This window comes from Legionella busanensis, from assembly GCF_900461525.1.
Lineage (GTDB): Bacteria > Pseudomonadota > Gammaproteobacteria > Legionellales > Legionellaceae > Legionella_C > Legionella_C busanensis.
The window spans coordinates 1214731-1272401 of record NZ_UGOD01000001.1; the positions used below are offsets into that span (position 1 = coordinate 1214731).

The window sequence follows — 57671 nt, forward strand, 5'->3', positions numbered from 1 at the left end:
ATTAAAAGATTTGCTTGATGAAGGGAGCTTGAAGTGGCAGCGCCATGCTTATTTCGTGTTTTTTGAGATTTAACAAAATAATTTTCTTTATGTATAGGCAATGTTCGTTCCAGATACCCTAAAGCTAAATTAACTTTCCGCAATAATAAGTATTCGTTGTGTTTTTTATCAACGGCTGTTAGCTTTAAAACAGCCCATTCACCTGATTTAATATTTTGTACTAATTTGACATAGCCAAAACCGCCAGAACCTACATGTTTACTACGTTGAACGCCATAATAAATAGCATAATAATTTTCATCAAAGACAATAATGTCATAGGGTGTATTTAACGCTGTTTTTTTAAATCGCTGTGCGAAATGTTCTCTTCTTAAAGTTTTATGAGCTGATTTTTTAATGATCTCAATGTCTTTAATAACTCGCGTAATTTGTTCGTTAGTTAATAATTTATTATTTGGGGAAAGATGCTCTAAATTTACTTTAAGTGGAATATGAGGAATAGTAAATTCATCAATCATTGATGAGGGCATTAGAACACTCCTGTGTAATAGTTAATTTTATTGTTTTCATTAAATATAGGTCAGTTTTATCTAAATAAATAATAATGAAAATTAGATTGACTATTTTCGTAACGTGATTATCAAAATACATAGATATGGAGCAATCATAATCACTCTTAGAGTGTATTAAGGGCAATTAGCTGTATTAATTGTATATTGTATAAATAACGAATTAAACGTAAGTTTTAATTATAAGTACTGTAGGCAAGAGTGACGTGTAGAGCTGTTAATTAACAAAACTTATGTTATCCAACATTCATTTTATCAGTTGTGTTATTGTTAGGATCACTTTCTTTAGTTAATTCAATTTCAACAATATTTATTTTTTTATTTTCACTTTTTTTAAAAAAAGCTATTGGACTATTATAAGTTATTTGACCTAAAATTTTTCGAATAAATTCACGTCGTTCAGGGGAACTAATTGTATGACGTAACATATCGTCAAATCCTTTATGAAAATCCCAACAGCAAAGAGGTATGCAGCCAATTAATTTAGGTGGTTTGGGCTTATTTATAAACTTGGTACTGGTCTCGGTACCGCGGGTATTAAACTTTAAACCATCTAATTGTTTATTTTCCAGACTAGACATGGACTTAATAAATTTAGTAAAGAAGCATTCACCACTAAAATAATAAAATAAATTTTTTTGCGAATTTCTTTTTAAAGTAATGTTATATATTTCACTAACGATATCACCAATTTTAAACATTATATCTGCGGCCTCAAGTAAGCGCGGATGTTGGCTTTCGTTACTCATCATATACATTCTTCGCATAAGAATTACTTGAACAGGCTCTTTTTTTCCTTCCTTAAGTTGTATTCCATCGAAAACTATATAAGCATATAAGCCTTTCTCATCATTGTCCTTAGCTAAAAAAGGTATTTTTGTTTTGTTACGAGGATTCTCTAATTCGTATGCAGCTAAAACGCGTCCTTTGCTATTTAAAATAATATAACCATAGGGGTCATATTGAGCAAATTGAACTCTTAAAATCTGTGTAGCATCAAAATTAGCTTTACTACTACGAGTTGCGGTTGTTTCGGACTTAGAAAGCATGCTAACTACCTAGAAGTTACTATCTTATTGGTATTTTAGCAATGAATTATTAACGTAATATTAATATTTTTAAAGGATATTTAAAGACAAAAAAATTTGAAAATTAATATTTATCAGTAAGTTATTTTTAACTTAAAATATGTATAATTCAAAGAGTTATTTCCTTGGCTGTAAAATATATAAATTATTTAAATTTTTTCGAAAAAATTGAATATTGTTAAGAATAATAGTAACTATATATTAAACCCTTTTTTCTTGAAAATTTATTCCAATAAATAAATATCATAAAGGTTAATTGGCTATATTAAAAATCTTTAAAATACGTTAATAATTTATGTTAATTTATAAATAATTGTCCATAACCTAGATTATTAAAGGTTATATTATTAAATTCTAGAACTATATAGTAAGCAAAAAAAATTACTTATAAAACTTGACTATGACGTTACGTCATAACTTAACCTTGGCAACAAGGAGGCAAATATAATGAAAAAATGGTATGCAAAAGAGTTAGCGATTCTTGCGCAAGTTTCAGTGCGTACGTTGCATTATTATGACAAGATTGGCTTACTTAAACCTAGTTTGCGCCAGAGTAATAATTATCGTTTGTACTCCGAAGCTGATTTATTAAAGTTACAACAGATTATTGCGCTTAAATTTTTTGGTTTTGAGTTATCGCAAATCAAACAATTACTTAGTAAAAATGATAATGTGCTGCAGAACCTTGCCCTGCAATCTAAATTCTTGCAGCAAAAAGCAGAGTCATTATTGGCAGCAAGTTCCATTTTAGATCGCATGTCTTCTGAATGTAGCGCTAATAAATCTATTCCTTGGGAAAATGTGATTGAATTAATTGAGGTATATAAAATGACGCAACAACTTGAAGATGCTTGGGTTAAAGAAATATTTACGCCTACAGAGCTTAAAGAGTATGTAAAATTTGAAACAGAGTTGAAATCAAATTCAACGCCAGAACAAAAAGAAATGTTTGAAAAAAAGTGGTTTAATCTGGTTAAAGAATTTAAGGATAACTTACATAATGATCCAAACTCTAAAGTCGGTATTGATTTAGGGAAAAAATTAATGGACTGGGTGAACAATCTATATGGTAAAAAATATGCACATTTGAGAACTAAAAAATTTGAAAAAGGTTTTGCAGAAGGAAAAGGACTTGAGCAACATGGATTGAATTCAGAAATTGTAGCTTGGATGGACAAAGCCATGGATGCTTATTTAAAGCAGCGTGCTTATTCTATACTAGATAATTTTGGAAAAATTTCTTTACCTCAATTATTGAGTGATTGGAATCATTTGATGGATGAAATATGTGGTGATCAGATTGATAAAAAAGCTACTATTATTGCCCTTGCTTTAGAAAATGAAAAAATTAGTCAAGAAGCTAAAGAATGGTTAAAAGCTAATTTTAATTTATAAAGTTTTAAAGCCACGACTTTCTTTATAAAGTTGTGGCCATTAAAAATTAGAAGCTTTGAAAAAAACCAAATCATGTACGTTATATTTGACTTTTTCCTAATCCAGTAACTTAAAAAGCGCATTTTTTTGGCAAAATAGCCAAAGAATTTATCAAAATAAACAGAATTTAATGGTCGGAAGCTGGAAAATGAACTATAAACGTATCTTATGTTTGTTTTTTGTAGAATCATTTCATAAACTAGCCTCTAATCTATCAATCAGTTATTCTCAATTTATCAGGATGTACCTAAGTTACTCAGAAGGAATTAAAGGAGAGAAATATGGGAGGAGAGTTAGAGCGTTATCAACAGGAATTGGATACAGCGACTAAACCTATCATTGCCCGCTCTGTCCATTATCAAAAAGTTATTTCAGAAATAAGAAAGTTATTAAAGGATTATTTTTTTAATGAGAAACGCATTCAAAAATTAAGTGAACCTGTTAAAGAAACGGAACTCGTTTTTAATTATGATCAAATTAAAGATCCGATGGAATTCTGTTTGGTTGATGAATTTTTTATAGAAAATTTAGCGTTAGCTAACGGTTCAAGTTGGACAACTGCTTTTGATGTTCATATTGCCAATAGTAATTTAACCATAGAAATCCAACCGGAAAAAGGTCTTTACATTTTTAAACCTGAAAAGCCTTATACACCTATGGCCCAAAGCTTTATGCAGCAGTTTACTTATGCTTTGGGTGTATATCGATTAAGTTTGGGTATTTATGAAGCCTATGCTCCTATCTTAAATCATGTAGAATTACAGCAAATACAAACTTTCAAAAATTATATAGACTCAGCGCAAAACGCAAAAGAATTACTGCAAAGAGACGATATCGACTTACTAGCTTTATATCGACAGACTAAGTCGTTTAAAAAAGAAATCTTAAGCCACCTTAAAAGTGAGAAGATACATCAAGGTATTAATATATTTAGAGCTGATCTAGATAAGCTTACGTCGCAGTTAACTCAACTATTAGAAGTCGGAGCAGGTTATTTAGAAAATTGTTATAAGGTGTTTCCTAATGATCCTATCCTATGGATGTTTCATGATCGAAGCTGGCATGGCTTAATAAAAAACATGGCAGCTCTTTTATATGCTAATTATTATGCTTCCTATACTTTAAGTACCACCTTAGAGATTAAAAAAGAGTTTATTGCATTGATTAAAAATGAATTTGAGCAATTTAATCTTATTTCCTCAGAGAAGCTAGGTTTACTAAAAATTGAATTACTACGAAAAGCAGCAAAAATTATTAGTGAATTTAAAGTTGATCTACAAGCTAAGCTTGCTCTGCAAGGTATTGAGATTATAGAGGCACCGGTAGTTAGTATGTTTTCTGGGACGGCTAGGCCTAGTATGTATCAATTAATGGCTGAATACTATACAGCATTTATACCAGGGGAAAAAAATACCTCCGGTGAGACATTTAGTAATGTAAAGCTATAGTGGACAGCCTTTTGGGTAAAGAGCTAACTTGTAATTTTATTGACTAAGTGGTTAGCTCATTTCTATTTTAGGATAGTGTCGCATTTTCTGGTATAATGCTTGAACTATTGTTATCTAGCTATTTATAGTTATCAATTTAGAAGCCAAATACCAATGAAAAATACAAATTTAATGATCTGTGATGCAATAATTCATCCAGGTGAAACTGCTAATTTAGCATTGCCACTGCCGGAATATTATTCATGTACCAATTTTTATATGCCTATCAAGGTAATTCATGGTAAACAAGCTGGTCCATGCTTATTAATTTTTGCTGGCGTTAATGGTGATGAGCTCAACGGTATTGAAATAATTAACCGTTTACTTAAGACTGACCAATTAAAAAATATTCGAGGTACTTTAATTGCTGTCCCGGTATTAAATGTTTTTGGCCTCATTAATAATTCTAATTCTTCCCCCTATGAAACTAATTTAGAGCAGTGTTTTCCAGGAAATAGTGAAGGTTCTTATGGAGAGCGTACAGCTGAAGTGTTTACACGGGAAATACTAGCGAAAGCTTCCTATTGCCTTGAAATTAGAACAGGCCAAATCAATCATGATTTATTACCACAAATTTATTGTGATCTTGATCAACCAGAAAGTAAGCGGCTTGCTAGGCAATTTTTAGCGCCTGTTATTAATCACGTTAAGAAAGATCATTCTTTACGTAAAACAGCAGACGATTTAAATATACCCCTTTTAGTGTATAAAGCAGGTGAGGCTAGACGCTTTGATGAGGCGGCTATTCATTTAGGTATTAAAGGAATCATAAATATAATGCAATCCTTGGATATGGCTGATGTAGAAGAACCAAAGGATTCTAATGACTTAAAACCTGTATTTTCACAAGATCAAGATTGGATTCGTGCGCATCGAAGTGGCATGGTAGTTATTGAAGTTGAGTTAGGGCAATTTATTAAAAAAAGACAAATTATTGGTCGGATAATTGATCCTTTCTGTGCAGATGCAGCAGAACCCATTAAAGCTAATCAAGATGGCGTTATTGTAGGTATCAATCGTAATCCTTTAATACATGAAGGCCAAAGTATTTTCAAAATAGCTTCCTTTATTGATAATAACCAGGCTGAAATAACTCTAGAAGCTTGGTCTGAGCAGCAAGAGGCGATAATCAGTGAGATTAATTAAACCAACACCCAAAGCTATATTGGTTTGGCTAATATGTGTTTTCTTTTATTTATATGAATTTTTGCTGCGCACTATTTTAGGTACTTTTCAACAGCCTATTATGCAGGAGTTAGAACTAAGCCAAGTTCAATTTGCTATTTTGAGTTCAACTTCTTATTTATTAGTCTATGGTCTGATGCAAATACCAGTAGGGGTCATTGTTGATCGCTTTGGTTTAAAAAAGACGCTATTTATAGCCGCTTTACTTTGCGCCGTTGCTAACTTAGCATTTGGTTTTTCTACCACTTATCATATGGCTATTATTAGTCGTGTGCTTATGGGATTAGGATCCTCGTTTGGTTTTATTTGTTTATTGGTTGCAGTTTATGATTGGATGCCAAAACCTAATATTGCTTTTTTTATTGGTTTATCACAGTTTTTTGGTACTTTAGGCCCTATGATAGCTGGTGGACCTTTAAATACACTTGCTAATGCTGGGGTTGTTAGCTGGCGAGGTTTATTTATTATATTAGCTGCTATAGGTCTGTTTCTCTCTTTAGTTATATTATTATTCGTAGAAAAAAATAAACAGCATCCTGGTAATTTTATAATCTTATCGCGGCCGCGAGCGACATTAGATAGTCTTTATATATTGATTAAACAGCCACAAATTTGGTGTATTATGTTATGCGGTACGTTTAACTATTTTAGTATCGAATATTTATCTGAAAATGAAGGAAAAAACTTTTTAATGCATAATGGTTTTTCCTCTAATTTTTCTTCATATATGATTACTTTAGCTTGGTTAGGTTTCGCTATTGGTTCCCCTATCTTTGGTTATTTTTCTGACAAAATTAAACGACGTAAGCCCTTTCTTTTATTTAGTGCAGCAACATCTTTAATAGCGCTTACAGGTATAATTTATTTTCCTATTCAAGAATTAATAGTTGCTTTTTGCTTTTTTGCCTTAGGTTTAGGTGTGGGCGCTGCAAGTATTGGCATAGTTGTAATAGCGGAACAATGTAAAACCCATTATTTAGCGGCGGGCTTAGGACTTAACAATGGCATTATAATGCTATTGGTTTCTATAAATGCGCCTATTATAGGAGGTATATTGCTCTGGCAATCCCATCAAGTTTCGTTATTAACAGCTTATCATTACTCGTTTAGTCTTTTGGTGTTAATGCCTTTGGTTAGTTTATTTATCACGATATTCTTTATTCGTGAAACGTTTGCCAAGCCTGTTAAGGAAAATACTATTTTAAATGTAAAAGTAAGCCAATTATAAGGTTGGTTTATTTTAACTTTTGTTGATTGAAAGTTAATGGATAGGTAAGCCAAATATGCATTAACTGAGAATTATCTTAATTTATTCGCTATTCATAATGAAAGAGATACGGCCATCTGGTTCAACAAAGGAACGATAGACATTTTTTATAGTAATTTCTCCTTGTTGGACTCGTAGAGCTTGTAAGATATCGGCGGGTGTTAGTGTCGTTTTTTGCAAATTCTTTTCTATGTATTGACCATCTTTAACAACTACTTGCTCATTACCCCGAATAAAATGCCCGATCCTGTCATATTTAAAAGAAATAAAGAGTAGGCTACGATGAATGATCACAATAAGGCTTGTTGAAACTAAGGATGATAGTAGAGGCAAAGTACCAACAATTGAAGCACCTAATACTGCACCAATTACGATCGTAATAATTAAATCTAAAGGCGAGTATTTCCCTAATAATCGCGCAGAGCCAGCTCTAAATAAAAATAATGCATAGACGGTGACTATTGTCGTACGAAAATAAAGCTCATAATTTAAAAGGTCAATAACTTTCATAGGGTTAAGTATAAGAGCAATACTTGAATAAGAAGTAAAAAGACTATTATAACGTGCTTTGTCTAAATAAAAAACACTTAGGTCTTTTAAATAACTTTTGATTAACGTTAGTTAAATGGTTTTAAATTTTGATTATATGCTCCGGATCAATTAACTTTGGCTTCCGCGAACAAGTCGTGGAACGTAGGCAGAGGGTAATGAGCGTAGATTGGCCTAAACGTAGGTTAAACTAAGCCTAGCGTAGCCCAAGAGTTTCAGTCAAAAGACCTGTAACCTATTAATAATTTGCTGCACTGCACTGCGCTTAGTCCAACCGATGCGCGTTGTAAGCACAGGAAGTTATGCGTGTATTTTGAGTTTTACTAGCTCTTTCATTAGAATTGGTTTAGATTACCTATCTAGTAAAGGGAGGGAAACAAGGTAACTAATGAATTTACTTGAGCCCCTAATTTGGGGTATGGTATTAAGTGCTGATTCATTTTCAGCGGCTGTCGCACTTGGGTTTAGACCACATAAATTTAGTGACTCGTTAAAGTTTGCCATCTCCTCAGGCAGTGCTGAGGTAGTTGCTGTGATAATAGGTGCTATGGCTGGGAAAAAAATTCTTGCTCAGTTTAGCTCAGTAAGTCATTGGATTGCTTTTTTATTACTTTTTGGTGTAGCAGCTCATATGTTTTATGAGGGTATAAAAGAATTAAAAAGTGGAAAAGCCGAATATAATTTAAAGTTTCATAGCTTTATTAAAATTTTAATCGTTTCCATTGCAACCAGCATTGATGCTTTAGCAGTTGGCGTTAGTTTAGCAATATCAAATAAATCGCTATTACTTTATTTAATCTCAATAGGTGGTTGGGCATTTATATCTACTATAGTTGGGATGGCTATTGCAAAACAAGTGCCTAAAAGCTTGTCAGCAACCTTTAATATCATTGGCGCATGCATTCTCTTTGCTCTTGCTTTTAAATTGACTTAACTATTTTGAATTTTCTGTTTTTAATTTTTGAGTAAATAGATAATCATTTTTACTGCCCAAAATAACTTGAAATTATCGTTCTCTCAATGCTTCTTGTCTGGCTTTTATTAAAGGCTTTAATAAGTGTTGAAGAATGGTTTTTTCACCTGTTTTAATGTGAACTGTAGCTGTCATACCTGGCAAAATATAAAGTTTGCGTAATTTACCTAAGTAATTTCGGTTGGTTTTTACATTAACTAAAAAGTAATATTGTTGCTTTTCGGGACCAAAGCTTTGTTATGTAATAGCATCGGCACTTACATAAACAACTTTGCCAGGCAAGCCACCATAAATAGAATAATCGTAAGCGGTAACTTTTACTGTAGCATCTTGGCCTATATGTACAAATCCTATGTCTTTAGGGTTTATTTTTGCTTGAACTAATAAATAATCTTCAAATGGCACAATCTCCATAATCACATCACCTGGTTTAATAACGCCTCCTACTGTGACGACATTTAGTTTTTTGACTATTCCTTTTACAGGGGAGATGATTGTCGTACGTACCATCTTATCTTTAAGTGAATTTAATTGCTCAATTACAATAGCTAGCTCTGCTTTATGACTGTTTAAATCTGTAAGGGCTTGTTCGCGAAATTTATCTTTTAACGTTCTCATTTTAATTTTGAAATCATCGGCTGCACGTACACTGCGTAGGTATTCCAGTTTTGAAGCATAACCTTTTTTCAATAGAGGCCCATACATTTTAACTTCTTCATTAACTAGATCATGACTATGTTGTAATAATTGTAACTGCTCTAAAAGAGCCTTTTTTCTTTCATTAAAAAGATTAGTTTCTCTGCGCATCAATTCAGGATGGTTTTTTATAATTTTAGGGAAAACAATTGTTTTTTGATCTTCAACCTCAGCATTAAAACGGGCGACTATGGCTGAAAGAGCGAGGTATTTTTCATAAGCTTGTGAGTAATCTGCTTTAAAACGCGTATTATCTAAAAGCATTAATACTTTCCCTTGCGATATAAGATCTCCCTCTTTCACCATTATCTGCGCGACAATACCACCGTCTAAACTCTGTATACTTTTTACCTGCGAAAAGGGAATAATTTTCCCTTCACCAGTGGTTATCTCTTCAATTCTGGCAAAATAAGCCCAAATAAGAAGAGTTATGAAGAGAATAATAAAAGTGATTAAAATACCATGTGCTAAAGGGGTAGACCGATTTAATAAGGCTGACTTGCTATCGGAAATAAATGCTTCATCTGCTTCTGTAAGGGTTCCTTTTTTGAGTTTACTAGAATTTTTTTTCTCTTTCATAGTGCCTGTTTTTTAGTCTGATTTCTGTTAATTGCTGCTAAAACCTTTTCCTTAGGGCCATCCAACACAATACGGCCATTATCAAGAATAATAAGCCGGTTTACTAAGCGTAGCATGGTTAATTTATGGGTTATTAGAATCAATGTTTTAGCTTGCAAATAAGGAAGCATGTGATTTATAAGCTCCTGCTCTGACAAATCATCCATCGCACTAGTAGGCTCATCCATTAGAAGAATAGGTGGATCGGCAACTAAACCACGCGTAATACTAATGAGCTGGCGTTGGCCGCCTGATAATCCTTCTCCACGCTCTCCAATGTGCAGGTTAAAACCTTGCGGATGTTTATTAATAAATTTGATAGCTCCTGAAACTTCACTAGCCCTGATAATGGCATTATCACTAGACCAAGGCATAGATAAGGCAATATTATCGCGAAGGGTGCCAGAAAATAAGATAGTGTCTTGTGGTATGTAGCCAATACTTTTACGGATCTCAGCTGGGTCAAGCTGGTTAATATCCATACCATCAATGTAGAGTGAACCATGTTGAGGTTGATAAAGTTGAGTAACAATTTATGAATAGTTGTTTTGCCAGACCCAATATGTCCTAATAAACCGATTCTTTCACCAGGGGCTATTTTAAAACTAATATTATTTACAGCAGGTTTAGATTGATCTGGATATGAGAAAGTTACATCTCTAAATTCAATATCACCTTTAAGGATTGATCGAGATATGAACGTTTGTTCAGTGTCGAGTTCAGTAGGCTCAGCCATCAGCTTATTTATATCATTTAAAGCTGTTCTTGCTTGTTGAAAACGAGTAATAATATTAGCGAATTGACTTAAAGGGCCTATTGCCCGACTTGATAAAATGCTACAAGCAATTAACCCTCCTAAGGTGAGCGATATAGGCGCTAAAGGAGTAGGTGTCATTTTATATCAAGATCAAGGTGTTTTAGGTATACGTGATTCAGCTGATGTAGAAGCTGGCTTCAGCCTAATTGGAGATAATGGCGCTTATAATTTTGTGAATATTGCGCCTGGTGACTATTGGTTAGATGTTGATAAAGGATCAACTGACTTTAATATACCTAACTATTCCTTAACTAGTGGTAATGATCCTAGGTTTATTAGTATAGAGGCTGGTGAAATCCTTCATAACATAAACTTTGGTTATAGCTTATCAGGAGGTACAACAGATCCTGCGCCAACGACAGGCACTGGCGGCGGTAGTACAACAACAGCTCCTGCGCCAACGACAGGCAGCGGAGATAATACAACAACAGCTCCTGCACCAACAACAGGTAACGGTGGTAGTACAACAACAGCTCCTGCGCCAACGACAGGCAGCGGAGATAATACAACAACAGCTCCTGCACCAACGACAGGTACCGGAGCTAGTACAATAATAGCTCCTTCAACACCTACTACAGCGCCTGCTGCAACAACTGATACTGTCGAGGCTGTTGCTCCTGCTTATGATGCTACTTTTATTCCTGATAGTTATCTCGATTCTACCAGTTTGTTTATTGATAACATTCAGCTTTAAAATAGAGTAACTTCTACAGCACTCCTGACTATTTAAGCCCATCAAAGTTCAGGAGCGCTATTTTATTAAAAGCTATAAGAAACTAAGTGTAGTAAGAAAATGCTTATCTTTAAAAGGTGAATAACGCTTAACCCTTGTTCTCAAAATTAATAAAGTCAATATTTAATTAAACAATGATCTAATATTCTTTTTGGTTAAGAGTGTTTTAAGTTGCTATAGGTTAGTGTAGTTTAAACTTAAGTTTAAACTACATGTTTAGAGCTTTAGCGCTGATGTTGAAAAAATAATTCTTTATCGCCGTAATAAGAGGCTAATAAATCACTTTCTAACATCAAAGTCCCGATATGATATTCTTGACCGTGATATTTACCATACACTTCATACAAAGGGCCTTGGGGTATTTTTGCAAATGAGAGTCTAAAGTCTTCACGTGAATTCTCAGGGATAATTTCTGTTACCGCGTTACTCGGCCTGAAATAAATTTGCTCAGGAAATACAGGAATACCTTTAAATTTACCTTCACTTGTCCAGGCAGCTAAATGCCATAGTGGTAAATCATTGGCAGGATCACGCGTCCATTCAAAAATTTGCTCAATTGCCTTGAGTGTCCAACTGGTTGGATGCGCTATATGATTGGTAAACTCTTTAGCAAAGTAATTCCAATTTTCTTGCTGCCCCTCAAGAGAATTCATCACTTGTAAGTTTAAAGAAGGGTTTCCTGATACTAAAAATTTAATAGCCATACCAGGTATATAGGTAGTATCGGTAGGGGAAATAGCAAGTGAGAAGCGCGCTACACCAATAGCTCCTTGTTGATAAATACCTGTGAAAGGATGATTAGGAGTGGGAATAAAGGCAATTTTTGCTACTGAGCCATTAGCATGAATAATTTTTACTCGTCCTTTGGGTATCTCATCACTAAAATGATCAAAGGTAGCGCTTAAAGTGAAAATACCTTTTATTTTCTCAAGTACTTCTTTAAAACTATTGCCACTTAATTTTGGTAAAGGATTAAATTTATGGCTTTTAACTACCTCATCCCATAATAGATCTTGTTTTTGCTTGGCAGATAAATCTTGATAATCATTAGGTAGTTGAGCAAATACATTAATATTGATAAATAAATATAAAAGCGCACTAATCAGTAAGGTCCAACAGCGATACATCTAACTCTCCTTAGTAAGAAAATTTACTTTTTATTGAGCATAATCTTTATGCATTTGAAATAATTCTAAAAACAGCCCTTTGGGCTACTAACATGTTGTATTTAAAATTATCCCGATTATTAATGATATTGGAATTAAATAAGTAAATAAACAAATTAAACTTAATAAGACAAAACGCTTGCTAAATGATTGATTTATAGCGTGTAACGCTATAAATCACGCCAATTATTTACCTTAAACTATAATATATAAGCTCAATTTTAATAATTTAGTTAATTTTACTAAAGCTTTTTTTAAAAATGCCGAGATAGAGTAGTGTCAACTGTGATCAAGTATCATTTTAAACTTTAGCAAGGAATGCCATTATGAAAAAATTACTAATCGCTTTTGTTGTTGTTTCTTCTACTTTAGCAATGACTGGTTGCGGCTGCGCATTATTTGGTTGTGCACCTGCCCAAGATTATACTGCTACAACTTATGTTAAATAAGTTTTAATTAGCAGTTAAGTATGAACATAGGCTAAGCAGAGGCCCCCGAGCCAAAGTTTAGCCTATGCTTCATTAGATAGATCTGAAAATCATTGGTAGTTGTTGTATCTCTCTAATTTAGTCAAAATCATTATTTGAGTAGTCTAGCACCTGAAAATTAGATTTATTCTCTAACACACTTTGGGGAACTTGCCCTGTAAAATGATTATTATCTAAGCGTAGAACCTGAAGTTTAGCCATGTTGCCTAATTCAACAGGTAAAGAACCTACAAAACTGTTGTTTTCAATTCTTAATGTTTTTAAATTGTAAAGCGTAGTAATTTCGCTTGGCAGGGTGCCACTTAAATGATTATGGCCTAAGTAAATATGTTCTAAATTTTTTAATTGACCTATTGCAAGTTTTAATTCTCCAGAAATAGAATTATTAAATAAATAGAGCTCTTTTAAATTTGTTAGTTTAAAGAGAGCATCCGGAATACTGCCGCTAAGGTTATTATCATCTAGCCTCAATATTTTCAACTTATTTAATTTACCGATTGATGCGGGTATTTTTCCTGACAATTTATTAGCATGCAAATCAAGCCAGGTAAGATTGTCAATTTCACCTATAGAAACAGGAATATTTCCTTCTAATTTATTTGCCTTTAACCAAATATTTTCAAGCTTTTTGCATTGACCAATAGAATTAGGAATAACGCCGCCAATCTTATTAAAGCTTAAGTAAAGCGTTTTTAATTCGGTTAAATTACATAAGGAATCTGGTAAGTTTCCTTCAAGATTATTATCGTATAACTGAATTTCGATAACTTGCTCGTGTTCATTACAAATGATACCCTGCCATTGGCAGTAGGAAATTTTCTCTGAGAGCCAATTATCCTGACGAATCCAGTTGGTGCCTTTCGTTGCATAATAAAATTTTTCCAGTTCTAGTCGTTGTGCAAGGTCGCCTTTGCTACTTATTTCCAGACTGAAGGAAGGAGAGTTAAATAATATTAAAGCAACAATGCCAACCACTAGCCATATAGATGATTTAAAACAGCGAAGCGTAAGATTCCACATAGATGGTATAAAACTAGACATAAAAAATCTTTTTAAAATTCTTACTAGGACTATATGATAGTCTATTTTTTATTTATATCTAATACATACTAGGCAACATCCTTGAATCTTTGCAATTATGATTTAGGTGGTATAAATTTTCGTTTTTTAAGTAAAAATTTACAGCCTCTAACTAGAAAATATGCTTTAACATTTGATAAATAAATAGGCTCTCCCTCTTTAGCCTCAGCTATATTGGATTGTTTGATTTCTGAACCATCAATGATAATAACCATGCCTGAGCCTATACACTCTGCCTCTTCACCGTTTCGAATAAGTACCGCACTGTCTTCACCCAAACCCACGCCTAATTTTTCAGGATTTAGTAAAATAGCATGAGTGAGCCGGCTAAAGCGTCCTCTTTTAATAAAATGAGTATCAACGATACAATGAGGTAATAAACTAAATCCAGAAGAAATAACTAAATTTTGATGAAGAAGGGCTTCTGTTTGCCCACCTGAAGCTATAATGACTGACGGTATAACCATAGCGCCTGCACTTGTTCCAGCTATGATGAAATTTTCAGTATGAATGTATTTATCTTTAATTGCGGTGATAAGACTTGTGCCTCCCAAAAGGGTCGCATGGTAAAATTGGTCACCACCTGTAAAAAAAACTACGCCTGCTTTTTTTGCTTTTTCTATATGATCTTCGTTTTCACCATCTTCACGACTTTCAATAAAAATAAAATCAATAGCCTTAAAACCCAGTTTTTTAAAAGCTTTTTTGTAGTCTTCTTGAGTTTCTTTATGTAAGTCCTTGCCTGAAGTAATGAATAGAATTTTTTTGATATGAACTTCTTTTAATATTTTTTTAAATATTTCATAAGGCGTAAAATCAGATTCGTCTTGCTCAATATCCGGTGCTTCTTCACCCCTTTGCTCAGCCCCGCCAATTAATAATATTAATCCTTTAGGTTTCATACAATTCCCTTTATTCGATTTTTAATAAGAATTAAATATGCGATAACTTTATTTACAGCCATTTAAATTTACTGAAATTAAGTATAGTATGTTTATAGCGCTTTCATCTCCTAGCTTAGCAGAATTTCTTTTTTAGTTTTTCTGTTAAGCCCTATAATTAAATTATAAGATTTTTTTCCTAAAAATTGTTAGTAGTTTAATTATCAATTTCTATTTAAACACGCCAGGTAAGGTTTGTAATTATGCTCCCAGAACAAAGTAAATCAGTGGCTAGTGAAACAATTCCTCCTATTTTATATGGTACAGCCTGGAAAGAAGAGAAAACAAAAGAATTAGCCTTACAAGCGCTTAATTTAGGATTTACAGGAATTGATACAGCAAACCAACGTAAGCATTATTTTGAAGAGGGTGTGGGCTTAGCAATTCAAGAATTTTTACTTACTAGCCAAAAAAAACGTCATCATTTGTTTATCCAAACAAAATTTACTTCAGCAAATGGTCAAGATCACCGCAAACCTTATAATGAATTTGATTCTTTAGCAAAGCAGGTTAAACAGTCTTTTACAAGTTCACTAAACCATCTTCAAACTGATTATATTGATGCTTATATTTTGCATGGGCCTACCTTTTCTCAGGGAATAAATAAGGCCGATTTGGAAATTTGGCAGGCTATGGAAGAATGGGTCCATGCAGGAAAAGTCAGATTTTTAGGGATTTCCAATGTAACCATTGAGCAGGTAAAGGAGCTATATGAAAGAGCTTTAATTAAACCAAGTTTTATTCAAAATCGATGCTTCGCCATCACCCGCTGGGATCAAGATGTTAGGTTATTTAGTAACCAAAATAAAATTATTTATCAAGGTTTTTCCTTACTTACTGCTAATCAGCCTTATCTTTTAAGACCTTACATGCAGTCATTAGCTAAAAGGTATAATAAAACCATTCCACAGATTATCTTTCGCTTCGCATTACAAATTGGAATTTTACCTTTAACAGGAACTACAAGCTTAAAACATATGCAAGATGATTTAAGCATTAATAATTTTAAGCTTTCAATGGATGAGGTAAAAAATATAGAAAATATAGCGATTAATTTATAAATTAAGCGTTTGATTTTAAAAAAATTATAGAATTATACCTAGAATGAAATTTAATATGTCTTTTGGTGTTTTCGCAAGATAATTAGGGTGGTATTGCTTAAGGGTTTCTTCAGAATTAAATCCCCAATTAACAGCCATTGAATTAATATTAGCTTTTTGTGCAGCTTCAATATCTCTTGTCTCATCGCCAATATAGAAAGTACTTAATAAAGGCATTTGATATGTTTTAATTATTTTTTTTAATACTCTTTTTTTACCGAAATAACTTGATTCTGCATGAATGAAACTAAATAAAGACTGAATTTTATAATGATTAAGCCAGGTAAGTACATTTTCTTCTGAATTAGAAGTTAGTATTCCTAACGTGCAATTTAATTGCTGCAATTTAGTTAATACTTCTGGTATATCTGCAAAGATAGGTAAACCGTGAATATCTTCACTAAGCGCTTTTCTTGCTTTACGCAGTACTTTAGGTAGTTTATAAAAAGGAATTTTAAGGGATTTAATAAGCTCACGAGAACTTAAATTTCTTAATTTATCTATTTCAGTTTCACTTATATCATGAAAATTTAATTCGGAAGCTAAGAGACTAAATTTTTTTAAAACAGCAGAGAAACTATCAGCTAGTGTACCATCAAAGTCAAATATTAGATTAAAATTTTTATCTATAAGCATTATTATATTACTTTAAAATTAGGTAAGTTTTGAGTAACACGTTTTGTATATAGTTGCTAAGATAACTAACAGACTACAATAAATCAATTTTTTATTTTTTATAAATTTACCTTAATTTTTTATAGTTAATATTTAAAGATAGAGAAATAGATTCTTCTAGATAAATCTGTAAAATATTCTGTTTTGTATCCAGTCAAAATACTAAAGGGCCACAGAATTCGATGATAGGAGTTAAGTGAATTTCTTTCAGTATTAGGTTTAGAAGGGGTACGTCGATGAACGCCAAATGTATCAGCAATCACTAAAGTATTTTCCTTAACTATAAATAATTTTACCTCTGTGAGTCCTAGCCATTTTAGATTTTCTTCTGTATAACGACAGGATCCGCCTGTTGCTTGCAGAAATTTTCCTGAATATAAATCATTACTAATTTTATACTCCAAAATAAGCCTTTTTAATGTCAGTTTATGAGAGCCTGGAAAATAGGCAAATGGTCCCTCATCCGCAGAAATATTATTGAAATAAAGCCAGGATTTCATCGTAGGATGAAAAGTATCTGTATGATATGTAGTTTGAGGATCATAGTGGCCGCTAACTACTTTATTGATGGTAAACGAAAAAGGACAATTTTTACTAGCAACATATTTAAGTAAATTAATATATCGTGGGTTATTTTTAAATTGAAACTTAATATTATTGGCTCTTTGTACCCTTGTTAAAGAAATTTTTTGAAGTTTAGTATCACCATCAAATGTTATTGCATTAAAATCTGTAAGTTCACCAATTATTTTTTTTAAAGCTTGATACTCCTCAGATGGCAAAAAATTTTCTTTAATAATAAATCCATTACGCTTAAAAAATACTCTATCTTCTTTAGGAATTTTAAATGACAATAGAAAACGCCTTACTGTCGTACAAAAATAAGCCATTAGTATACGAAAAACATGGAGACCTAATCGATTAAGTATTTTCGAGCGTAATATGGGATTATGAATAAATTGTTTTTGATTAGTAAACACTTTCATTAACCAGAAGAACCAGCAGAGGAGCTTTGTCCTAAAATTAATTAAAGTCTTATGATTTCCTGATATTTGCACGTGTCCTCCCTGACATACTTCAGAAGTTATTTAATCAATGAAGAATAATAAAGTTCCATTTTTGGTACGCATCTTAGCAAATATTTTTGCTGAAAAATACATTTAGCGACTGTTAGAATGCTTCAATAAGGTTCGGAAAAATAACCTTGTGTCCCTTGTGCTATAACAGCTTCTGCATGCCTATTTAAGGCGTGGATATAGGCCGCGGTGCGCATATCTATTGGATGAGATGTAAATAAATTATAAACATGTGTAAATTCTTTCGCCATAATATCATGTAAATGCTTATATACCTTCTCTTGGCTCCAATAATAACCTGATCTATTTTGTACCCATTCAAAATAGCTCACGGTGACACCGCCAGCATTAGCTAAAATATCAGGAACAATTAAACAATTCTTTGCTTTTAAAATTAAATCTGCTTCTGCGGTTGTAGGCCCATTGGCGACTTCCACAATAATAGGTGCTTTAATTTTTTCTGCATTCTCTCTTGTTATTTGGTTCTCGAGCGCTGCTGGAATTAAAATATCAATATCAAGCTCTAATAATTCTTCATTAGTTATATTATCTGCCTTCACCATTTGACAAACAGAATCATCACAATAAACTGCTTGCAATTGCTTAAAGTTATTTTTAGCATGAATAATACTTGGTATATCAAATCCTTGTTGGCGGTATATGCCACCCTTAGAGTCGCTTACTGCAACAATGTTATAACCATCTTGATAAAGTAGATGAGCTATGGATTGTCCGGCATTACCAAAGCCTTGAATAGCCACTCGCATTTTCTTTGGTCGCCATTTATTAATTTTTTCTAATTCTTTAATGCAAAAATAGGCGCCTCGACCTGTTGCTTCTTCACGACCTTGGCTACCGCCTAGCGGTAAGGGCTTGCCGGTAATGACTGCAGGTGTGACTTGGCGGACAATTTTAGAATATTCATCCATCATCCATCCCATAATCATTGCATTGGTGTATACATCAGGCGCAGGTATATCTAAATTGGGCCCGATGAAATCCGCAATTGACGTAATATAACTTCGACTCAATCGTTCTAACTCAAGTCGTGATAATTGTTTAGGCTGAACAATCACACCACCTTTTGCACCGCCAAAAGGAATACCTACTACGGCACATTTGATAGTCATCCAAAAGGCTAGGGTTTTCACCTCAGCCAAACTAACATTAGGATGAAATCGAATACCGCCTTTAGTTGGACCCCGTATATCATTATGATGTACACGATAGCCTTTAAATATTTTTAAGCGCCCATCATCCATACGTACTGGTATAGACACTTCAAGGCATGCTTTGGCATGCTTAAGTTTTTCGACAGCTTCTGGGTCTAACTTAGCAAAAGTAGCTGCTGTATCAAGGCGCGATAATGCTTCAGTGTACAATGTATCCTTTTTCATACGCTTTCCTTAAAAATTGTCTCACTTATTTATAAAAAATTTTCTTATATTGGGTTGTAAGCAATAAATATTATTATTTATTTTAAATGGTTGGTATAAATATTGCACACATATCTGCGGGAAAGGATTCCTATCCATATTTATGATTTTAACTCTTATCTATCAAGTTAAACCATTTATAGTGTTCTTAGCTTCGTTAGATTCAAACAAGGAGGTCATTGTGCGCCAGTTAAAATACATTATCCTTAGTTTTTTCTTAAGCTGTTCTACACTTGCGCTCGCTCAAACTTATCAAGGTGAACTTGAAGTACTTATCTTTGATTATTTTGATAGTAATAAAGCTAAAACAATTTATCAACTTCATGAAGCAAACGAGGTTTATAAATTAGACTTACCTAATTCAATCGATAAAAGTGAACTTTTATCAGGTAATAAAGTAATTATTGAGGGTGAGGAAGTTAAAAGTCTACTAGAGAAAGTAATTAAAGTTAATTCGCTCACTGTTCAGAAAAATCAAACGCTAGAAAATTCGCCTCAAGTTCTTTCATTACCTGATATCAGAAAATTATTGACATTAATAGTGAACTTTAAGAATATGCAGGCAACAGCTAACGTTTCTATAAGTGATGTAGATTCTATATTATTTACCAGCCTGCAATCGACTCGCCGCAACCTTTTAAGAAGTTCATTTAACCAAGTAAATCTTTTAACGGATCCAAATGGCGATGGTCATTCGGATATTTATGTTATTAATTTGGATTATGATGCAACTAATTGTAATTACGATAAATGGGCATCAGACGCTAAAAATGCTGCCGCACAATCTGGTATAAATTTAGCCTTGTATAGGCATTTTATGTTTGTACTTCCACAAGCCGTTAATTGTGGCTGGGGCGGTTTAGGACAATTAGGCTGCGGTATAGCGTGTAATACGTGGGTAAAAGCCTATGATCCAACCCGAGTTTATTCAAAACTAATTTATACCCATGAGTTTGGCCATAACCTAGGGATGCATCATGCTGCAACAGACACAAATAATGATGGGGTCAATGATTCAGAATATGGTGATGCTGCATGTATTATGGGCTCAGGTGATTCTCGTTATTATAAAGAAGTCAATGCGCCACATCGCGATCAAATGCGTTGGTTTGATTCTTATCCCGAAAGGATTGCAACTGTAACTTCTGGTAGCTATGTACTTAATCCACTTGAAGTAGGGCTTCATAGCACGGGATTATTAGCATTAAAAGTAAAAAAGAATGCTACAGATACCTATTATATTTCTTATCGGAGAAATAGAGGGCTTTTCGGACCAGGGGCTCCTTCTTATATAGATAGAATTAGTATTCACTGGACGCGTGCTGGCGATACCCATACTTATTTTATAAGAACTTTAAATGCTGGCGAGACATTTGTTGATGCTGCTAATAATGTAAATATTACCGCAGTTATGACTGGTGGCGCTACGGCTATGGTATCTGTTAATCAATAAGATGTTGCAAAAAATTTTTGCTATCAAGAAGTGAAGTAGCCTGGGTGTAGGCCTTTAGGCCAAAACCTGGGTTTCACTGCGTTGCACCCAGGCTACTGTTAGTATTTTATCTTTGTGACCACTGCAGTTATAAATTCATGAGCTACCTAAAGTGTTTATTATTTCGTTACATAATTAACTGTAGCATCTGGAAGATTGAATTTAAGACCAATCATAAATAAATTAACGTAAGGTTTATAGCGGCCTCTTAAGAAATCACCTGAAAGGGGCTCCATTCGAGTTTGAGTTAAACTTTCATATTGGGTAAATTGGTAAGTAAATACTAAATCTGTATTATCCCAAATGCGACCGGCTGTACCAACTTTAACCGCCCACCCAGTTAACCACTCTTTAGCTTTACCACTAACACCAACATCGCCCGCAGTATTATTAAAATTAATATTAAATTGTGCGGTTTCAATACCCGGGCCTGCAAAAACGCGCATAAAAGGGTTAAATTGATATTCGGGTAATATAAATAAGCCAAAACCATATTCTAATTTTTCTTTAGCCCGTACGTCTGCAGTAAAAAACCAATCATTAACAGTATATTTTGATTTACCGGTAAAAATGTCTGCATTTCCCTCTAAAGCAATTCCCATTAAATTTGGAAATAAAAACTCATAACCAGCCGTTAATTGGCCATGAAAATTGGTATAGGTATTATCGAAATGAGAAGAAGTAGGTTGAGCCTCATCTATAGGATAGGTAAGATTTTTTTCTATATTTACATCGTTAATACCTAAGTTTATACCGGCATACCAATTAGCATGGGCTGTAAAAGTTAAAGACAGTGCGCTTAATGTGAAAATAATTTTTTTATTCATAACAAATTCTTACCTATAAAATACTTGGAATAATGATTGCATTTGAAGTCACTGTTTTACTGCCACTTGTTAAAGTGATAGAAACACTAACTTTCCGTGGGGTACTTATATTACTTACAACGAATCGTTTATAAATTGTATCTAATGTGAGGATAGCGCCAGGCAAGCCATTTAACTGATAACCTAAACTTGGATTTGGCGTAAACCCTTTATAGTAGATAAACGCTTCTCGAAGATTCATAGGATTTCTTTCAGCTTGGGTTAAATGTAAAGCTAAAGAGGAAATACTAAAATTGTTAGCCGATATGTTAAAGAAGGATCCATTAGAAGCAATAATCATAAGCCGAGCTTTTGTCGTGTTAACAGCAGGTAAGTGAATTAGTGCGCTGCCGTTATTAGGTACATTTGTAGCGATGACATAAGGATAACTGCTTCCTCCATCCGTAGATAAAAGGATATTAACAAAACCAGCGTTAATCGGTGGTTCATTAGTATTTGCTACTTGCCATGTGACCAATTGCATTGTGTCGCCAGTTAATTGAATACCAGGCGCACTAGGATAAGTGATTAAAAATGGCCCAGCAGCAGCGTCTACTGTTACTGTAGTATTTCTATAAGCATTACAAGAGCCACCAGGTGTATTATTGCGAACTGATACTCGAAAATGCATTATACGTGATACAGAAGGTAAAACTTCCCAAGTAAAAGGACCATTTTTGGCTAAAGAAATTAAATTAGGAAGGAATCGTATAGAGCTTAAATTAGGTGGAAAGCTTCTAAAATTAGGTCCCCCTGGTGAGTCGCTACGAGGAGGTTGCGGTGAAATTTCATTGTCCATTTGCTCCCAAGTATAAGTTAGCGTGCTGCCACTATTACTTTTGGCTGCAGCACGTAACGCAAAAGGTGTATTTGCTGGAATAACAATAGGCGGCACAGAGCGAATAGTTGGTTCAGGAGGAATTGGGGTTTTAACGGCACAGGTATGCTCTGGGCTAGAAATGAAATTACCAATTTCTTGCAAATTAATACCATGAAAGTAACTGTCAGAATTTTTTTGTACATTAGGTGCACAAATGCCTGCATAACCCATAATTGTACTACCACTTCCAGGCTCAACAGCTGTTGGATCATTTCTATTACAAGGATTATTTTGGGTGTGATTACCGCCGAATTGGTGTCCTATTTCGTGGGCTACATAATCCACATCAAAGGGATCACCTATTGGTTTAGAAAATGTTGTAGCACCCATAGCCTTTTCCGCTCCATTACAAACGCTTCTAAGTGCTGCGAGGCCATTATTCCCCGTTGAGGCATCAACAACGTGACCAATATCATAATTAGCTGAACCAATAACAGCGTCGACATTAGACTGGTTTTCTTCTAACAACGCTTCAGTGTTTCCTGACGTATAAGGTTGAGCTGCCGGATTGGTATAAATAATTTGTGCATTGTTAGGAATAAGTTCCATTGTTATGGCAATGTCTCGCTCATAAATGCCATTAACACGGTTTAATGTGGTGACTTCACCCGCTAAAGCTGCTGGAACCGATCCATAAAAAGCCGTGTATTGAGCAGTAGCGGCCATAGCAAGACGATATTTTCTTAATTCACAACTGGCAAATCTTGCAAAATTATTAGGCTGAGTTAAACCAATAGCTGAATTGCTGCCAGGAACATGACACTTATTCGGTTTAGTATTAATAAGGTCATTTTTGTAATAAACCACATAATCTTGTACATTGCCCTGATCTATTGGGTCAATAAAGATAGCATTTTGATTAGGAACCAAAATCATGGCATGAAAACCAAGTGGCGTTAAATCAAATTTAACAAGCTCACTAGGATTATCAACACTGTAACCGTCGAATGTTCTAATTTCAGGAAATTCGGCTGCTAATTTAGGATGCATCGTCGTATTGACGACCACCTGATAAGAATGAATTGTGCCATCTGGATGCGGTAATTTTATTAAAGTAGGTGGCTCTTTCTTTATGTTGTTTCGATTTGGTACTGCTTCCAATTCAGAATAAAGACGTTTGAGGTCTATCTCAACAACACGGTATTGATTAGAGCTGAAGTGAAACTGATTATGTGAAACATTTTTTATCTCTTGGGTTACAGGATAAATTATTCTATTAGGAGGTTGATCTGCAGCTAATAAATTAGAAAAAGATAACAGCAGCAATGCGCTGATTGGCGTCCTTGTCATTATTTTTATAATCCTTACAAATAATTCTAAATATCAAGGGCATATGCTAAATTTAAATTTCTTTGATTTCAATGAAAATTACAAAAAAGATTAGGATTTTTGATAATTCATTTTTTCATTATCTAAAAACTTTACATTAAATGACCTGTCCGGGGTTATTAGATGGGTAATAATCAGGCCAGCTGTAATTTATATAAATTAACCTAAGTGCTTATATGATAGGTAAATCACTAAATTTTGCAGGATAACAAAGAATTATTTTTGTTAGTAATAGCTCGTTAATTCAACCTAAATGACCGGGCAGCTGATTAGAATGGTCGTCTCTCTTTTCATGGTTGCCTTCTCCTATCTCATCGGGTTTAAAGGAGGGTTGCTTAACAATGGAAGGCTTATCTTTGAAATTAGTATTGATCCCATATACTTTAAAGCATTTACAATGGATAAGCATGGCTCTTTGTTGATTTAGCCTGTATTAGATTAGCCTGTACCACCAAGACCTGGTGGCGGCGCAGAAATATCTTCTTTGATCTTTGGATCTTCTTCCCGATCTGACGTTTTAAAGAAAGTGGACCTTTCAACCTCCTCTTTACGTTTTTTTTCCGCTTCTGCTTCTGCTTTTTCTATCGCTACTTTATGCTTATCTTTTGTCTCTTCCTTAGATTCAAGAACCATTCTTTGAAGAAAATCCATAGTGTCTTTAATAGGCAAATGAAGTCTATGCTTAGGTTCTACTTTAGATAAATAAGATTTCTCGTCAAAAAATTTCTTCTCATAAGAATTGAAAGGCGTATGAGGACTAACATAATTATGATAGTTCTCCTTAATTCTTGGAAGGATAAAATTAGCTAATAGCACTATGCTATTCTTGCTATCCTTATGGCAAGATAAATCATTTAATTCGTCATGTGAATTATGCTCACTAAAGAGTTTAAAGGTAAAATCAGCCAACATATTTTCATATTCTTTAAGTAAATCCATTTTTTCAGGGGTAAGTCCTGTTCTTAATGCAACTCTAACATCCCAAAGCATGGGCCCTACGTAATTAAGAATAAAGTGTGCACGTTCTTTAGATCCTAGAATTAAATATTTTCTATTATTTAATATAGCCTTAGAAAATTCCTCTTCTAGTAAGTTCTTTACTATTTTAGCTAAAGTCTCTTGGGCAGTAGCTTTAGTACTTGTATCTTTAGCTGTATCAGCTTTAACAATTGGTTCCAAATGTTCTTGTATCCATTTTATTTGATTGGTAAGCACTCCTTCGTTGAGGTTTTTGTAAACTCCCTGTAAAGGAACGTTTAAATCAGGATAATTAATAAAAAATTCTTGTAACACTATTTCTTTTTTTACATTATCTACATCTCGATTTTCTCTCAAAGCCACAGACATCAGTTTATAAGCAAAAGCGCCTTTTATTTTATCCACTAGTTGTCCTAATAATGGTTCTAATTCAGGTGATGAAAATTCTTTTTTTCTATTTTGATAAAAAATTTGCCACTCTGGACTTTGTTCAATTAGTTTAAAAAAATCTTCGATAAAAGATTTTGCAAAAATTTTTGTATTTTCATCCATTACTATCTCAGTCATAGATAATCGCTGTAAGGCATAATTAACCAATTTTGGATCTGCAAAAAATCTCTCCATTCCTTCTTGCATTATTTGTTCTGCGCTAAGAGGGGGGCTTTCTTTTTTTGTTTTTTCTTCAGTTATTTGCTGAGTAGTGCTTTCAATTACATTTTGTTGAACTGGCGGGGTATAGAGTCTTGCATCAGAAAACAAACGCCCTTTACTATTTATACCTTTTATATCTGATTTCCCTTGAAATGATAAAATGAAGTTTTGACCATTAAGTCTAGCTATTTCTTCTAGATAATCTACAACAAACTTTATTTGTTTTCTAACAGCCATCTCTACTGCTTTAGGCATCGGATGCTTAGAAGTTTCCTGCCTTGTCTCCATAATAATACCCTAAAAATGTACTAATTTTATACATTATAGCAAATAAATAACCCATTTATTAATGCAGTCTCAATTGAATTAGAAAGTATGTGTTATTAAATTTTTATACTACAATTCTTTAACCTTCTGTTGTATCAGTAAAATTGCTGGCGTAATATGCAGCTATTATTGAGATGGTGTTTAATTAAAAGGCAGTAAGCGTGGTTAAGAAATTAATAATTCTTTGTTTATATTTAGTAATCGTTGCCGTCAATGCCAAGCCCTTTATAGATAAAGAAGTTTTAAGAGCCATGCGAGCAGTGCATTTAGAGCAGCAAGGCATTTATCAATCATTACTTATTTTTTTAAAATCAGACGTTGAAAAAAATGCTTTTGTTAAAGTTATAGAAAAGGATCCAAGCTTTTTATTGACACCTCTTGATTTTATGCCAGCGGTGGTCGTGACTTTTTTACCAACAGATAAAATTTATAAGAAAATAACTTCCTTTCCGGGCGTGCTTTATGTTGCTCTTAACAAACCGGCTGCTGAAAAAGTGGAAATTAGTCCGCATTCTAGCAAACCTAAAGTGCCTTTTCGGTATCCTGGTATCGATTTATGGTGGGAGCATGGGTTTGATGGTCATAAGGGCGTATTAGGCTTAATAGACTCAGGTATTGCAGCTGATCATCCGGCATTGTCAACTAAAAAAATTATTATTAATAAAACGCTAAGTTCGCACTATATTGACTATCCTTTTGGTGTTCGTACCGCACATGGCACTGGTGTTGCTTGTATTTATGCAGGATTGCCCCTTGAAAATACCCAATATTTACGAGGCGTTGCTTACAAAACGCCTATCATTTTATCTACCTTGGCAGGAGAAGGGACAGCTCATATGCACCAGTTTGCGCTGACTTATTCTGGCTTAAATTGGCTTTTATCCTCTCAATATCAACCTACGGTCATTAACTATAGTTTTGGTAATGGTAATGTCACATGTCATGCCTGCCGTGATTGGAGTGGATTCAGTAAAGTTGTAGATTATATTGTTAATCAGAAAAAAATATTATGGGTCACTTCAGCAGGAAATAATGGCTATATTAAGCAAAAAAGGAAACCGCCCTTTGTTTCGACTATGACAGTACCTGCTGAAAGTTATAATGCCTTGACTGTCGCTAATATGAATATGTATAGCAATAATGATGCAACGACTCGCAAATTCGATAGGCAAAGTCATGCCATTTATTATACTAGCAGCCGTGGTCCTACTCTTATTGGGCGAAAAAAACCGGATATTGCAGCCCCTGGTAATGATACCTGGACATGTGCGCCTAATCCTAAGAAATATCAATTACATTACCTAAAATCGATGCATTATAAAAATGGCTATCGTTTCATGGGTGGCACAAGCTCTGCAGCCCCTCATGTAGGTGGTGCTGTACTTTTACTAAATGATGCTGGTATTACCAATCCTCTGGCTATTAAAGCTTTATTAATTAACAGTGCAGATACCTGGACAGATAGCAATAAGCCTGGCCCTGATGATCCTAATTTTCCTTATCAAGGCGGCCATCGCCAAATAGTCGGCTCTGAATGGAATCCTACTTACGGCTGGGGCTATATGAATTTGCAAACAGCCTTTTATCAAAGAAAATTTATTGTTGAGGATAATTTATCAGCTAAAAAACCTGGGCTAGAATATCGCATAAAAATGCGTTATCAAGATAAGGTGACCTTAGTTCACGAGCGACGCGTGGGTTTTAATAAAAAGGGCCAATTATGGCGATTAAGTCATTTAACATTAGAAGTTTTAGACGCCTTAAATGGCAAGTTACTTGCGAAAGATGATAGCTCTATTGATAATGTGCACCAAGTATCGCTTTGTAATGCGTTTAATTTAAGTCGTTGCTTTAAGATTGCACCTAGAGAAGTTATAGTAAGAGTAAGCTTAAAAAGCTCAAGTATTGATGGTAGTTCTAAAGAGTCCTTTGCCTTGGCATTACCTACAAATATAAATAAAAGTAAGAATTTAGAGGGAAAATAATATGGAACTGGATATTATTACCTACGAAGAATTACTCGATCCCACCTTCAATGCAAGGCAAATAGAAAAACCTCTCTTAGATAAGGGCGTTTTGGGTGTCAGTCACGTTCCTCATTTTGAACTTAAATATAAAGAATATATTAACGTAGCTAGGCAATTTTCCCATCTAAATGAATCTATTAAAAAACAATACGCGCCTAGTTTGGATTCTAGCTCAACAGGGGGCTATGAAGTAGGAGCTGAATGGTTTAAAAATGAAGAGGGCGAATGGCAAATTGACGCTCAAAAAGCGTCTTACTATGCCTCTATTCCTGATAATCCCTTAAATAAATGGCCATTTGAAATCAATTTAAAAAAAGCTTATCTTGAATTAGGTGAATTAATCTTTGCGATTGGCAAGAGGTTGTTAAACAAAATTGGCTTAAATGAGCAAGCCGGTTTAAATCACGATTTGCTACGCGGTTTTGGTAGAATGCTCCATTATCAAAGGGCGACAGATTCGTCTGAGAAAAAAGATAATTGGTGTGGTGCGCATTATGATCATGGTTTATTTACAGGTTTAACGCCAGCTTCTTATTTTAAAGACAACGAAGAGGTTAATGAGCCAAAAGAAGCAGGTCTATATATTCTTCCCCATAACAGTCAACGTTTTGAGAAAGTAGAATTACCGCATAAAGCCATTACATTATTTCAAGTAGGCGAATTTGCCCAGTTGCTCTCCCATGACCGCTTTACAGCAACAAAACATATGGTGAAAAGGGCACCTGCGGGCATTGAGCGCTTTACTTATGCTTTGTTTTTTTCCCCAGCAGAAAAGATGCTAATTAAGTCAAATTCTTTATTAACAAAAGATTTAAGATATAGTGAGAATCAAACAGCAGAAGGTTATCTTCATTATAAAGATTGGGATAAAGCTTCTCTTAAACTTTATCAAGCGACTTGAAAAAATTCAGTAAGATTCCTAATGTTGATTAACATAAAAACGAGAATGAGTGTACAACCACATTAATGCGGCAGATAAAAGCAACAGTGTGCCTCCTATTAAAATTAAACCAAAAGTACCAATTATAGGTAAAAGATTGGCGCTAAGGCCTGTTATCGCCCATGCCATAGCCATTAACGCCCCTGAAAGTCCCATAACCCAACCTTGGGCAGATTTATCAACACTGTCTGAGAATGCTGTTAAAAGAGCAGTATAAGCAATCATATCAAACGCACTAATTGGCAGGGCCAAGAGCCAAATTTGCCATTCTTTTGTGCTAAATACCGTTAATAAAAGGCCAATTCCAACAATAAAAAGACAAATAATGGCAATGGTATTAACTTGCCAAACACGCAGCATAAATCGCATGCCTATGGTTAGAGAAATAACGAAACAAAAGCCAATAAAGGCATTAAATGCGCCTAGCTGCCAACTTGTATAGTCAAAATTCGTATTTAATAACACTAAAATAAATTGAAAATAAATACTAAATCCTAATTGCATTAATAAAAAAATTATCATAAGCCAGCGAACACTTTTATGCTTTAATCCTTCCATGAAAATATGAATAGGGCGTAGTAAATTAAGAGGTTTTTGATTATGGCTGGTGTATGTTTCTTGAAAGCCGTATTGAATCCAAATGGCTGCAATTAAGGCTAATGTTGCAGAAATAAAGAAAGGGGTAGAAAAATTAAAATAAGAAGAGAGTGAATTATCAGAAAATACCCCTCCAATTAAAGGCCCAGCAACATTAGCAACGCTAAGGGCTAAGGTCATAATGCTCATATTAGCAGCTTTATTATCCGCTGTACTAATATCAGCAATGGCAGCTTGTGCAATAGGTTGACTGCCCGCCATCAATCCTGAAAAAGCACGGCCTAACATTAATAAAAAAATACTGGTAAATAAAACACTTAATCCCATTAATAAAAAGCTAATGAAAAGGCCTAACATACAAATTAAAATTACCTTTTTTCTGCCCCAATTATCTGATAAATCGCCCATAAAAGAGGCACCAAAAAACATACAGAAAGAGTAAAGCATATAGCCTAATCCCAAATAAAAATGGCGCATATTAATTGATAAATGAGACGAAAATACGGAGTTGGGATCAGTAAACATGGCGGTCATAATGGGATACACTAACCCAAATCCCATACCGTCGACCACAATGGCTAACAAGCAAGGCAAGATTGTATAGTTAGTATTTTTCATCAGTTATTTGTCTAAAGATCTCTTTGATAAATTATAGACTTTTTTACGCGCGAGCTTTAATCACTAATAAATTAATGTAATAGTTATATTTAGTTTAATATTTGATTGAAATTTTAGAAAAAAAGATGAATTTAAAATTAACTAAAAGTGCGCAAAGTGTTCAAGATGTTTTAACTAACCAAGGACTGCCATGTCGAGTGATTGAACTTTCTGAGAGCACCAGAACAGCAGCAGAAGCGGCAAGAACGATAGGTTGTTCAGTTGCACAGATTATAAAGTCGCTTATTTTTAAAACAAAAATAACAGAACGTCCTGTTTTGGTATTAGCTTCCGGGGCAAATCAAGTGAATGAAAAAATTATTAATGCATATATAGGTGAAAAAATAATTCGTGCAGAACCTGAGTTTGTACGAGATAAAACCGGCTTTGCAATTGGTGGGATTCCGCCTATTGGACATAAACAGCCCATTGATTTTATTTTTATTGACGAGGATTTACTTAATTTTGAAGAACTATGGGCAGCTGCTGGAACACCTAATGCCGTTTTTAGTTTAACGAGTAAAAACCTTGTTGACTTAACTAAAGGTATCATCCTTGCTATAAAATAAATTATTTAAATTTAAAAAAAGCTGATAAATGTAGGTTAAGGTTTCTTGTCAACTTAACGAATATGATTGCTTAGCACATTACCAATATTTATCTCTAAACTAGTTAAAGAGGCACTAAAGTTTATAGTTAGATCAAATAGTGATATTTTTTACTTTTATTTTGGTGTATTAACTAACCATATTGACTAAAAAATAAACAAAATGGTATAATGTCTCATTATTCAGTCAATTATGGATTAAATATGTATACGATCGATCAAATTATGCGCATGAATTATGTTATTGATTGCGCATTAGCTGATTATAAAAGAATTGACAATGTCGATGAATATGCATTTCAAGAATTTAAAAATTTCATAAAACAATTTCCGCCTCATGAAATTATTCAATTTAATAATTATCAAAAATTAAGTGTAGAATTCTTCAGAGATCTGCATAAAAGATTTTTACTTTCAAAAACGCCGAAGACTGTTCCAGCAAGCGGTAACAGACCAATACCACAGCCAGTGGTTCCAGAAAGAACAGAGCAATTAAAGGAAGAGAGATTTTATTCAGTAGTAAATTTGCTAGCTGAGGGTGCCCGCTTGGAATTTACGGCTCATTCATTAGCAGATTCTATTAATAGTTTTTTAGTTATCTATAAAAGAATGCTTAATACAAAGCATTCTTCATTCAAAGAATTTACGACTTTTTTAAATAAATTTGCCCCACAGGAAATCCTTTTCTTACTTAATATGAATGAAGTTGAACTCCACACTTTAAATAGAAAATTTGTTATGCCTGCATTTGCAACACCGGAAGTGATTAGGGCATCACAATTTTTAAGTACCTTTAACTTGTTAATTTTAAATGATGAAATTAAAAGGGATATAATTAGCCTTCTAGAGGTTAATAGGGCAGATTTAATGCCAGTTTTACGAAATGCAGTAGTTGATTTGATTAAAATAATTACTTTACTAAATAAATCAAATCCAAATAAATTGCTATCTAGTGATATGATTTTTCGAGAGCCTTTAGTAATGGCACACTTGCAAGTAGTTAAAAGTCAGCTCCAGCAATTGAGTCCTTTATTGAATGATATTAATGATTTTGCACATGAACTTTTTCAAACAGTGAAGCCACCTGTCTCAGCAGTAATAACAACGATAGTGAATAACCCTCATTCACATGAAATAGGTAATCACATAGGTACAAGTGATGATCCTAATTTGTTAACTGAAGAAGAATTGCGTCAATCAGCAATGGTGTATTATACGCAACTAACTGACTTAATTGAGCCTGATTTAGGAGCTGTTCAGCCAGATGAATTAAATTCCTTGAATAATAGTTTAGATACTAATCAACCTGAGGTGATTGATTTATCAAGTGTAGATGAGGCTGTTCCTAAGCCCGTAAAAAATAGTTTTGTAAGAAAGAGAGGATATGAAGAAAAGCAAGATGAAAAAAGAAGAAAAACTTTAGAAAGCACTTCTCAAAATTTTTTACAGCATAATAGAGCAAATTCAAAAACTGCTTCTCAACCTACTTTTTCAAACGGTGCAGGATTTTTTGGAGCATCTGTATCTAATGTTCAACAGGCTGAGAAATTATCTGTTACAGATGAGAGTACTACAGCTAGAGGCCCCTTGGCATTTGGCAAACCGTGTTACGATCTTAATGCATTTCTTGAGAACATAAATGATGAGCGTACTTCAGGCCAACTAACATTTGGCAAACCACACGGCGATCTTGAACCACTTTTTGAAGATGCAACAAGCAAGAGTGCAAGAAAACGAAAACCTGAAGCAATATCTTATTTTGCAAAACGGATAGAGGAAGACAAAGACACAGCAGATAATTCCTCTGAAGATATCGGCTATAGATAGAGTTTAAAAGGATATTGTGCAAAGAGAAATTAATTTTTTTCTTATAGTTGTGGGTGGCACTATACGCTTTCCTGTTATTGCTCTGCCAACGTCTATTGGTATGGTGCTTCCTTTCAAGATCCTTCCGCATGTTTAGGTATACTAATTAGCCATTATCTGGCTTTATGGTAAATAATATTGATATTAGGTTTTTAGCAAGATTTGCTGCAGTAAAGCTTCTAAGCGCCTTACTTTCAATATCTCGTAGTAAAGAAATTTTTTAAAAATAACCTAAATCCAACTAGAGGTTAATTATTTAGCACATTACCTTATTTATTTTAATAACTATTAGAGCGTAAAGATTTCTAAATTTATCTAAATTTATTTCTTATTGAAATAAATATAAATAAGTAAGTGCACGGCAAATATTTTTTGTTGTGCAAAATGGAAATCATTTGCTTAAAAAAGCACGTTAAATGGTTAAGAATTTAAATAAGAATTGTATGAATAATTATATTCTTTCAAAACAGTCCTATATCTTAAAGAAATGTATAAGTTTTAGTATTTTTACAAGTATAAACGATAGAGGGGTCTCTTTATTTGAGTTTAGTATGTATTGATCATTATTTTAAAAAATGTACAAAAATAATAATAAATAATCATATTGATCATAAATTACACAAATGGTATAATATCTCAAGGTTAAATGATTTGTGCGGAGTTATTATGGTTACCACTGTTAAAAAAAATATCGATAAATTCTTAGCTATTTATGAACAGATGTTAAGTTATTATAATAAAATTAATTTAAAAAGAGAGGAAGATTATCAGGCAGTTGAAGAATTTAAAGAATATATCAAATCCATTGATCCTCAAAAAATATTAACTTATCTAAATTTGAATGAAGTAAAGCTAGATCAATTAAACGCTAATTTTTTTATGGTAGAATTTGCAGACCAGAAAACAAAAAATGCAGTATTTTTATTAAATATCCTTCACCGGGATTTATTATCTGCTCAAGTCTTAAGTAGAGCCACCCAACACTCAATAGATTTAACGAATGCATTTGTGCAAAATGATTTTGCAGGTCCAGTCAGTACTGTAGCGCCTTCCTTAAGTGCCCCTGTTGAAAACTCTATAGATGAGTTTTTAAAAATTTATCAAGTAATGGATGAGGTAGAGGAAAATGCATTTCAGGAATTTAAAGCTTATGTGCAACAATTTCCATCGCAAGTTACTTTAAAATTTTTAAATGTAAGTAAAGAAGAGTTAGAGCAGTTAAATTTTAATTTTTTTACCCCAGCGTTAGCGGATGATAAAATAGTAGCTATGACATTAAGTTTAAGGGAACTTCATATAGAATTTTTAAGTAACAAAATGGTTAAACCTTATCGTGTCGTGGCTACAGAGTCACCCCAGCCTCAGCCCTCTATTCCGAGGGTTAATCCAAATATGTTTAATTTTGGACAACCAGGATTATTTAAAACACCTCAGCAGCTTTGCTCACAACAGCCGAATGCTACTTATGCAAATGCAGGCAGGACAGTAAAAGTAGTTGATTTAACAACTCAATATACTGAAGATCAATATAATGAAGCTGCTGCTAACCCTCAATCCAACAAAAGGCGCGCTGCAGATAGTATAGATAGTAGAAAAGGTAGAAAACTCGTCCAAACTGCCGAGCCGGCGATGTCTCAACGACATTATAGCAATGCAGTACCTAATACAGCGGTGCCGCCTCACACTAACGTAGTTAAAGGTGTGGTAAGTGGCCAAAGTGGTTCTTATCCTTCATCTAATAGGTATTCTCAATTCTCTAACCCGGTAATTACTCATACAGAGTCAAGTAAAACTTCGGGTGAAATAGATAAAAATTATAAATCAAAATCAGAGGTTGAAGACATGCAATTTGTTGGCTGGGACTTGACTAAGTATTTATGATTTACCCTAAAAAAATCTGTTTAGTAGGTTTCTCAGACTCTATTAAAACCTTTGCTAAAGAAGCATTGATTTTCTTTAGAGCCTTAAGAGAAGCCTGCTCACTTTTTATAATTAATTCAAAGATAGCTGAAATAATTGGATTGGATTTTTGAATAGAATTAGCAGAAAAAAACGGACGACCGCTGGCAACTGTAGTTAACCTATTAGAGATTGAGCCTTCTGCTAGCTCAGGCGTTTCATTTGGCCAAGACTTGTGAAAAGAAATTTCTTTATTTTTAAATGCGGCAATTTCTTGGGCAGCTTTGGCAATATCCATTTTACCTTTTAAAAATTGTTTAACCCATTTTTGTTGGGGTTCAGGCATAGGCTCTTCACTTAAATTTCTCAATAATAGCTTAGTAGTATAATAAATAAGTTGTTGTTGCACGCGTTTCTCTAAATTATTAACTGCACTTTGTCTTTTTGATGTAATTTTTGATTGTTGATGATATCGATTCCACTCATCAATAGCTTTTTGGATATTTAAAAGCAAGTCGCAAGTATATTCAGGATTAGTATATTGTCCATATTTTGAAAATTTTTCAATTTCTTGATTTAATTTTAGAGTTTGAACTGAAAGAGTACTAAAAAACACAAAACTTTCTTTCTGCCATAAGACTAACTCATTATTAATTTGAGCTTGCATCTTATAGTGAGTATATAAGCTTGGTGCTGCTGTTCCTAGATAATCAAGGGTTACGATACGAGGATCAATTTTATTGATAAGACAAAAATCCTTAATCAGCGCCTCAAGTTCAGTGCAGTTAAAATCAGCATCGAAAACTCTTTCTTGATCTATCAGTCTAAAAAATGTTAATTTCGTTCGATTACTAATAATACCTATTACTTTAAAGAATAAATTAGCAAGCTGGGTTTGCTCATAGTCGGGTAAATAATGACCACTTCCACTATCCAGTAAGCCTGCTTCTCCCTGCTCAATTTCTATTTGACCAGCCATAAAAAGAGGTATCCTAGCATAAGAGTCAGAAAAAGATGGGTGTAGAATGGCTTTTGGATTAAAAAAAATTGATGTTCTTTGTGGCGCAAGACTTGGGCCTACAAACATACTACCATTTATATGAATCGTATAAATACCGCGCTTAGGGTAATCTTGCGACCTTTTGAAAAAATCATCAAAAGCTTTAAGCGTTAAATGCTTAGTAGATGCATATTCGAAAGTTAATCGTTTATTTTCACCATTTTCTATATTGGTTAGCTTAAGGAGTTTGCCTTGATAAGGTATCACCCGAAATTGTTCTAATTCTTCAAGGTTATAATGTGCTTCTTCAATATCACTCTCTTGTCGATAAGCCCAAAAATCATCTTCAGATTTGTTACGACCGCCAAGTTTTAGTAGGTTTTTACTGCTTTTTAATTTTTTAAAAAAAGTAGCAAACGTACTTTTTATATCAGCATCTGATTGCTGTTTTACACTTTGAAATAAGGCAAAAAGGTCATTACTTAAATCGCCTGGTTCAGGGCGAATCCAAGGCATATAATAGGGATCAAATTTTTTTATTTTCTCTCGTGCTGTAACTTTTTCGCGAATTTTAACTTCATCATCTTCATTAATTATGTGGCCAATGACAGCTAATATCGAGGTATTAAGCTCAGTATAAATTGCCCCCTCTAGTTTATTATTTTCAAGAAAATTTAATAATTCTGTTAGCTTATCGAATTGAGTATAGATGGTTTTAGCTTCATAAATATTTTTAAGTAGCTCTACGATGTTATTGTCGCTAGAACTACCTGACATTTTCTTGTGCCAATCATTGACTGATAAAAGAACTGGAAAGGGCATGATTAATTAAAAACAGTACAGTTGGACTATTTTAATACTAATTTATTAAATTATTATTAACTCTATCCGTTAATTCCCTTTCTTTACCCCTATTTCACGATTTACTCGTGGAATTTAAGTTGGGATACCCTAGCGGATTCCCCGGACAAGCCGTGGGACCTAAGCATGGCAGGTTTGTTTTTTTAGCTAATGAAATTTTCTTTGGTTTCAAGTGCAGTTAAAAATTACAGTTCTCTCATACATACGTCCTGCGACTTGTTCGCGGGATCTAGATCTAGCCATTTAATCAGAGCTTGCAATAAAAAAATTTACGAGCATATTTTCAATTAGATATCTATTTTAATTTGCCTAATATTGGGATTAAGCTTTAATATTGCTTAATGTAAGTAAGTCGTTTTAACTGTTTTATGCAAACTAAAATTACTGTTAGACCTTATCAAGAAGTTGATGCGCCAGCGCTTGCTGCTATCTATTATAATACTATTCATCAAGTAAATAGCCGAGATTATTCGTCTGAACAAATTAATGCATGGGCTCCGGAGCTCTCTCTACAAGCTGAACGCTGGAAGCCTAAATGGAAAAGTATTATTCCTTTAGTTGCCATTTGTGACGAAAAAGCTGTTGGCTTTGCTGAATTTGAACCTACCGGTCATATAGATTGTTTTTATGTACATCATAGCTATCAAGGACAAGGTGCAGGTAAAGCATTAATGTTTGAAATTGAGGATAAAGCTAAGCAAGAGCAAATTCCGCGCCTCTATGCAGAGGTAAGTATTACGGCAAAACCCTTTTTTGAAAAATGTGGGTTTGTTGTTGTTAAACAACAACAAGTGCTAATTCGAGGTTATGAGTTAACGAATTATAGAATGGAAAAGCGGTTAATATATGATCAGGTCATTATCCACGAACTTAAAGATGAAAAGATACCTGATATAGTAAAGGCATTTAAAGAATCTAATTGGACTTTAAAATCTTCTTTATTATTTAAACAATATTTACAAGAACAACAGCAACAAAAACGTCTGATTTGGCTTGCTTATTATGGTGATTATTTTGCAGGTTACATTACTCTAAAGTGGCAATCTAATTATCCTTTTTTTCAAGAAAATAAAATCCCTGAGATTATGGATTTAAATGTATTACCTAAATTTAGACAATTAGGAATTGGATCTTTGCTTTTAAACAAAGCAGAAGAAAAGAGTATAATAAAAAGTAGCTATGTTGGTATTGGCGTTGGCCTTTATGCTGATTATGGTGCTGCACAGCAGTTGTACATTAAGCGCGGATATATACCCGACGGACGTGGAACTACTTTTAATTATAAAGCGACTCTACCTGGCGAGAGTTATCCTGTCGATGATGACTTAATCCTTTGGTTAACTAAGAAATTACGGTGAAAGGAATACTTTTTGCCAAGTATTATGAAGTTTTTGATAGGAAATAACATCGGATAGTTCATCAGTTCGATAAGTATAAAATACAAAGTGGTTGAATATTAGCCTAAAACCACAGTAAAAAGGACTCATAGGGATCGTTGTTTCACCATATTGTTGTGCAAGCTTTCTTCTTTTTTCTTCGAGTAAAGCTTTACTTGCGATAGGCTGCCCAGAAGTAGGTGCATAGCTGTGAAAGCGAATCTGAGCAGAAGGAGAATAAGTTTGCCAATAATTTTGATTTTCCTCAACAGATAAGGCTTCAATAGGACCTTTAAGAATTACTTCCCGTTGAAATAGTTCAAACCAAAAAACAATACAAGCAAAGGGATTTTCACTCAGTGCAATAACTTTTTTAGTTGGTTTTTGAGTGAAGAATAGAAGGCTTTGGTCAGTAATCTCACGAATAGCAACGACACGGCCTTGAGGGCTAGATTGTCTATCAGTGGTGCATAAAACTGCTTGTTGCGGATTAGGTGCGCCAGCGTGATGTTCTTCTTCTAACCAAAGGTGTAGTAATTTAATTGGATGCGACATAATGTATATGTATATTCCTTTTAAAAATAAATTATTTTATTGATAAAGGCGAGCCATAAAAATAAGATCTTCATAAACGCCATCTATATAGACCCCTTTTTTATGAATACCTTCTATTTCAAAGCCAAATTTTTTATAAAGGGAAAGTGCGTTTTGATTATGTTCCCGAACGGTTAATTCAATACGCGTTAAACCTTTTTTTTGCGCTTTTTCTAGGGCTGCTTTTATTAATTGACTGCCAATGCCCATGCCCCGATAGGGGGCTAAAATGCCAATGCCTAATACGCCCCGATGTGCAAAAATCGGTCTATCTAAACCTGTAATATCACACCAGCCAATAATTTTCTCTTCTGCAACAGCTAATAAATGAGGCCAATTTTCGTTAATATTTTTTGCAACAAAATCTATTGTGGTATCAATAGGTGGACCCTCTAAAAAGGCTAAATATTTACGTTCTCGCGCTACGCTGTCAACTGCCAACCAAAAGTCATTAATATGTTTCTTTTGAATAGAAATGATTTGATAATCTATCATGTAAAACCTTTTACTAGCTTCTCATCTTATTGTAATAATATAACAGTCTTAATGGTTGAGGGGTAACTGTATTAATTGTCATTTTTGAGCAGGGGAATTTATTTGGCAAGATAAAGCGACGTCATAAAGTAAACTAAACATAGATTAGACAAACATACTAATTTTCAATTGATTTATTATAATCCTGCTCTACCGTTATCCTTTTAAAGAAAATACAAAAAATCATTGGAATTTATTTAAACCTTTAGTTAAGGTTCGTAAGCTTTTGCATTGCGTTGTGCGTGGTAAATATGAAGCTATGCAATCCTTATTGCAAGAAGATACAAGCTTGATTTTTAAAAAAGCTGAAGTTACAGATTATTCTGGTCGAACGTTTGGATTTATTAGCGCTTTTGAATATGCGCTTTGGGCTTTGGATAAAAGTTTATGGCAATTGATAATTAAGAGCTTACCGCTCTCTCAATTTTTTTTTGTCCAAAACCATCACAAGAATTCTATAATTGGACAACTCATAAATATGAAAATTGGTTTTCTGCTGAGTCGAAGTTAGGAAAACATTTTGCAATTTATAAAAGTTATATGGGGTATGCTGAAGGCATAGCAACAGGACATGGCTTTTTAAGATGTTTACTCGATTTAGCTGCTATGAAGGCCTTATATAAAATAAGAAAAAGAGATTTTAATAACCTTAAAGCGCAACTTGAAGAAAGAATAACAGACAATCAAAGTTTAGGTTTATCTTTTAATAACCATAACTCATGATTTTCTTTATGCTCATAAACAGGATTAAATCCTGCTTTACGATAACAAGCAATAGCTTGGTGATTATTTAAATCAGGTGTAACTAAAGCAGCAGCAAAATTAGGAAAGATAAACTGCTCCATTAGTAATACTAAGGCTTGCGAGCCTAACCCTTTATTAAGCGCTAAAGGCTCACCAATATACATATCAATTGCTACCAAGCTAGTTGGTAACTCCCTTAAATAATTTTCATTGATAAAGCGATGGGCATCATAATATTGAATATAACCAATTTCTTGTTGATTAAATTCAAGGATATAAGCATAGATAGGTTCTTTGGAGTTATCACTCTCTTTGTAACCATCAACATAGGTTGCGTATTTTTCTTTAATAAGGTTTAGATTCCAATCAATATCGCTATCCCACCAAGCTCTAACATGAGGTGTTTGTAGCCATTTCAGCAGTAAAGGGAAATCATAATTTTTAAGCGCTCGAAAGGAAATAGTCATAAATGGAAATTAGTTGCACTATATTATGATCAGTAGACAATTACTGATAGTTTATTTAAAAGATTTTATTAAACTGAATGTTACTGAGCAAGTGTATTAAATAATTTAGAAGGCTTAACTCATCACTTTTTTGACTTAATAAGTAAAAGCATGAAAGGAAAAATCAAGGTAAAAATCAGACCTAATATCATTATCCAATGAAATAAAGAGATACTCCGTGCGTCTAAATTCGCTGGGGCAATAAAGCCAGTGCTTAAAGCTAAAAGGGATGTAAGCGCACCAATTAACATAATAATTACGAATAAAATATTCCCTCCAGGCAAAACGAACCCTTCAGCTATGGTTGGCAGGTAACGTAAACGCACAGCTGAGACAAAAAGAATAATATAATAGATAAGTGATATTTGCGCTGCTAAGTCTAACAGTAACCAAAATGAGTCAATAATAGAGGGAAAAATTAAAAAAATAGTACTTACAAATGAGAAAATAAATGCTTCACAAATAAGTACGCCAATTGGCGCCTCATATCGATTTGTCTTTTGTAAAATGGATGCAACTTGATTTTTTTGACAGGCAATAGCCATGCTGCGCGTTGAACCTAACATCCATGCAGCTACACTACCAAGGTTGCCAATGAGTATTAAAAATAACACTAAACTAATTAAATAGGATAAATGAATAGAGTCAAAAAAAATAATTAATGCATCTAGTAAGCCCGTTACTACACTTAACTTGTTTAGAGGAATAATGGCAGCAATAGCGAGTTCAGCCGATAAAAGAAATATTAAAAGTAAAATACCGGCAATTAATAAGCTTAACGGATAATCTCGCTTAGGATTAACTACATTACCAGCATGCACTGCTGTGATCTCAATGCCAAAAAGAGAAATAACAATGGCGATTAATAGACTTAAATTATTTATATTGTTTAAATTAGGCAGCATTGATGTATGAGTAAAGCTAATTGCACTAGGCTGGCCTTTTAAACACCAGATTAAACCACCTAAAATAATTAAAATGATAGGAATAATGATCCCTAATATGCTACATGCGATACTTGTTCTACTAGAAAATTTTACACCTAAACAATTTAAACCAGTAAAAAACCAAAACAAAAAAACATTAAAAGTCACTATAAATAATTTATTTTGCGCTAATGATTTATTAAATAGGTAGGCAAAATTAGTGGCAATTAAGGAAAAAATGGAGGGATACCAAAGTAGGTTAGAAATCCATAAAATGGTTACAGTAAAAAAACTTACTTGCGGACCAAAAGCCTGCTCACACCAAATATAAGCTCCGCCTGTTTGCGGCCGAGTGGTAGCTAACTCAGCAACCATTAATGTGCAGGGTAGAAAAAATCCAATAATTGCAAAAAAATAAAGAAAAGGTAAAGAAGCACCATAACTAGCATTGGCAGGTAGTACTTGCAAATTGCCTACAATAGCAATTTGTAAAAGAACAAGCGAACTAACACGAAGAAATTTATATTGCATTGTTAAAAGGTTTATTATTTTGTCTTAAGATAAAAGTATAGGCAGATTATAAATACATAGTTGAGTTTTATTTTTTAAAATTAAAAATATTATATTGTTTAGAATGTAAATTAATTAGCGTCTCTTATCTTGCTAAAGATATTTTATAATTAAAAACTTATTGCTATAGAAACTATAAAAATATACGATTTTTAAATGAACATTAGCAATTAAAATTAATGGATAAAAATATATCTTCCAACAATTTAAGTTTAACTTGGCAAGTTTTAGTTGGAAGCTTACTGGGAATTTTAGCAGGTCTTTTTTTTGGTCCTTATACCAAAATACTTCGCCCAATTGGTGATGTGTATGTCATGCTTATGGAATCTGTCGTTTATCCTTATATTTTTGCATCTCTTTTACATGGCTTAGGGTCCATAACACCGAAAATTGCTACAAGAATATTTAAAAAAAATTGGGCTTTCTATCTCTTACTCATCAGTATAAGTTTTTTCATAATATGGCTTCTTTCTTTAGCTTTACCTGAAAGTAATTCTTCAATAATTGGGCCAAATGCGACAAGTTCTAATTCGGTTGAAGGTTTTTTAGAGCGGTTAATTCCAAATAATTTATTTTCTGCCTTAGTCAAAAATTATATGCCTGCTATTATCATTTTTTGTTTGCTGTTTGGCTTTGCTTTACAACATTACAAAGATAAACAATCCGTACTTGAAACGTTAAGCACTATAAAAGCAGCCTCTTTGCAAGTTTGGAACTGGATTATTTTGACCTCACCTTATGCTGCGTTTTCTTTAGTTGCCTATACTACAGGAACAATTTCTTTCACTACCTTTGAAAATATCGCGCTTTATTTAACTTTATTTTTTCTTGGCACTTTTTTACTTACTTTCTGGATTGTTCCTCTTTTAATAACAAGTTTTATTTCAATAACATATAAAGAAGTCATTCAATTACTGCGTGAAGCGCTTCTCATTGCTTTAGCAACTAGTTTATCTGTCGCAGCTTTACCTTATATTGAATCAGCGACTAAGTTATTGCTGCTAAGACATACAAGTAACTTAGATGAAGAGATGGAAAAAGTTACTGAAACAATTACGACGATGAGTTATCCATTTGGCCAAATAGGAAATTTATTTTTATATCTATTTATAATTTTTGCTTCTGTTTATTTTCAACATCCTATTTTTTTAGAAACATTGGGAAAATTATTTTTAATAATCTTAACTTATTTTTCGTCGCTAGGCTCACCTTCCTCAACAATAGACTCAGTGGGTTTCTTGGCAAATTGGACTTTCCTTCCTGTGCAAACAACTAGTCTTTTTGTTGAGTTGCTACCTATCACTCGTTATGGTCAAGTATTAACATCAGTAATGGGAATGGCATTTATAAGTATCGTTAGTAGTTTTGCTTATTTTCAACTTATTCATGTTAGATGGCGCGCGCTTATTTTCTGTATTTTGACCTCTGTATTTGCTTTATCAATACTATCTCTTATAAATGTTAAATTTAATGTATTTAATAAAATTACCCCTAATTCCATATTAAATTTTCGCTTGTCTCCGGAAATTACTGCCCATACCCAAGTAACATTTAATGCACCTACTCAACAAAGTTTCTCCAACTTAAATTCAAGTACGCTGCATCGGATTCGGCAAACTGGGGTGTTAAGAGTAGGGTACAATGAACATATGATTCCTTTTGTTTATTTCAATAAATATAATGAGCTGGTAGGATTTGATGTTGCTTTTATGTATGATCTAGCGAAAACTTTAGGCGTAGCAATAACTTTTATTCATTTTGACTTTTTTAATTTAATTGAGGACATTGAAGCTAATAAATTTGATGTTGCTATTGGATCAATTTATGTCATACCCAGCCGGCTGCTAAAAGCAAGTTACACCCAGCCCTATTTTCGCGACAGGCCTGCTTTTATTGTTAAAAAAGATAGGGTCGATGATTTTAAAGATGTTAATTCAATTGCTCAAATTCAAAATTTAAAAATAGCTGTGTTTAATGACCCAGTCATGATCCCACTTGCTAAAGAAAATTTTCCTAATGCAAAGTTTGTTATTATTCCAAACATGGACGCTTTAACACCAGAACTTGATGTTGATGGTGCTTTATGGACGCAAGAACACACTCAAGCTTGGGCTTCTGTTCATCCAGGTTATGCCTCTGTAACATCGCATGGATTAAAAAATCCTGCTCCTTTGTTAATGGCTTATATTTTACGGAAAGATGAGCAAGACTTCTTATGGTTTTTAAATTATTGGCTTAAGATTAAGGAAACAGACGGCTTTACACGACAAGAATATGAATATTGGTTATTAGGAAAACCAAGACCCTCTAGGGAGCCTAGATGGAGTATTATTCATAACGTTTTACATTGGGTGTAAAAAGGTTTTTATTATGTGACATATAAGAAACCAAGCTACTTTTATGTCACACTAAGGTTAATTGACCTGATAAACTTGGCCTGTTTGTGCGCCTTCTACACTTTTTGCAAACGCTTTAGCTACGGTTGCTGATGGAACAGGTATAAACCCTCTAAAAAAATCACCGTAACTATCCATGGATTCAGTTAAAACAGTAGGGCTTACTACATTAATTCGTAAACTCCTAGGAAGCTCGATTGAAGCTGCTTTAACAAAGCTATCGATAGCGCCATTAACTAGAGAGGCTGAAGCACCAAACTTAATGGGATCACGGTTTAAAATACCACTCGTTAAAGTAAATGAGCCGCTATCTACCACATAATCCATTCCTATCATTACTAAATTGACTTGGCCCATGAGTTTATTATTTAATCCTAAAGCCCAATTTTCATTGGTAAATTCTTTTAATGGACCGAAATGAACTTGCCCAGTTGTAGAAACAACAGCATCAACTTTACCAACTTGATGATACATCTCTTGAATTGATTCAAGTTGGCTAATATCAACTTGAATATCACCTTTGTTTCTGGCAGCTATAATGACTTCATGACGTGATAAGAATTCATTTGCCACAGCTTTTCCTAATGTGCCTGTACCACCAATAATTAATATACGCATTTATTTTCCTAAATAATCGTCAGTATTGATATTAATAATTGACTTTAAACTTAGCATAAAAAACTTGTACTAGTAAGTCTCGTAATATAGGTAGTCAAACATGAAAATAAAGTTTAGGGTAAGGCAAATTACCGCTCGCGAAGCGCTCGAGTTTATCTGGGTATACGCCAATTAAAAAATCACTAAGCCCATAAGAAAAAGGCTCTTCTTCTGTAAAAATCTTTTTTTGATTGACGAATGAGAAAAGTAAAAGGTCACCTTTGTATATTGCCACAGTTACATCAATTTGCTCATCCGTCAAAGTAAGGTTATTATAACAAATTAGAGATACATTTATTGGCAGTTTTGCAATTAAAGTTAGCCTTTTTCTTATCTTTAAATAATAACGCTAAAAGTTTTTTATAAATTTATTTTGTATTTAAATTTAGCTAAATACTAGGCAATTAGTCCTTATGTTTATTTATTATTCAATTTAAACTAACAATTGTTGCAAATTATAAAATGTTGTTTAATATTATTTAATTAGAGAGACTTAATTTAAAAACGTAAGTCTCTCAAACTAGCCTGATGGTATTTATTTAATTCTTTAAAGTACAAGTGATCAGATTAAATTTTAAAGGTAATCTCATTACTAAAAATTATCGGATTAAAAGGTTTTAATCTATTGAGAATAGGGAAATTATCCATGTCAAAGCTCAATTGTTTTAAGTCAATTGCGACTATCTTACTTTTTTTTCTTGCATTTAATTTATATGCACAAGATATTAATTTAGCACTTAATGCTCGTGCTTGGGCTAGCACAGAAGGGCTACCAGCAAAAAATGCTGTTGATGGTAATCCGAATACGCGTTGGGGCTCCATTATTGGTATTGATCCCTCCTGGCTAGCAATTGATTTAGGAAAAGCCTACGCATTAAATAGAGTTGTCATAGACTGGGAGGCAGCTAACGCAGAAATTTATGAAGTTCAAGGTTCTAATGATTCTAATAATTGGACGATATTAGCTAGAAGAACAGGTGGTGTATTTGGAAATCGCACTGATACAGTTAATGTATCGGGTAGTTATCGTTATATACGGATTTATGGCATCAAACGTAGTGTAGGAAATCAGTGGGGATATTCTATTTGGGAATTAAAAGTATATGGCACAGATACTAATCCAAATCCGCCAGATGAAGATGGTGATTTTGTACCTTTATTTTCCAGTAGTACACCTCTTGAACCTAGTACAGTGATAGAAATGCCTACCGCTTTAATCACACGTTTTGCAGATCGGGCTCGAGATAGACACGCTCGTGAAGATGAATTCCATGCCTATGATCACTATCTGCCATTCTATTGGGAGCATCGTACTATCCAGGTAGAATTAATAGACGAAGTAGCTAAAGGTGGTAATAGAATTATTGCCAATGTTAAAACATTATGGCCTTTAAGTGCTCCAGAGTTTAGAGCATTTTATCGAGGCGTTAATACAGTGGCTGAGTATTTTCATAATGTCTCAATGAGAGTAACCAGTGGTGATAGATTAAATTATCAAACAATAATCACTACTAATCCTAAAGAAGGACGCGCCCTTAGAAATGGCGATCGGATGGAAATAGAAATTAGTCAATTCCTTGCTAATCCACCGCGCGGTCGTGCAAATTATTATGGTACCGCCTTTTTATATATTGTTGGTCAAGGAATGGTGCCTTGGGAAGCTCGTGGCGTGTTTGGTAATCCAAATACGTTAAGAGAAGATTCTTTCCCTATTCCTGTGGATGCTTGGTTAGGTGGTAAAACAACTATTCATCATCAATATTCAGCTGAGCCAAAAGATTTATTTAAACAGATGGCTACAAACACATCTAATATTAATGGCCAGCCTTTTATGCTTGGACGTCGAGTTCATCATACTGATATGATAACTGGTGCGCATTCAGAGCCCGGTAATCCAAATTTTCCTGAGTTAGCTAACAAAGTGGGCGTAAATTATATTAATCGCTCATGTGTAGGCTGCCATGTGAATAATGGTCGTGGGTTGCCACCTGCTGTCGGTACTCCTCTGAATAATTATATGGTTGTAGTATCGTCAGATAATGGTACCCCTCATCCCACAGTTGGTTCAGTTTTACAACCGTTTGCTACCACAGGTACACCTGAAGGCAGTGTACGGATCCAGAGTTGGACTGAAATGAATGGATTGCGTCGGCCGAATTTCCAGTTTACCCCTGTAATAACTCGTTTTTCGCCGCGTATCACGCCTCAACTTGTGGGTATGGGCTTATTAGAAGCTATTCCTGAAAGTGCTATTCTTGAAATAGCTAATAATAAAAATAAAGGAAATGGCGTTGCGGGTCGTATTCGAATTATTAAAGAATATAATACAGGAATTTCGCGTGTTGGGCGCTTTGGTTGGAAAGCAGGAAATTCTACTGTAAGAGAGCAAATTGCTACAGCTTTACGTAATGATATGGGCGTACAGAACTCGGTGGTTCCTACACCAGATTGCGGCCCGCAACAGGCTAACTGTGGACCATCAGGAGCGGTTCTTAGTGACACTTATTTAGATCAGTTAACGCTCTACATTCAACTTCTCGGCGTTCGCGCTCAACGCAATTCCGAAAATGCAGTTGTTAAACAAGGTAAAGCTATTTTTAGTCAGATTGGGTGTGCTGCTTGTCATGTGCCAACGTTTACAACCAGTCCTTATCACCCTAGAGCGGAGCTAAGAAATCAAGTTATTCACCCTTATACAGATTTATTAATACACGATATGGGTCCTGATTTAGCAGATACTCTGCCTGAGATTAATAATGTTAAACCATCTGAATGGAGAACAGCACCTTTGTGGAATATTGGCTTAACTGCTGGCGTTAGTGGTGGTGAAGCTTATTTGCATGATGGTCGTGCGCGAACGTTAAATGAAGCTATCTTATGGCATGGTGGGGAAGGTGCAGCAAGCCGGACCGCTTACCAAGGTCTATCACCTGATCTTCGTAATGCCTTAATCGAATTCTTAAAGTCACTCTAACTTTGCAAAGAGTATGCTTGTTTAACAAGCATACTCTTCTCCTATTAAAAATAGTTAACAAAAGATTGTTTCAGAATTTAACTGCCATATAATAAGCACTTAAGTAACTGCACTAGTAGTATTTCATGAAAAGATTTCTTTTATCGCTGTTTATGTTAGTTTTATCCTCTCAAATAATATTTGCTTACCCTGTAGGTAATGCCTTTCCTCCTTTTAAAATTGCTGAAAATCTTTATTATGTAGGTATGGATGATCTGGCAAGTTATTTGATAGTGACCTCAGAAGGCAATATTTTAATAAACAGTGATCTTGAAGCTAATATTCCTATGATTAAAGCTAATATTAAAAAGCTTGGCTTTGACTATCGCGATACTAAAATCCTTCTTATTAGTCATGCCCATTTAGATCACGCTGCAGGTAGTAAGTTAATTAAGCAGGAAACTAATGCTCAATATATGGTTATGGCTCAGGACGTCGCTACAGTTGAGTCTGGAGGAATTGTCGATTTTTTCTATGCTAATGATAAAAGCATGTATTTTCCAGCTACTAAAGTTGATAAAATCTTACATGATGGCGATCAGGTTAAGCTTGGAGATACTGTATTAACTGCTCATTTAACGCCAGGACATACCAAAGGCTGCACCACTTGGTCGATGCAAGTTAAAGATAAAGGAAAAAAATATCAAGCTGTCATTGTTGGAAGCCTTAATGTGAATCCTGGATATCCCTTAGTTAATAATAAAACCTATCCTAATATTGCCTCAGATTACAAACAAGCTATTAACGTCTTGAAAAGGTTGCCTTGTGATATTTTCCTAGGCGCTCATGCAGTGTATTTTGATCTTGGTAAGAAATATGCACTTTTAAATAAGAGTCAAGTCAATCCTTTTATCGATCCAGTTGGGTATAAAAAGCACATAAAGCAGAAAGAGAATGAATTTAATTTAAAGCTCAACGAGCAAAAAAATCATTTATAGTTCAATAGCTTAAATTTTAAATCGTTTATAATTTAGCTTAATTTATAGTGTTGAAGATTAAATAAAATATTTTTTGTTTTGTTTTTAATAAAATGGTACAATAAATAACCGATAAAAGTTTGTTATTTTTTATTAAAAGATATTATGCCTCCTAGAATTTTCAAAGGGAATTTTAAAGAAGCTATCAATTATCTTGGATTATTTAAAGGTATATTAGACGAAGAAAAAAATTTGATAAAAGCTGTTGAGAAAGATCATCAGCGTACATCATTCTTTAGTCTAAATTATACTTTTGATAACTTTAAGTCCTCTTGGAATATAACTCCTATCTCCAGACGAAACCCTAGTATTTCAAATATTTTTGCTCAAGGAAATATTGATAGTGCTATTTTAGTGTCATTATTATTTAGCTTTCAGGCTTGGTATAGGGGAATATGGCCTCCTGATTTTAGTAGAGAACTTAAGGAGGTAGGCATTGATGAAGTCTTACAACAAAAGGTAATAAAATTTTTAAAAAAGCAAAATATAAGAATTTTAGATAAAATTACTTCACCTATCCAAAGTCCAAATTGTCCTTTAACAACTGATGAACAGCGTCGCTTTCAAGAAGCTTATCTGCAATATTTTTACAGTCTTAAGAATAAGCAGCGTCTTAGATTGGGTTATATGGATGCAGAAGGTAAGCCATGTGGCTTCGCAATTGAATTTAATCACGCTAATCCTAATTGGTGGGTAGCAAGTATTATTAAAAATACGACTGCTCCGCCTGATGAACGCGAAGTGATTATTTTTTCCAATCCTACTGAATTTATTTCTGGGGAAGGTTTTTCTACGGCACCTATAAATTCTGTTGTAGAACTTCTGCCAGAGGCCTTAAATTCAACAGGGTTAGCAAACTTACTTGCTCCTCTTTTTAAAGCAGATAATACAATAAATGCAAATTATTTAATAGAACTTAACATGCGGTTAATATCTGAAAGAAATATTGATGACCGAGATAAAAAAAGACAAAAATTGTTTAGGCTTAATAAGATTTTAGCTGTGCTAAATGAAAGAGGTGTAGAATCTTCAAATTTATTAATAGCAAGATTAAATACCAAAATTGCATATTACAATCAAAAAGTTAAAGATGATGAGGACTTTTTCAAAAAGATTATTGATTTTAATAATGAATTCGATCTTTTACTTTTGAAAAGTATACCTGCTGATTCTATAATAAGTTTAGAGGCACTAGATAAGGAATATCAAAGCTTTTTGGAACGAGCTTGTAAATTGTTAAAAACAGAGAGAGAGGAGTTAGAGAAACAAGTAAGTGAAAATCCATTACTTTTGAGTGTGAATGATTATAATACTCCTGATTGTATACCTTCTACGCCAAAGAGCATTGATAACATCTTAAAAAGATATAAAACGTTTATAGCAGATACCCAAAAAGTATTGAATATAAAACAAAAAAAATTAGAGAAGAAGTTACGGGAACTTAACTTATTATTAGAAATAGCTAATAATTTAAATGCAGAAATATTTAATTCACAAGATGTAATAAAAAGAATAAAAAGAAATTTAAGATTAAAGATTTTAAATAACCTTTTAGAACCTGCTATTGTATTAATACCTATTTTCCGTAGTGCAAGTTTAGGTGCGATTACAGGCGCTATTTTAGGTACTTTTGTTTTTCCTGGTATAGGTACTGGACTGGGTGCCGCAATCGGGGCTGGTATCGGTGGCGGGTTAGGTGGAGTTGAAGGATTTTCTCTGGGTAGTATTTATGAATTATGGAAAGATAATCCAAAGTTAAGTACTGCATTGAGTGTTTTAGGTAGCGCAGGCATGGGTGCAGGAATAGGTGCACTTATTGGCACTTTTATTTTTCCTGGTGTAGGTACAGCCATTGGCGCAGCGTTTGGTGCTGGTATTGGCGCTGGTATTGGATTTATTATTAATGGAATTGGTAATTTAATTAAGATAAATTCTAAGGCAGGTACAGGATTAACTATATTAGGCACAACAGGACTAGGTACAACTATAGGGGCACTAATTGGGACCTGTATTTTTCCTGTTATCGGGACGGCTGTAGGAGCAGGTATTGGTGCAGGTATCGGTTTTGCTAAGGGTTTAGTAATAAGCGGTTTAATTCATTGCTTTAATGGTAATACTAAGGAAGGTTTAGGACTTACAACGTTTGGTAGTGCTGGTTTAACTGCTGGCTTAGGCGCCCTTATAGGTAGTTTGTTTTTTCCAGGTCCAGGAACTGCAATAGGAGCGGCGGTAGGCGGGATTATTCCACTCGTTATAGCAGGATGTAAATGGCTGTATGATAAGTATAAAGTGTATTCTTATCAAAAATCACTGAAAGTAGCACCTGATGCAAAAGTTATCCCGGCAGAAAGTGAAGAGAATTTAGAGGGACCTTACCAAGATCCTGAGCCTTCATTAGCTCCGATATCTCATGACAACGCACAGATGCCTTGTTTTGAAGAAGAAACAGTAGTAGTAGAGACAATCCCCTCTTCTTATAAAAAAATGCCTGGATTAAAGCAAGGCAAAGGTTTTAACTCTCCTATGCAATCTCCTATAAGCGATACATATACAACATCAAGAGGGGGTCGAAATTCTCCCATTTTTGCTAGAAAAGAAAAAAACTTTTATGTTGATTATTCTCAGCCAGTTGTAAAAAATCACTAAGTGTAAGTTAATTTACAAATAATGCTAAGGCCCCTATTTAAATAGATCTTTTCAAGATTTGCGATTTATAGCTAATCTTAGCCGAAAAGTTCTGCAAAATGTTCGGGTACTTTATATACACTGTAATTTTTAGCACCGTTTTTAACTGCTATTGTCTTCTAGCTGGCAGTTTGGAAAGAGTTCTAATGATTAATCTCTTTCCTTATAAATATATTTGCAGTATGAGTGTTTAAATTAAAACAAACTTGATTTTAATTTAAACATTTATTATATTACTTGCTTTTTTGTTAAAGGGTGAGCAATGAGGCAAAATTTACAAGAGCTAATAGCGCGATTACCAAAGAGAGATAAAGAACAGCTTGATAAACTCAATCCAAAATTAAAGTCTTTACTTTTTTCAAATCATCCAGAACGCTATTTGCTAACAATTGGTTTAGACTTCCAAACTTATAAACAAACAAATCTTATCCCTGAACAGTTAAAAATACTTTTGTTGGAAAATATACTTAATTCAACGTCTGCTGAAGACACATTAAAAATTATTCATCACTTACTAAAATTAGAATTTCAAGCAAATAATACGGATCCTATTCGAAGTGGTAATAGATTAATTGGCTTACTTATGCGCTCTTTTATTGCTAAGGAGGAAACCCAGAATGAGTCTGAATATTTTAATTATGAACGGGCAGTAAATTATACAAATTTTCAAAAAAATTTTAATGCTCGTAATAAAGATAAAAAATTACAAAATTATGTTGATGTTATACCTGATAATGTTAAGCGTATGTGGCTTATTATGCAAAAAACTGCTGAGCTTGAGCTTAAAAATGATTATCCTAATTTTGCTGCAAAAGGTTTGGTGTCAACCCCACCTTTTCATTACACGCAGATGTTACCTGCAAATACGCTAGAAGAAGCAAGAGCCAATGCTCTTGAAATACCAGTGGTAACAACAGCAAAGGAAGGGGAGCAAACGCTCAAAGAACTTACTCAAGGTGTTACTTTGCCAGTATGGGTAGGTAAAAATAAAGACATGCAAGATAAACTTAAAATAGAAGTTACTACCTTTTTAAATGAGTTAAAAGCTGATATCAAAAAGACTTCTTGGCAAGTAGCGGGTTTTGGAATATTTAAAGGTGGCTTAATTAATGAAGGACAGCGTGTACCTCATAGAGTTGATAAAATTCTCAATACTATTAAACAGTTTGAGGAGAGGAAATTAGATGCCGTAAGTGCATATGATGACATAGTAGGTCATGCGCAAGAGGCTTTAATATCACCACGGCGAGGACAACATAAAACTACAACCAATTTTTATCAAAAAATAGCAAATCACAATTGGTTAGCTACTCGAGAAGAGCTTACAGTAACGCAATTATCTTTGTAAGTGTAATTTTAAATATTAGTTCACGTTGTATAACAGCAATTACTAATAAACTATTTTATTGAAGTAGATTGCCGCTTAAATAGGGTTGACAACAAATTGGTAATTAACGAATGCACCATTAGTATATAATTGGTGCATTCAAAAGAATTAAGCGAACCTTTTATCTGGGACCATACCCACCAGTGTGTCCATGATGATTAGAAGCACCAAAACCACCGGTGTGTCCATGATGATTAGAGGCACCATACCCGCCAGTATGTCCATGATGATTAGAAACGCCATATCCTCCACCATATCCGTACCCAGTATTGATATCAACAATAGGCGTGTTAAAGAAACCATGCCGGAAATATGACGATCTCCCTGGCAACCTACAAGCACTACTAAAAAGAAATGGCAGTAAGCAAACAGCGCCAATTGCCAGTAAAACAACCGGTAGCGCCATTGGTATTATAGGAGAGACAGTTGCTGCAGAGGCAAGCAAAGCTGTTGTAGGAGCTGCTGCCGCTGCTGTTTTTATACTTAACGCAGCAATAACGCCTAAAGTAACAACTGCTGTTCCTGCTAAAGCAAGTAAACATTTTAATTGAAAACTAGAATTATTTTTTACTAAGTTTTTTAAAGCCATGGTTTATTTCCTTATCTTTTCTATTAAAAAGGCCATATTCGTTTTCTTAGCACATTGAGTCAATATATTTTACTTATTTATTGAAATATAAGTTTATTTTTTATTTAAGTTGGACTAAGTATGTACTTTTAAAAGAGATATATTTTATTCCTTATGCCTCTGGCAAAAGATCGAAGAATGAATAATTCCTATCAGTACCTTTTTACCTATCTACCTATGCTTTAATGCTATCTTATGATAGCTCGAGTAGTTGAAAGCTAAGCTATTCTAATCTAGAAATTTATCTAGGCTAGGACTACTAGCTAATAAATAGATATTTAATTAATAAAAAATGTTCATCCTTTAATTAAACTCGTATTTAATGGGAAATTAACCTTGCTTCTTTTGAGGTATATAAATATATTTAAAGTTTTATTATTATGACATACAGAACTTTCAAAGCGCAGATTGCGCATGAAACTATAATTGAATATATAAAAGATAGCGTAAGCAAAAAGACTGTTACTCAAGTAATTAATAAACTAAGCTTTGCTACCTTAACTGAGACGAGTATTAATGGTCATAGTCATCTCATAGATGCTATTCATTTAAGCTCGGTCATGACTAATAACAATGTTAAAGAAAAAATAAATTATTTAATTAATATAATTTTAAAAAGAGCCCAATCTTTGGGAAAAGAGGCCGTTCTTTTTCTTTTAACAACACCTTGTCTAGGCGGTTTTACGCCCTTTGGCTCTTTATTAAAAGAGGCACATAAGGAAAATTTAGATAAATTTCTTAATACTATTCATGATTTAATTAACAAAAAATATTTAACTTACCAAGATTATAAGGATATATTATTTTTCAATAGCCAGCAGGGTATTAACGCTTTATACATTTTGTTGCGTAATGAAAATAGAGAAAATTTTCAAACTTATCTTAATGAAATTCATTTTAGTATTGAGCAAAAAATAATAAGTGTCTCTGACTATATTAATTTTTTTCTTTTAGCAAATCAGCCCGCAATACTCCATTTTAATAATTTAATTAATTCAACTAATTTTTATGGTTTGCTAAATGAATTAAATTATTTAATTGAGCGGCAATGGTTAACTACAGAAGAATTTTGTGAATTTATTGGGAAAAGAGATGTAAATGGCTACACTTTATTACATTCTATTATTAAAAATGAAACTAATATAGCGAGCTTAAGGTTAATACTAACTCAATTAAAAAAAATAACTAAAGCTCAATGGTTGGAGACTAATAAATTAGCAGATATTTTATTTGCTAAAACACCACGCAGTTTCTCTATAATTCATTTAGCAGTATTTAATAATAATTTAAATGTTGCAAAGGAAGTATTGGTTTTTTTAAATGACTGTGTGCAAGAAAAATTAATTACAGTAAATCATTTTCAAGCACTATATTTACAATGTAATCAAACGGGACTTAATGTTTTTGCAAGTGCTGTTAAAACGGGTAGATTAGAAAACGTAAAATTATTTATAAATACAATACAACGAGCAGTTACAAATAAATGGTTATCATTTCGCATCTGTCGTAAATTATTTTTTCAAGCAAGTAATATAGGAACTACACCTTTGCATCTTGCTATATTAAGTGGAAATCAAACAATTTTAGAAGAATATTTTTTAGCGTTAAAAGTAGGTTATGCCCAAGGTTATTTCAAAGAAATTGATATTAAATTATTATTTCAAAAGTCAGATAATAATGGTCATACACCGCTATATGAAGTAGTACAAAACCAGTCACTACCGAGAGTAAAATTTTTATTAGAGCAATTAAAGGGCCTTTGCTCTATTAATATTTATTTAAATATTTTAAATCAAAAAGTAGATGGTAATTTAGTGATGTGTCATGGTGATAAAAAAGTAGCTGTAAAAATCAATGAACTTCTCAAACAAGAGAGGGAACTTAAACCACTAGACTATGCAACTTTTATCACAATTTATTCTTCTGATAGGTTTTTTAAACCTAATATTATGCAAAATAAAACCTGTGCAGAGGATATTAGCAGATATGATGCAAAAAAGTTGTGTTAGGGTAGAAAATTAGCAAAACTTAGAGAGAAGACCAATTTAAAGCAATAACCACTGGCTTATAAACTAACTACGGTAGATAAGGATACTCTTTATATTTCATGCAAAAATTTAAGTTATAACAGATTTAGGCCTTTAATTTTTTTAATTAGTAAAAACTATTGCAGAATAAATTGCTCATTTATTGATTTATTTTATAATACAGCCTTATTTGTTGTATAGCTTTCAGGCCTAAAATGATAATAAGAGAAATAGATAATCCCGGACAAGGTAATTGCGCCTTTTATGCATTTGCGATTGGCTTTATTGATATTGTTAAGCATGAAATTGCTAAGAAAGGCGTAAGTGCAACTTTCCAAAAATTACAAAATTTAAGTATACAAGCACTGGGCCTTACAGCTGACTCTTTTCCCATTAAATTAAATGAAATTAATGCCTTTGATTTTAGTAATCAATCTATTTCAGTGTTAAATAAAATTCAATACTGTTTTAGGCATATTATCTATACCCATCGTAAAGCAGAACTTTTTGATAAACCTTTAAATTCTCCAGATGAATTTCCTCCTACAGCATTTATAGATTTTACAGAAATGGTTCATTGTTTTGCTAAAAATGATTCAACAGATAATCATTACAACGGCCTCATTAATTCCTCAGCTGCACGTGAATATGCTATAGAAGTGGCAAATAAAATTAAGACACTAAGACAGCGAATGGAACGTTTAAGTCGATGGTATCCTGAAAATGTACAAGATAAACGTTATAATGATGTTAGAAGAAGGTATATGTTTAACAACTTTGATGAGCCTATTAATCGCTTGATCTTAGAAGCATTTAAGGCAGACGTTTATCTGAAAACTGAATCTGCTATACAACTTAAAAGTGATTCTCGTATTGTAGATGCTATGCAAGACATTACAGTTAATTATCGTTGGGGTACGCATCGTGATTTAGATGATTTAGCTAATATATTTGAAATCAACTTAAATACCATGAATTATGGAGATAACAATTATTTATATGGTTCTGCCAATATAGCAAATCGGCCCTCTATCACTTTAAACAATAGAAATAATGGCCATTGGACTACAAATTTAACATTTTTAGGTCACTTTAAAGGCCAACAATATGATGTCTTTACTAAAAACAGTATATTAACTAAAGATGAAATAAAAAATATTCTTTTAACTTATACCTCAGGTTGGAAATCTTTAATTACGCCAAGACATCATTTACAAAAAGCTAAAGAGCTTATTAAAGCTTGTAATAGCGGTGAGCAAACTATTTTAGATATTATCAGAACATTGAATGAATATAGGCATGATACAGAATTTGCTAGCAATAGCTCCTTTAAAAAACGCCTAGATTATATTTTAGCAAGAGCAAATTATAGCTTTTCACTTGGTGAGCAAGCTATGAATGATTTTGCTGATAATATAACAGCTCAGATATAAGTTAAAATTTTATAAGAACTGGAATGAAGAACCTTCTTATAAGCTCATCATCTCACTTCATTTATAATTGAATTCATTTAACGCCAAGCATCGTAATATGTTGGCGTTATTCTATTTATCTCCAGCAGCGTAGAAATCCTCGGCCATTTATCCAACAATCAGGTCGACCTGGAACAGGTGTAGCCAAAGGGCCTGGCTGATTAGGTACGCATCGGCCAAAGTAGGTCATATGGTAGCCAAATCCACAGCCTTGCGCTGCAAAACTTGTAGAAGAAGTAAATATTCCTAGAGTTAACATAATACCCACACTTAAGGTGAATATAAATTTAGCTAAATAATTAGAATTGACTTCCATACCAATTCTCCTTTTAAAGTATTATTCAACTTAATTATAGAGTTAATTTTAAAAATACGAACCATAAAATAATCAAAAAGTTAAAAAAATATTAAATTGGGGGCTTTAATAACTAGCATTTAGTATTGCTTGGTATCTAGTAAAAATGTATTAAATATAGGATTTGTCTAAAATTTTTAAAAATTAATTCTTTTTTAGAAATTTTTTTAAGAGAGTCAGGTTGTATCACTTTCACCTATATAACAAGACAGTATTTCTAATGCTAATTTTTCCAAGCTTATGAATATTTTATCCTAATGGAGGTTCCTGAACTTAAGACAGTTTTTGAATTAAGTTCATTGCAAAAACTGGACTTAAGCCTAAAATTTTTACAAGTTATGTTTAGGCGAGAAGAATTTTATCTAAATTTAAGAGAAAGTTTAGGCTTTTTATGAGGAGGGTCATCCTCTAAAATAGTTGGCCTAAAAAATGTAGAAGCAGCCGCTTTTAAGGTATTAATTTGATTAGG

General features: G+C 33.5%; 46 protein-coding genes and 2 pseudogenes (2 of these 48 only partly in view). 23 read left to right on the top strand and 25 right to left on the bottom strand.

Going from position 1 to position 57671, the window contains the following annotated elements:
• Both DYH30_RS05530 and DYH30_RS05535 read right to left on the bottom strand, forming a co-directional pair.
• On the bottom strand, positions 1 to 530 hold the start of the coding sequence (locus tag DYH30_RS05530) for a protein kinase domain-containing protein (protein ID WP_115330691.1). The gene continues 1303 nt to the left of window position 1, outside the view; 530 of the gene's 1833 nt are visible here — the first part of the coding sequence; its start codon is at positions 528 to 530; its stop codon lies off the left edge, out of view.
• 275 nt (positions 531 to 805) lie between these two features.
• On the bottom strand, positions 806 to 1618 hold the full coding sequence (locus tag DYH30_RS05535) for a hypothetical protein (protein ID WP_115330692.1): 813 nt from the start codon (positions 1616 to 1618) through the stop codon (positions 806 to 808).
• 486 nt (positions 1619 to 2104) lie between these two features.
• On the opposite strand from DYH30_RS05535, the gene DYH30_RS05540 reads away from it, so the two are divergent.
• The 4 genes from DYH30_RS05540 (at position 2105) to DYH30_RS05555 (ending at position 6991) form a co-directional block, all read left to right on the top strand.
• Positions 2105 to 3052 carry a MerR family transcriptional regulator gene (locus DYH30_RS05540; RefSeq protein WP_115330693.1) on the top strand — a complete coding sequence of 316 codons (948 nt, stop codon included), beginning with the start codon at positions 2105 to 2107 and terminating at the stop codon, positions 3050 to 3052.
• 320 nt (positions 3053 to 3372) lie between these two features.
• Entirely contained in the window at positions 3373 to 4539 is a 1167-nt protein-coding gene (locus DYH30_RS05545) for a hypothetical protein (protein ID WP_115330694.1), read from the top strand.
• Positions 4540 to 4692: 153 nt separating this feature from the next.
• Entirely contained in the window at positions 4693 to 5724 is a 1032-nt protein-coding gene (locus DYH30_RS05550; RefSeq protein WP_115330695.1) for a succinylglutamate desuccinylase/aspartoacylase family protein, read from the top strand.
• A complete protein-coding gene (locus tag DYH30_RS05555) occupies positions 5711 to 6991 on the top strand; it encodes an MFS transporter (RefSeq protein ID WP_242604637.1) in 1281 nt (426 codons plus the stop codon). Before DYH30_RS05550 ends, DYH30_RS05555 begins: the two co-directional genes overlap by 14 nt.
• Before the next feature lie 81 nt (positions 6992 to 7072).
• On the opposite strand, the gene DYH30_RS05560 is transcribed toward DYH30_RS05555, so the two are convergent.
• Positions 7073 to 7540 carry a DUF421 domain-containing protein gene (locus DYH30_RS05560; protein WP_115330696.1) on the bottom strand — a complete coding sequence of 156 codons (468 nt, stop codon included), beginning with the start codon at positions 7538 to 7540 and terminating at the stop codon, positions 7073 to 7075.
• Positions 7541 to 7967: 427 nt separating this feature from the next.
• Here DYH30_RS05560 and DYH30_RS05565 point away from each other — a divergent pair, with 427 nt between their 5' ends.
• The gene (locus tag DYH30_RS05565; protein ID WP_115330697.1) at positions 7968 to 8513 is read left to right on the top strand and encodes a manganese efflux pump MntP; all 546 of its coding nucleotides are present in this window, start codon (positions 7968 to 7970) and stop codon (positions 8511 to 8513) included.
• A gap of 72 nt (positions 8514 to 8585) precedes the next feature.
• Here DYH30_RS05565 and DYH30_RS05570 read toward each other — a convergent pair.
• Together DYH30_RS05570 and DYH30_RS18690 are read right to left on the bottom strand one after the other, a co-directional pair.
• Positions 8586 to 9827, bottom strand: a pseudogene (locus DYH30_RS05570) (HlyD family type I secretion periplasmic adaptor subunit).
• Positions 9824 to 10761 (bottom strand): annotated as a pseudogene (locus DYH30_RS18690) (ATP-binding cassette domain-containing protein). Before DYH30_RS18690 ends, DYH30_RS05570 begins: the two co-directional pseudogenes overlap by 4 nt.
• Between DYH30_RS18690 and DYH30_RS05585 the strand changes: the two are divergent.
• Positions 10700 to 11377: a hypothetical protein gene (locus DYH30_RS05585; protein WP_115330700.1), complete on the top strand. Its 678-nt coding sequence runs from the start codon at positions 10700 to 10702 to the stop codon at positions 11375 to 11377. The pseudogene DYH30_RS18690 and the gene DYH30_RS05585 sit on opposite strands and share 62 nt — an antisense overlap.
• A gap of 263 nt (positions 11378 to 11640) precedes the next feature.
• Here DYH30_RS05585 and DYH30_RS05590 read toward each other — a convergent pair whose 3' ends face one another.
• Positions 11641 to 12543 (bottom strand): hypothetical protein, encoded by a 903-nt coding sequence (locus DYH30_RS05590; protein WP_115330701.1) that lies wholly within the window; start codon positions 12541 to 12543, stop codon positions 11641 to 11643.
• 365 nt (positions 12544 to 12908) lie between these two features.
• On the opposite strand from DYH30_RS05590, the gene DYH30_RS18545 reads away from it, so the two are divergent.
• Positions 12909 to 13031 carry a hypothetical protein gene (locus DYH30_RS18545; protein WP_278043105.1) on the top strand — a complete coding sequence of 41 codons (123 nt, stop codon included), beginning with the start codon at positions 12909 to 12911 and terminating at the stop codon, positions 13029 to 13031.
• A 117-nt stretch (positions 13032 to 13148) separates the two neighbouring features.
• Here DYH30_RS18545 and DYH30_RS05595 read toward each other — a convergent pair whose 3' ends face one another.
• Entirely contained in the window at positions 13149 to 14111 is a 963-nt protein-coding gene (locus tag DYH30_RS05595; RefSeq protein WP_242604638.1) for a leucine-rich repeat domain-containing protein, read from the bottom strand.
• A gap of 95 nt (positions 14112 to 14206) precedes the next feature.
• The gene (locus DYH30_RS05600; protein ID WP_115330702.1) at positions 14207 to 15052 is read right to left on the bottom strand and encodes a cyanophycinase; all 846 of its coding nucleotides are present in this window, start codon (positions 15050 to 15052) and stop codon (positions 14207 to 14209) included.
• Between the two features lie 242 nt (positions 15053 to 15294).
• On the opposite strand from DYH30_RS05600, the gene DYH30_RS05605 reads away from it, so the two are divergent.
• On the top strand, positions 15295 to 16152 hold the full coding sequence (locus DYH30_RS05605) for an aldo/keto reductase family protein (protein ID WP_115330703.1): 858 nt from the start codon (positions 15295 to 15297) through the stop codon (positions 16150 to 16152).
• A 24-nt stretch (positions 16153 to 16176) separates the two neighbouring features.
• Here DYH30_RS05605 and DYH30_RS05610 read toward each other — a convergent pair whose 3' ends face one another.
• From DYH30_RS05610 to DYH30_RS05620, 3 genes are all read right to left on the bottom strand, one after another.
• Positions 16177 to 16827, bottom strand: coding sequence for an HAD hydrolase-like protein (locus DYH30_RS05610; RefSeq protein ID WP_115330704.1), 651 nt, complete (start codon positions 16825 to 16827; stop codon positions 16177 to 16179).
• Between the two features lie 125 nt (positions 16828 to 16952).
• Entirely contained in the window at positions 16953 to 17852 is a 900-nt protein-coding gene (locus tag DYH30_RS05615; RefSeq protein ID WP_115330705.1) for a phytanoyl-CoA dioxygenase family protein, read from the bottom strand.
• A 194-nt stretch (positions 17853 to 18046) separates the two neighbouring features.
• Positions 18047 to 19339, bottom strand: coding sequence for a Glu/Leu/Phe/Val family dehydrogenase (locus DYH30_RS05620; protein WP_115330706.1), 1293 nt, complete (start codon positions 19337 to 19339; stop codon positions 18047 to 18049).
• A 220-nt stretch (positions 19340 to 19559) separates the two neighbouring features.
• Between DYH30_RS05620 and DYH30_RS05625 the strand changes: the two genes are divergently transcribed.
• Complete coding sequence (locus DYH30_RS05625; RefSeq protein ID WP_160116160.1) at positions 19560 to 20831, top strand: metallopeptidase domain-containing protein; 1272 nt, start codon at positions 19560 to 19562, stop codon at positions 20829 to 20831.
• 158 nt (positions 20832 to 20989) lie between these two features.
• Here the strand turns inward: DYH30_RS05625 and DYH30_RS05630 are convergent, their stop codons facing one another.
• From DYH30_RS05630 to DYH30_RS05640, 3 genes are all read right to left on the bottom strand, one after another.
• Complete coding sequence (locus DYH30_RS05630; RefSeq protein WP_115330708.1) at positions 20990 to 21697, bottom strand: outer membrane protein; 708 nt, start codon at positions 21695 to 21697, stop codon at positions 20990 to 20992.
• A 13-nt stretch (positions 21698 to 21710) separates the two neighbouring features.
• On the bottom strand, positions 21711 to 23906 hold the full coding sequence (locus DYH30_RS05635; RefSeq protein ID WP_115330709.1) for a reprolysin-like metallopeptidase: 2196 nt from the start codon (positions 23904 to 23906) through the stop codon (positions 21711 to 21713).
• A gap of 477 nt (positions 23907 to 24383) precedes the next feature.
• Positions 24384 to 25862 (bottom strand): hypothetical protein, encoded by a 1479-nt coding sequence (locus DYH30_RS05640; protein ID WP_115330710.1) that lies wholly within the window; start codon positions 25860 to 25862, stop codon positions 24384 to 24386.
• A 200-nt stretch (positions 25863 to 26062) separates the two neighbouring features.
• Between DYH30_RS05640 and DYH30_RS05645 the strand changes: the two genes are divergently transcribed.
• Together DYH30_RS05645 and DYH30_RS05650 are read left to right on the top strand one after the other, a co-directional pair.
• A complete protein-coding gene (locus DYH30_RS05645; protein WP_115330711.1) occupies positions 26063 to 27886 on the top strand; it encodes a S8 family serine peptidase in 1824 nt (607 codons plus the stop codon).
• 1 nt (position 27887) lies between these two features.
• Positions 27888 to 28829, top strand: coding sequence for an isopenicillin N synthase family oxygenase (locus tag DYH30_RS05650; protein ID WP_115330712.1), 942 nt, complete (start codon positions 27888 to 27890; stop codon positions 28827 to 28829).
• 18 nt (positions 28830 to 28847) lie between these two features.
• Here DYH30_RS05650 and DYH30_RS05655 read toward each other — a convergent pair whose 3' ends face one another.
• Positions 28848 to 30083 (bottom strand): MFS transporter, encoded by a 1236-nt coding sequence (locus DYH30_RS05655; protein ID WP_115330713.1) that lies wholly within the window; start codon positions 30081 to 30083, stop codon positions 28848 to 28850.
• 125 nt (positions 30084 to 30208) lie between these two features.
• Between DYH30_RS05655 and DYH30_RS05660 the strand changes: the two genes are divergently transcribed.
• The 3 genes from DYH30_RS05660 (at position 30209) to DYH30_RS05670 (ending at position 34476) form a co-directional block, all read left to right on the top strand.
• Positions 30209 to 30691, top strand: a complete 483-nt coding sequence (locus DYH30_RS05660; protein WP_115330714.1) for a YbaK/EbsC family protein — start codon at positions 30209 to 30211, stop codon at positions 30689 to 30691.
• A 242-nt stretch (positions 30692 to 30933) separates the two neighbouring features.
• On the top strand, positions 30934 to 32556 hold the full coding sequence (locus DYH30_RS05665) for a hypothetical protein (RefSeq protein WP_115330715.1): 1623 nt from the start codon (positions 30934 to 30936) through the stop codon (positions 32554 to 32556).
• A 705-nt stretch (positions 32557 to 33261) separates the two neighbouring features.
• A complete protein-coding gene (locus tag DYH30_RS05670) occupies positions 33262 to 34476 on the top strand; it encodes a hypothetical protein (protein ID WP_115330716.1) in 1215 nt (404 codons plus the stop codon).
• 1 nt (position 34477) lies between these two features.
• Here the strand turns inward: DYH30_RS05670 and DYH30_RS05675 are convergent, their stop codons facing one another.
• Positions 34478 to 36271, bottom strand: a complete 1794-nt coding sequence (locus DYH30_RS05675) for a hypothetical protein (protein ID WP_115330717.1) — start codon at positions 36269 to 36271, stop codon at positions 34478 to 34480.
• A gap of 452 nt (positions 36272 to 36723) precedes the next feature.
• Between DYH30_RS05675 and DYH30_RS18280 the strand changes: the two genes are divergently transcribed.
• Positions 36724 to 37713 (top strand): GNAT family N-acetyltransferase, encoded by a 990-nt coding sequence (locus DYH30_RS18280; protein WP_115330718.1) that lies wholly within the window; start codon positions 36724 to 36726, stop codon positions 37711 to 37713.
• Here the strand turns inward: DYH30_RS18280 and DYH30_RS05685 are convergent.
• Positions 37705 to 38286, bottom strand: a complete 582-nt coding sequence (locus DYH30_RS05685) for a pyridoxine/pyridoxamine 5'-phosphate oxidase (RefSeq protein ID WP_115330719.1) — start codon at positions 38284 to 38286, stop codon at positions 37705 to 37707. The genes DYH30_RS18280 and DYH30_RS05685 overlap by 9 nt on opposite strands.
• A gap of 36 nt (positions 38287 to 38322) precedes the next feature.
• Positions 38323 to 38820: a GNAT family N-acetyltransferase gene (locus tag DYH30_RS05690; protein WP_174233262.1), complete on the bottom strand. Its 498-nt coding sequence runs from the start codon at positions 38818 to 38820 to the stop codon at positions 38323 to 38325.
• Positions 38821 to 39097: 277 nt separating this feature from the next.
• Between DYH30_RS05690 and DYH30_RS05695 the strand changes: the two genes are divergently transcribed.
• Positions 39098 to 39370 carry a hypothetical protein gene (locus DYH30_RS05695; RefSeq protein ID WP_115330720.1) on the top strand — a complete coding sequence of 91 codons (273 nt, stop codon included), beginning with the start codon at positions 39098 to 39100 and terminating at the stop codon, positions 39368 to 39370.
• 172 nt (positions 39371 to 39542) lie between these two features.
• On the opposite strand, the gene DYH30_RS05705 is transcribed toward DYH30_RS05695, so the two are convergent.
• Both DYH30_RS05705 and DYH30_RS05710 read right to left on the bottom strand, forming a co-directional pair.
• Entirely contained in the window at positions 39543 to 40070 is a 528-nt protein-coding gene (locus tag DYH30_RS05705; protein WP_115330722.1) for a GNAT family N-acetyltransferase, read from the bottom strand.
• Positions 40071 to 40192: 122 nt separating this feature from the next.
• Positions 40193 to 41566: an APC family permease gene (locus DYH30_RS05710; RefSeq protein ID WP_115330723.1), complete on the bottom strand. Its 1374-nt coding sequence runs from the start codon at positions 41564 to 41566 to the stop codon at positions 40193 to 40195.
• A gap of 218 nt (positions 41567 to 41784) precedes the next feature.
• Between DYH30_RS05710 and DYH30_RS05715 the strand changes: the two genes are divergently transcribed.
• Positions 41785 to 43962, top strand: a complete 2178-nt coding sequence (locus DYH30_RS05715) for a cation:dicarboxylate symporter family transporter (RefSeq protein ID WP_115330724.1) — start codon at positions 41785 to 41787, stop codon at positions 43960 to 43962.
• Positions 43963 to 44019: 57 nt separating this feature from the next.
• On the opposite strand, the gene DYH30_RS05720 is transcribed toward DYH30_RS05715, so the two are convergent.
• Positions 44020 to 44619: a short chain dehydrogenase gene (locus tag DYH30_RS05720; RefSeq protein ID WP_115330725.1), complete on the bottom strand. Its 600-nt coding sequence runs from the start codon at positions 44617 to 44619 to the stop codon at positions 44020 to 44022.
• Between the two features lie 94 nt (positions 44620 to 44713).
• Positions 44714 to 44893, bottom strand: a complete 180-nt coding sequence (locus DYH30_RS05725) for a hypothetical protein (protein ID WP_131740579.1) — start codon at positions 44891 to 44893, stop codon at positions 44714 to 44716.
• 411 nt (positions 44894 to 45304) lie between these two features.
• Here DYH30_RS05725 and DYH30_RS05730 point away from each other — a divergent pair, with 411 nt between their 5' ends.
• From DYH30_RS05730 to DYH30_RS05745, 4 genes are all read left to right on the top strand, one after another.
• A complete protein-coding gene (locus tag DYH30_RS05730) occupies positions 45305 to 47632 on the top strand; it encodes a di-heme oxidoredictase family protein (RefSeq protein ID WP_115330727.1) in 2328 nt (775 codons plus the stop codon).
• A gap of 125 nt (positions 47633 to 47757) precedes the next feature.
• On the top strand, positions 47758 to 48609 hold the full coding sequence (gene bla / locus DYH30_RS05735) for a subclass B3 metallo-beta-lactamase (RefSeq protein ID WP_115330728.1): 852 nt from the start codon (positions 47758 to 47760) through the stop codon (positions 48607 to 48609).
• 144 nt (positions 48610 to 48753) lie between these two features.
• Positions 48754 to 51294 carry a hypothetical protein gene (locus DYH30_RS05740; protein WP_115330729.1) on the top strand — a complete coding sequence of 847 codons (2541 nt, stop codon included), beginning with the start codon at positions 48754 to 48756 and terminating at the stop codon, positions 51292 to 51294.
• Between the two features lie 301 nt (positions 51295 to 51595).
• On the top strand, positions 51596 to 52681 hold the full coding sequence (locus DYH30_RS05745; RefSeq protein ID WP_115330730.1) for a hypothetical protein: 1086 nt from the start codon (positions 51596 to 51598) through the stop codon (positions 52679 to 52681).
• Positions 52682 to 52841: 160 nt separating this feature from the next.
• Here the strand turns inward: DYH30_RS05745 and DYH30_RS05750 are convergent, their stop codons facing one another.
• Positions 52842 to 53309, bottom strand: coding sequence for a hypothetical protein (locus tag DYH30_RS05750; RefSeq protein WP_115330731.1), 468 nt, complete (start codon positions 53307 to 53309; stop codon positions 52842 to 52844).
• Between the two features lie 419 nt (positions 53310 to 53728).
• Here DYH30_RS05750 and DYH30_RS05755 point away from each other — a divergent pair, with 419 nt between their 5' ends.
• Both DYH30_RS05755 and DYH30_RS05760 read left to right on the top strand, forming a co-directional pair.
• Positions 53729 to 55357, top strand: a complete 1629-nt coding sequence (locus DYH30_RS05755; protein WP_115330732.1) for an ankyrin repeat domain-containing protein — start codon at positions 53729 to 53731, stop codon at positions 55355 to 55357.
• A 233-nt stretch (positions 55358 to 55590) separates the two neighbouring features.
• Positions 55591 to 56808 carry a hypothetical protein gene (locus DYH30_RS05760; RefSeq protein ID WP_115330733.1) on the top strand — a complete coding sequence of 406 codons (1218 nt, stop codon included), beginning with the start codon at positions 55591 to 55593 and terminating at the stop codon, positions 56806 to 56808.
• Positions 56809 to 56923: 115 nt separating this feature from the next.
• On the opposite strand, the gene DYH30_RS05765 is transcribed toward DYH30_RS05760, so the two are convergent.
• Positions 56924 to 57163 (bottom strand): GCG_CRPN prefix-to-repeats domain-containing protein, encoded by a 240-nt coding sequence (locus DYH30_RS05765; protein WP_115330734.1) that lies wholly within the window; start codon positions 57161 to 57163, stop codon positions 56924 to 56926.
• A 397-nt stretch (positions 57164 to 57560) separates the two neighbouring features.
• Positions 57561 to 57671 carry the 3' portion of a hypothetical protein gene (locus DYH30_RS05770; RefSeq protein ID WP_131740581.1) on the bottom strand. 1077 nt of this gene lie beyond the right edge of the window, so the window shows 111 of its 1188 coding nt (coding positions 1078-1188); its start codon lies off the right edge, out of view; it ends in the stop codon at positions 57561 to 57563.

What these genes read in the sequence shown, in the direction of transcription:
- DYH30_RS05605 (WP_115330703.1), top strand. Translation starts at nt 15,295, where the DNA reads ATGCTCCCAGAACAAAGTAAATCAGTGGCTAGTGAAACAATTCCTCCT.
- DYH30_RS05590 (WP_115330701.1), bottom strand. Translation starts at nt 12,543, where the DNA reads ATGTATCGCTGTTGGACCTTACTGATTAGTGCGCTTTTATATTTATTT.
- DYH30_RS05755 (WP_115330732.1), top strand. Translation starts at nt 53,729, where the DNA reads ATGACATACAGAACTTTCAAAGCGCAGATTGCGCATGAAACTATAATT.
- DYH30_RS05660 (WP_115330714.1), top strand. Translation starts at nt 30,209, where the DNA reads ATGAATTTAAAATTAACTAAAAGTGCGCAAAGTGTTCAAGATGTTTTA.
- DYH30_RS05610 (WP_115330704.1), bottom strand. Translation starts at nt 16,827, where the DNA reads ATGCTTATAGATAAAAATTTTAATCTAATATTTGACTTTGATGGTACA.
- DYH30_RS05655 (WP_115330713.1), bottom strand. Translation starts at nt 30,083, where the DNA reads ATGAAAAATACTAACTATACAATCTTGCCTTGCTTGTTAGCCATTGTG.
- DYH30_RS05705 (WP_115330722.1), bottom strand. Translation starts at nt 40,070, where the DNA reads ATGACTATTTCCTTTCGAGCGCTTAAAAATTATGATTTCCCTTTACTG.
- DYH30_RS05765 (WP_115330734.1), bottom strand. Translation starts at nt 57,163, where the DNA reads ATGGAAGTCAATTCTAATTATTTAGCTAAATTTATATTCACCTTAAGT.
- DYH30_RS05585 (WP_115330700.1), top strand. Translation starts at nt 10,700, where the DNA reads ATGCTACAAGCAATTAACCCTCCTAAGGTGAGCGATATAGGCGCTAAA.
- DYH30_RS05635 (WP_115330709.1), bottom strand. Translation starts at nt 23,906, where the DNA reads ATGACAAGGACGCCAATCAGCGCATTGCTGCTGTTATCTTTTTCTAAT.
- DYH30_RS05550 (WP_115330695.1), top strand. Translation starts at nt 4,693, where the DNA reads ATGAAAAATACAAATTTAATGATCTGTGATGCAATAATTCATCCAGGT.
- DYH30_RS05745 (WP_115330730.1), top strand. Translation starts at nt 51,596, where the DNA reads ATGAGGCAAAATTTACAAGAGCTAATAGCGCGATTACCAAAGAGAGAT.
- DYH30_RS05710 (WP_115330723.1), bottom strand. Translation starts at nt 41,566, where the DNA reads ATGCAATATAAATTTCTTCGTGTTAGTTCGCTTGTTCTTTTACAAATT.
- DYH30_RS05740 (WP_115330729.1), top strand. Translation starts at nt 48,754, where the DNA reads ATGCCTCCTAGAATTTTCAAAGGGAATTTTAAAGAAGCTATCAATTAT.
- DYH30_RS05650 (WP_115330712.1), top strand. Translation starts at nt 27,888, where the DNA reads ATGGAACTGGATATTATTACCTACGAAGAATTACTCGATCCCACCTTC.
- DYH30_RS05760 (WP_115330733.1), top strand. Translation starts at nt 55,591, where the DNA reads ATGATAATAAGAGAAATAGATAATCCCGGACAAGGTAATTGCGCCTTT.
- DYH30_RS05615 (WP_115330705.1), bottom strand. Translation starts at nt 17,852, where the DNA reads ATGAAAGTGTTTACTAATCAAAAACAATTTATTCATAATCCCATATTA.
- DYH30_RS05560 (WP_115330696.1), bottom strand. Translation starts at nt 7,540, where the DNA reads ATGAAAGTTATTGACCTTTTAAATTATGAGCTTTATTTTCGTACGACA.
- DYH30_RS05565 (WP_115330697.1), top strand. Translation starts at nt 7,968, where the DNA reads ATGAATTTACTTGAGCCCCTAATTTGGGGTATGGTATTAAGTGCTGAT.
- DYH30_RS18545 (WP_278043105.1), top strand. Translation starts at nt 12,909, where the DNA reads ATGAAAAAATTACTAATCGCTTTTGTTGTTGTTTCTTCTACTTTAGCA.
- DYH30_RS05670 (WP_115330716.1), top strand. Translation starts at nt 33,262, where the DNA reads ATGGTTACCACTGTTAAAAAAAATATCGATAAATTCTTAGCTATTTAT.
- DYH30_RS05665 (WP_115330715.1), top strand. Translation starts at nt 30,934, where the DNA reads ATGTATACGATCGATCAAATTATGCGCATGAATTATGTTATTGATTGC.
- DYH30_RS05640 (WP_115330710.1), bottom strand. Translation starts at nt 25,862, where the DNA reads ATGGAGACAAGGCAGGAAACTTCTAAGCATCCGATGCCTAAAGCAGTA.
- DYH30_RS05750 (WP_115330731.1), bottom strand. Translation starts at nt 53,309, where the DNA reads ATGGCTTTAAAAAACTTAGTAAAAAATAATTCTAGTTTTCAATTAAAA.
- DYH30_RS05690 (WP_174233262.1), bottom strand. Translation starts at nt 38,820, where the DNA reads ATGATAGATTATCAAATCATTTCTATTCAAAAGAAACATATTAATGAC.
- DYH30_RS05715 (WP_115330724.1), top strand. Translation starts at nt 41,785, where the DNA reads ATGGATAAAAATATATCTTCCAACAATTTAAGTTTAACTTGGCAAGTT.
- DYH30_RS05535 (WP_115330692.1), bottom strand. Translation starts at nt 1,618, where the DNA reads ATGCTTTCTAAGTCCGAAACAACCGCAACTCGTAGTAGTAAAGCTAAT.
- DYH30_RS05730 (WP_115330727.1), top strand. Translation starts at nt 45,305, where the DNA reads ATGTCAAAGCTCAATTGTTTTAAGTCAATTGCGACTATCTTACTTTTT.
- DYH30_RS05720 (WP_115330725.1), bottom strand. Translation starts at nt 44,619, where the DNA reads ATGCGTATATTAATTATTGGTGGTACAGGCACATTAGGAAAAGCTGTG.
- DYH30_RS05600 (WP_115330702.1), bottom strand. Translation starts at nt 15,052, where the DNA reads ATGAAACCTAAAGGATTAATATTATTAATTGGCGGGGCTGAGCAAAGG.
- DYH30_RS18280 (WP_115330718.1), top strand. Translation starts at nt 36,724, where the DNA reads ATGCAAACTAAAATTACTGTTAGACCTTATCAAGAAGTTGATGCGCCA.
- DYH30_RS05620 (WP_115330706.1), bottom strand. Translation starts at nt 19,339, where the DNA reads ATGAAAAAGGATACATTGTACACTGAAGCATTATCGCGCCTTGATACA.
- DYH30_RS05540 (WP_115330693.1), top strand. Translation starts at nt 2,105, where the DNA reads ATGAAAAAATGGTATGCAAAAGAGTTAGCGATTCTTGCGCAAGTTTCA.
- DYH30_RS05595 (WP_242604638.1), bottom strand. Translation starts at nt 14,111, where the DNA reads ATGTCTAGTTTTATACCATCTATGTGGAATCTTACGCTTCGCTGTTTT.
- bla (WP_115330728.1), top strand. Translation starts at nt 47,758, where the DNA reads ATGAAAAGATTTCTTTTATCGCTGTTTATGTTAGTTTTATCCTCTCAA.
- DYH30_RS05675 (WP_115330717.1), bottom strand. Translation starts at nt 36,271, where the DNA reads ATGTCAGGTAGTTCTAGCGACAATAACATCGTAGAGCTACTTAAAAAT.
- DYH30_RS05545 (WP_115330694.1), top strand. Translation starts at nt 3,373, where the DNA reads ATGGGAGGAGAGTTAGAGCGTTATCAACAGGAATTGGATACAGCGACT.
- DYH30_RS05630 (WP_115330708.1), bottom strand. Translation starts at nt 21,697, where the DNA reads ATGAATAAAAAAATTATTTTCACATTAAGCGCACTGTCTTTAACTTTT.
- DYH30_RS05685 (WP_115330719.1), bottom strand. Translation starts at nt 38,286, where the DNA reads ATGTCGCATCCAATTAAATTACTACACCTTTGGTTAGAAGAAGAACAT.